This window comes from Bacillus sp. MUM 116 (assembly GCF_001866655.1).
GTDB lineage: Bacteria > Bacillota > Bacilli > Bacillales > Cytobacillaceae > Neobacillus.
This window is the reverse complement of record NZ_MLYR01000019.1, coordinates 1-57,671: the sequence shown is the minus strand read 5'-3', so window position 1 is coordinate 57,671 and position 57,671 is coordinate 1. Positions and strand designations below refer to the sequence as shown.

At 39.6% G+C, this 57,671-nt stretch carries 51 protein-coding genes and 1 riboswitch (1 of these 52 running past the window's edge); of the genes, 33 read left to right on the top strand and 18 right to left on the bottom strand.

What is annotated here, in order from left to right; genetic code table 11:
• The 14 genes from leuD to BIV60_RS29485 all read right to left on the bottom strand — a co-directional run.
• On the bottom strand, positions 1–12 hold the start of the coding sequence (gene leuD, locus BIV60_RS05535) for a 3-isopropylmalate dehydratase small subunit (RefSeq protein ID WP_071354727.1). 573 nt of this gene lie to the left of the window's left edge; only the first 12 of its 585 coding nucleotides appear in the window; it begins with the start codon at positions 10–12; its stop codon lies off the left edge, out of view.
• 3 nt (positions 13–15) lie between these two features.
• Positions 16–1,434 (bottom strand): 3-isopropylmalate dehydratase large subunit, encoded by a 1,419-nt coding sequence (gene leuC, locus BIV60_RS05530; RefSeq protein WP_071354726.1) that lies wholly within the window; start codon positions 1,432–1,434, stop codon positions 16–18.
• Between the two features lie 284 nt (positions 1,435–1,718).
• A complete protein-coding gene (gene leuB / locus BIV60_RS05525; protein WP_071354725.1) occupies positions 1,719–2,825 on the bottom strand; it encodes a 3-isopropylmalate dehydrogenase in 1,107 nt (368 codons plus the stop codon).
• Between the two features lie 89 nt (positions 2,826–2,914).
• A complete protein-coding gene (locus tag BIV60_RS05520; RefSeq protein WP_071354724.1) occupies positions 2,915–4,459 on the bottom strand; it encodes a 2-isopropylmalate synthase in 1,545 nt (514 codons plus the stop codon).
• Entirely contained in the window at positions 4,446–5,480 is a 1,035-nt protein-coding gene (ilvC, locus tag BIV60_RS05515; protein WP_071354723.1) for a ketol-acid reductoisomerase, read from the bottom strand. The genes BIV60_RS05520 and ilvC overlap by 14 nt, the downstream gene beginning before the upstream one ends.
• Before the next feature lie 27 nt (positions 5,481–5,507).
• The gene (gene ilvN / locus BIV60_RS05510; protein ID WP_071354722.1) at positions 5,508–6,029 is read right to left on the bottom strand and encodes an acetolactate synthase small subunit; all 522 of its coding nucleotides are present in this window, start codon (positions 6,027–6,029) and stop codon (positions 5,508–5,510) included.
• The gene (gene ilvB / locus BIV60_RS05505) at positions 6,026–7,750 is read right to left on the bottom strand and encodes an acetolactate synthase large subunit (RefSeq protein ID WP_071354721.1); all 1,725 of its coding nucleotides are present in this window, start codon (positions 7,748–7,750) and stop codon (positions 6,026–6,028) included. Before ilvB ends, ilvN begins: the two co-directional genes overlap by 4 nt.
• 505 nt (positions 7,751–8,255) lie before the next feature.
• Entirely contained in the window at positions 8,256–9,923 is a 1,668-nt protein-coding gene (gene ilvD / locus BIV60_RS05500; protein WP_071354720.1) for a dihydroxy-acid dehydratase, read from the bottom strand.
• Between the two features lie 475 nt (positions 9,924–10,398).
• Entirely contained in the window at positions 10,399–11,115 is a 717-nt protein-coding gene (locus BIV60_RS05495) for an exonuclease domain-containing protein (protein ID WP_256218302.1), read from the bottom strand.
• 16 nt (positions 11,116–11,131) lie between these two features.
• Positions 11,132–12,088, bottom strand: a complete 957-nt coding sequence (locus tag BIV60_RS05490; RefSeq protein WP_071354718.1) for a DUF294 nucleotidyltransferase-like domain-containing protein — start codon at positions 12,086–12,088, stop codon at positions 11,132–11,134.
• 75 nt (positions 12,089–12,163) lie between these two features.
• On the bottom strand, positions 12,164–13,429 hold the full coding sequence (locus BIV60_RS05485) for an ammonium transporter (RefSeq protein ID WP_071354717.1): 1,266 nt from the start codon (positions 13,427–13,429) through the stop codon (positions 12,164–12,166).
• Positions 13,430–13,648: 219 nt separating this feature from the next.
• The gene (locus BIV60_RS05480; protein WP_177177221.1) at positions 13,649–13,978 is read right to left on the bottom strand and encodes a MerR family transcriptional regulator; all 330 of its coding nucleotides are present in this window, start codon (positions 13,976–13,978) and stop codon (positions 13,649–13,651) included.
• A 133-nt stretch (positions 13,979–14,111) separates the two neighbouring features.
• A complete protein-coding gene (locus BIV60_RS29060; RefSeq protein ID WP_141770409.1) occupies positions 14,112–14,273 on the bottom strand; it encodes a Fur-regulated basic protein FbpA in 162 nt (53 codons plus the stop codon).
• Between the two features lie 13 nt (positions 14,274–14,286).
• Complete coding sequence (locus BIV60_RS29485; RefSeq protein WP_177177220.1) at positions 14,287–14,424, bottom strand: hypothetical protein; 138 nt, start codon at positions 14,422–14,424, stop codon at positions 14,287–14,289.
• Positions 14,425–14,615: 191 nt separating this feature from the next.
• Between BIV60_RS29485 and BIV60_RS05475 the strand changes: the two genes are divergently transcribed.
• From BIV60_RS05475 to BIV60_RS05460, 4 genes are all read left to right on the top strand, one after another.
• Complete coding sequence (locus BIV60_RS05475; RefSeq protein ID WP_071354716.1) at positions 14,616–15,428, top strand: basic amino acid ABC transporter substrate-binding protein; 813 nt, start codon at positions 14,616–14,618, stop codon at positions 15,426–15,428.
• 269 nt (positions 15,429–15,697) lie between these two features.
• Positions 15,698–16,507, top strand: coding sequence for a basic amino acid ABC transporter substrate-binding protein (locus BIV60_RS05470; RefSeq protein ID WP_071354715.1), 810 nt, complete (start codon positions 15,698–15,700; stop codon positions 16,505–16,507).
• A gap of 203 nt (positions 16,508–16,710) precedes the next feature.
• Positions 16,711–17,367, top strand: a complete 657-nt coding sequence (locus BIV60_RS05465; protein WP_071354714.1) for an amino acid ABC transporter permease — start codon at positions 16,711–16,713, stop codon at positions 17,365–17,367.
• Positions 17,364–18,086, top strand: coding sequence for an amino acid ABC transporter ATP-binding protein (locus BIV60_RS05460; protein WP_071354713.1), 723 nt, complete (start codon positions 17,364–17,366; stop codon positions 18,084–18,086). The genes BIV60_RS05465 and BIV60_RS05460 overlap by 4 nt, the downstream gene beginning before the upstream one ends.
• 55 nt (positions 18,087–18,141) lie before the next feature.
• Here BIV60_RS05460 and BIV60_RS05455 read toward each other — a convergent pair whose 3' ends face one another.
• Positions 18,142–18,657, bottom strand: coding sequence for a hypothetical protein (locus tag BIV60_RS05455; protein WP_071354712.1), 516 nt, complete (start codon positions 18,655–18,657; stop codon positions 18,142–18,144).
• Positions 18,658–18,897: 240 nt separating this feature from the next.
• Here BIV60_RS05455 and BIV60_RS05450 point away from each other — a divergent pair, with 240 nt between their 5' ends.
• Positions 18,898–21,642, top strand: a complete 2,745-nt coding sequence (locus tag BIV60_RS05450; RefSeq protein ID WP_071354776.1) for a dynamin family protein — start codon at positions 18,898–18,900, stop codon at positions 21,640–21,642.
• Between the two features lie 223 nt (positions 21,643–21,865).
• Here BIV60_RS05450 and BIV60_RS05445 read toward each other — a convergent pair whose 3' ends face one another.
• The gene (locus BIV60_RS05445) at positions 21,866–22,828 is read right to left on the bottom strand and encodes a D-2-hydroxyacid dehydrogenase (RefSeq protein ID WP_071354711.1); all 963 of its coding nucleotides are present in this window, start codon (positions 22,826–22,828) and stop codon (positions 21,866–21,868) included.
• A 536-nt stretch (positions 22,829–23,364) separates the two neighbouring features.
• On the opposite strand from BIV60_RS05445, the gene BIV60_RS05440 reads away from it, so the two are divergent.
• The 7 genes from BIV60_RS05440 (at position 23,365) to BIV60_RS05410 (ending at position 31,884) form a co-directional block, all read left to right on the top strand.
• Positions 23,365–24,753 carry an APC family permease gene (locus BIV60_RS05440; RefSeq protein ID WP_071354710.1) on the top strand — a complete coding sequence of 463 codons (1,389 nt, stop codon included), beginning with the start codon at positions 23,365–23,367 and terminating at the stop codon, positions 24,751–24,753.
• Between the two features lie 82 nt (positions 24,754–24,835).
• The gene (locus BIV60_RS05435) at positions 24,836–25,648 is read left to right on the top strand and encodes an ATP-binding cassette domain-containing protein (protein ID WP_071354709.1); all 813 of its coding nucleotides are present in this window, start codon (positions 24,836–24,838) and stop codon (positions 25,646–25,648) included.
• Positions 25,649–25,676: 28 nt separating this feature from the next.
• Positions 25,677–26,420, top strand: coding sequence for a hypothetical protein (locus BIV60_RS05430; protein WP_071354708.1), 744 nt, complete (start codon positions 25,677–25,679; stop codon positions 26,418–26,420).
• A gap of 42 nt (positions 26,421–26,462) precedes the next feature.
• Positions 26,463–27,641 (top strand): agmatinase family protein, encoded by a 1,179-nt coding sequence (locus BIV60_RS05425; RefSeq protein ID WP_083402112.1) that lies wholly within the window; start codon positions 26,463–26,465, stop codon positions 27,639–27,641.
• A 303-nt stretch (positions 27,642–27,944) separates the two neighbouring features.
• Complete coding sequence (locus BIV60_RS05420) at positions 27,945–29,090, top strand: acyl-CoA dehydrogenase family protein (RefSeq protein ID WP_071354707.1); 1,146 nt, start codon at positions 27,945–27,947, stop codon at positions 29,088–29,090.
• Between the two features lie 31 nt (positions 29,091–29,121).
• Complete coding sequence (locus BIV60_RS05415) at positions 29,122–30,279, top strand: thiolase family protein (RefSeq protein WP_071354706.1); 1,158 nt, start codon at positions 29,122–29,124, stop codon at positions 30,277–30,279.
• 18 nt (positions 30,280–30,297) lie between these two features.
• Positions 30,298–31,884, top strand: coding sequence for a fatty acid--CoA ligase (locus BIV60_RS05410; protein ID WP_071354705.1), 1,587 nt, complete (start codon positions 30,298–30,300; stop codon positions 31,882–31,884).
• A 46-nt stretch (positions 31,885–31,930) separates the two neighbouring features.
• Here the strand turns inward: BIV60_RS05410 and BIV60_RS29480 are convergent, their stop codons facing one another.
• Entirely contained in the window at positions 31,931–32,104 is a 174-nt protein-coding gene (locus BIV60_RS29480) for a hypothetical protein (protein WP_177177219.1), read from the bottom strand.
• 344 nt (positions 32,105–32,448) lie between these two features.
• Between BIV60_RS29480 and recQ the strand changes: the two genes are divergently transcribed.
• From recQ to BIV60_RS05395, 3 genes are all read left to right on the top strand, one after another.
• A complete protein-coding gene (recQ, locus tag BIV60_RS05405) occupies positions 32,449–34,575 on the top strand; it encodes a DNA helicase RecQ (RefSeq protein WP_071354704.1) in 2,127 nt (708 codons plus the stop codon).
• 158 nt (positions 34,576–34,733) lie between these two features.
• Positions 34,734–35,846: a radical SAM/CxCxxxxC motif protein YfkAB gene (gene yfkAB / locus BIV60_RS05400; RefSeq protein WP_071354703.1), complete on the top strand. Its 1,113-nt coding sequence runs from the start codon at positions 34,734–34,736 to the stop codon at positions 35,844–35,846.
• Between the two features lie 84 nt (positions 35,847–35,930).
• A complete protein-coding gene (locus tag BIV60_RS05395; RefSeq protein WP_071354702.1) occupies positions 35,931–37,058 on the top strand; it encodes a glycerate kinase in 1,128 nt (375 codons plus the stop codon).
• 161 nt (positions 37,059–37,219) lie between these two features.
• Here BIV60_RS05395 and BIV60_RS05390 read toward each other — a convergent pair whose 3' ends face one another.
• Positions 37,220–38,434 carry an MFS transporter gene (locus tag BIV60_RS05390; protein WP_177177218.1) on the bottom strand — a complete coding sequence of 405 codons (1,215 nt, stop codon included), beginning with the start codon at positions 38,432–38,434 and terminating at the stop codon, positions 37,220–37,222.
• A 195-nt stretch (positions 38,435–38,629) separates the two neighbouring features.
• Positions 38,630–38,738: riboswitch (SAM riboswitch) on the top strand.
• Between the two features lie 207 nt (positions 38,739–38,945).
• Between BIV60_RS05390 and BIV60_RS05385 the strand changes: the two genes are divergently transcribed.
• The 18 genes from BIV60_RS05385 to BIV60_RS05300 all read left to right on the top strand — a co-directional run bounded on the left by BIV60_RS05385 (position 38,946) and on the right by BIV60_RS05300 (position 57,331).
• Complete coding sequence (locus tag BIV60_RS05385; RefSeq protein ID WP_071354773.1) at positions 38,946–40,061, top strand: sugar ABC transporter substrate-binding protein; 1,116 nt, start codon at positions 38,946–38,948, stop codon at positions 40,059–40,061.
• A gap of 68 nt (positions 40,062–40,129) precedes the next feature.
• Positions 40,130–41,635 carry a sugar ABC transporter ATP-binding protein gene (locus tag BIV60_RS05380; RefSeq protein WP_071354701.1) on the top strand — a complete coding sequence of 502 codons (1,506 nt, stop codon included), beginning with the start codon at positions 40,130–40,132 and terminating at the stop codon, positions 41,633–41,635.
• Position 41,636: 1 nt separating this feature from the next.
• Positions 41,637–42,635, top strand: a complete 999-nt coding sequence (locus tag BIV60_RS05375) for an ABC transporter permease (protein WP_071354700.1) — start codon at positions 41,637–41,639, stop codon at positions 42,633–42,635.
• A gap of 85 nt (positions 42,636–42,720) precedes the next feature.
• Positions 42,721–42,951, top strand: a complete 231-nt coding sequence (locus tag BIV60_RS05370; RefSeq protein WP_071354699.1) for a hypothetical protein — start codon at positions 42,721–42,723, stop codon at positions 42,949–42,951.
• A 293-nt stretch (positions 42,952–43,244) separates the two neighbouring features.
• On the top strand, positions 43,245–44,006 hold the full coding sequence (locus BIV60_RS05365) for a threonine/serine exporter family protein (protein ID WP_071354698.1): 762 nt from the start codon (positions 43,245–43,247) through the stop codon (positions 44,004–44,006).
• Between the two features lie 19 nt (positions 44,007–44,025).
• Positions 44,026–44,478: a threonine/serine exporter family protein gene (locus tag BIV60_RS05360; protein ID WP_071354697.1), complete on the top strand. Its 453-nt coding sequence runs from the start codon at positions 44,026–44,028 to the stop codon at positions 44,476–44,478.
• A gap of 490 nt (positions 44,479–44,968) precedes the next feature.
• Positions 44,969–46,237, top strand: coding sequence for an ATP-binding protein (locus BIV60_RS05355; RefSeq protein ID WP_071354696.1), 1,269 nt, complete (start codon positions 44,969–44,971; stop codon positions 46,235–46,237).
• A 288-nt stretch (positions 46,238–46,525) separates the two neighbouring features.
• Entirely contained in the window at positions 46,526–47,941 is a 1,416-nt protein-coding gene (gene bcaP, locus BIV60_RS05350) for a branched-chain amino acid transporter BcaP (RefSeq protein ID WP_071354695.1), read from the top strand.
• Between the two features lie 176 nt (positions 47,942–48,117).
• Complete coding sequence (locus tag BIV60_RS05345) at positions 48,118–49,353, top strand: ATP-binding protein (RefSeq protein WP_071354694.1); 1,236 nt, start codon at positions 48,118–48,120, stop codon at positions 49,351–49,353.
• A 217-nt stretch (positions 49,354–49,570) separates the two neighbouring features.
• Complete coding sequence (locus BIV60_RS05340; RefSeq protein WP_071354693.1) at positions 49,571–50,752, top strand: HD-GYP domain-containing protein; 1,182 nt, start codon at positions 49,571–49,573, stop codon at positions 50,750–50,752.
• A 161-nt stretch (positions 50,753–50,913) separates the two neighbouring features.
• Entirely contained in the window at positions 50,914–52,101 is a 1,188-nt protein-coding gene (locus BIV60_RS05335) for a TroA family protein (protein WP_071354692.1), read from the top strand.
• 142 nt (positions 52,102–52,243) lie between these two features.
• Positions 52,244–53,326 (top strand): hypothetical protein, encoded by a 1,083-nt coding sequence (locus tag BIV60_RS05330; protein WP_071354691.1) that lies wholly within the window; start codon positions 52,244–52,246, stop codon positions 53,324–53,326.
• A complete protein-coding gene (locus BIV60_RS05325; RefSeq protein ID WP_071354690.1) occupies positions 53,313–55,478 on the top strand; it encodes a molybdopterin oxidoreductase family protein in 2,166 nt (721 codons plus the stop codon). The genes BIV60_RS05330 and BIV60_RS05325 overlap by 14 nt, the downstream gene beginning before the upstream one ends.
• Positions 55,479–55,481: 3 nt before the next feature.
• On the top strand, positions 55,482–56,045 hold the full coding sequence (locus tag BIV60_RS05320; protein ID WP_038539580.1) for a 4Fe-4S dicluster domain-containing protein: 564 nt from the start codon (positions 55,482–55,484) through the stop codon (positions 56,043–56,045).
• An 11-nt stretch (positions 56,046–56,056) separates the two neighbouring features.
• The gene (locus tag BIV60_RS05315) at positions 56,057–56,581 is read left to right on the top strand and encodes a Rieske 2Fe-2S domain-containing protein (protein WP_071354689.1); all 525 of its coding nucleotides are present in this window, start codon (positions 56,057–56,059) and stop codon (positions 56,579–56,581) included.
• Positions 56,571–56,762: a hypothetical protein gene (locus tag BIV60_RS05310; RefSeq protein WP_071354688.1), complete on the top strand. Its 192-nt coding sequence runs from the start codon at positions 56,571–56,573 to the stop codon at positions 56,760–56,762. The genes BIV60_RS05315 and BIV60_RS05310 overlap by 11 nt, the downstream gene beginning before the upstream one ends.
• A complete protein-coding gene (locus BIV60_RS05305) occupies positions 56,755–57,066 on the top strand; it encodes a hypothetical protein (protein WP_071354687.1) in 312 nt (103 codons plus the stop codon). Before BIV60_RS05310 ends, BIV60_RS05305 begins: the two co-directional genes overlap by 8 nt.
• Positions 57,053–57,331, top strand: coding sequence for a hypothetical protein (locus BIV60_RS05300; RefSeq protein WP_071354686.1), 279 nt, complete (start codon positions 57,053–57,055; stop codon positions 57,329–57,331). Before BIV60_RS05305 ends, BIV60_RS05300 begins: the two co-directional genes overlap by 14 nt.
• The last annotated feature ends 340 nt before the right edge of the window (positions 57,332–57,671 follow it).

The following is a 57,671-nucleotide window of genomic DNA, read 5'->3' as shown; positions in this document are numbered from 1 at the left end:
TAACGGTTCCATTGATTAACCAACCTCCTGGGCAGTAAATTGACGGACATCGACGAAATGCCCAGCAACTGCTGCGGCAGCTGCCATTTCAGGGCTGACAAGATGAGTACGTGCCCCGTTTCCTTGACGGCCTTCAAAATTCCGGTTAGAGGTGGAAGCACAGCGTCCGCCTGAAGGAACGATATCGTCGTTCATGGCAAGACACATACTGCAGCCAGCTTCACGCCATTCAAAACCTGCTTCGATAAAGACTTGATCAATTCCTTCTTTTTCAGCAGCAAGTTTAACACTGAAGGAACCTGGTACAACAATCGCTTTTACAGAAGGCTTTACTTTATGGCCGCGAACGACTTCAGCTGCCTTACGTAAATCGCTTAATCGAGAATTGGTACAAGAACCGATGAAGACATGGTCAATTTCAATGCTTGAAATGGATTGGCCAGCTTCAAGGCCCATATATTCAAGTGCACGTTTGATTTCATCTTTTTCACTTGCTTTTTCAGCATTATCCGGATTTGGAACAGAAGCAGTAATTGGAAGGCACATGCCTGGGTTTGTTCCCCAGGTTACTTGTGGTTCTACTTCTGCGGCGTCAATTTCAACAACTGAATCGTAAGTAGCCCCTTCGTCACTAGCAAGAGCGCTCCATCTTTCAACAGCTTTTTCAAATTCTTCACCTTGTGGAACATGGCGTCTGCCGCGTAAATATTCAAAAGTGGTTTCATCCGGAGTAATTAATCCTGCTCTTGCACCAGCTTCAATGGACATATTACATACGGTCATCCGCTCTTCCATGGAAAGATTGCGAATCGCTTCACCTGTATATTCCATTACATAGCCTGTACCAAACTGAACCCCAAACTTACCGATGATGGCAAGAATCAAATCCTTTGCCGTTACGCCAGTGCCAAGCTTGCCATTTACTTTAACATTTAAGGTTTTAGGAGGTGCCTGCCAAAGCGTTTGAGTTGCTAAAACATGTTCAACCTCACTTGTTCCGATTCCAAATGCCAAAGCACCGAAGGCACCATGAGTAGAAGTATGGCTGTCGCCGCAAACAATGGTTTTACCAGGCTGTGTTAAGCCGAGTTCCGGGCCAATAACGTGGACAATTCCGTTATCTGGATGATTGATGCCAGCAAGGGTAACACCAAATTCTTCACAGTTTTTCACTAAAGTATCCATTTGGGTTTTGGAGATTGGGTCCTTGATTACTTCACGATTTTGAGTTGGGACGTTGTGGTCCATGGTCGCATAGGTTAGATCAGGGCGGCGGACTTTGCGGCCGTTCATTCGTAATCCCTCAAATGCTTGAGGAGAAGTTACTTCGTGAACAAGGTGCAAATCAATATACAATAAATCAGGTTTGCCATCTTCCTGATGTACTACATGCTGTTCCCAAATTTTTTGAATTATATTTTTAGGCTTTTGCATAATTCCCTTCCTCACGTTCTAATATTTTTAGGTTCACTAAATACTAATTTTTAAAAATATGGGTTCGGCCGCAAAAAGCGCGTCCAAACCCATAACTTTTTTAAATTATTAGGATTAATCATTTGTCTTTGAGAATTGTCCAGCTTCAGCGCCTAGCGACTAGTGTACTTCACTCGCCTCCCTAAGATAAGTCAACATCGAATCGTTAACGCTCTTCGTGTTTCCTTTATCTCAGTCGACTCGCTCCAGTCCTGTCGTGCGCTAAACAGGCGCTTCCGCTTTTCTTATACGTAGCAGCTCATGATACATTTTGAAGCATTTTGAGATTTAATAAAATCAACAATTAGCTTCGACATTTCCAATGTTCCGACAAGGCGACCTTCACTGATTTGTAAATCAGCAGTATGGTAACCAGCATCAAGAACAGATTGAACAGCCTCTTCAATTAATTTTGCTTCATCCTCTAAGCCGAAGGAATAACGGAGTAACATGGCAGCGGATAAAATGGCTGCTAGCGGATTGGCTACACCTTTACCGGCAATGTCTGGTGCCGATCCGTGAACCGGTTCATATAAACCAACACCATCTTCACGCAGGCTTGCAGAAGGGAGCATTCCAAGTGAGCCGGTTAATACCGATGCTTCATCGCTTAAAATATCGCCAAACATATTCTCAGTGACGATAACGTCAAATTGAGTTGGATTGGTAATTAACTTCATCGCTGTTGAATCCACTAGGGCATGCTCAACGACAACATCCGGATATTGGGCTTTTTTCTCTTCAACGATTTCGCGCCATAGTTTACTTGATTCAAGAACATTTGCTTTATCGACAGAAGTTAGATGCCCGCGGCGCTGCTGTGCAGCTTGGAAGGCTTTATCTACAATTCTCTCAATTTCTTTTCGAGAATAGGCTAGCGTGTCAACAACCGATTCGCCTCCATCCCGGCGTTCGCTAGGTGTTCCAAAATACAGACCGCCAGTCAATTCACGAACGATTAAAAGGTCACTGCCTGCAACGACTTCTTCTTTAAGAGGGGAGGCATGCAGAAGATTTTTAAATCCTGTGATTGGTCTTAAGTTTGCATATAAATCAAGTGCCTTTCGAATTCCCAGCAATCCTCTTTCAGGCCGTAAATGAGAAGGGTTTTGGTCCCATTTTGGACCGCCAACTGCTCCTAATAAAACAGCATCGGCTTGCATACAAGCATCAACGGTGGATTGTGGCAGGGGAGTTCCATGCAAATCAATGGCTGCTCCTCCAATATCATGGCTTTCGAAGCTGAAAGAATGGTTAAATTCTTCAGCAATGGCACTTAATACATCTTTTGCAGATTCAACAACTTCTTTACCGATTCCATCACCTGGAAGCAATACAATTCGTTTATTCATTAAGAGCAACCTCCTCATTTAATTTTGACTCTAAAAGAGTAATACACGTAAGCGTCTCTTACGGGCGCCTAAGCTTTTCTGCCTGGCTTCTATGCGTTTGCTGGTTCCTTTAAGGTCATTTGTTGGTTAAAGAATACTCGGTTTACTGCGTTTAAAAAGGCTTTGCCTGCTGCTTCTAAAACATCCTGGGCAGAACCGCGTCCACTGACAGGTGTACCGTTAACGGTCATTTTTACATGTACTTCAGCTAGAGCATCCCGACCTTTGCCGACAGAGCTCAAGTTAAAATCAGTTAAATGAATTTTTTCTTCAATTAATGCTTCAAGCGTGTTATATAATGCTTCGACACTTCCGCTGCCGGTACGAGCTGTTTCTACCCGGTCTCCATCAGGAGTTGTAAGGGCAACTGTAGCGGTAGGAAGGTTACCGGAACCACTCTGAACTTGGAAAGCAACAAGTTCATATTTTTTCACATCGACAGAAGCAGTTTGAATATCTAGTAAAATTGTATATAAATCTTCATCTGTTACTTCTTTTTTCTTATCTGTTAATTGTTTAAAGGATTGGAATGCTTCGTTCAGCTTTTCTTGTGAAAGCTCAAAGCCCATTTGCTCAATTTTGTCTTTAAACGCATGGCGGCCAGAGTGCTTTCCAAGAACAAGGTCATTCGATTGAACCCCGACTAATTCAGGAGTAATAATTTCATAGGTTTGAGCATTTTTTAAGACGCCATCCTGATGAATTCCTGATTCATGGGCAAAAGCATTTTTCCCGACAACTGCTTTATTAGCAGGGACCTTCATCCCTGTGAAGCGGCTTACCAAGTCACTTGTACGCTTAATTTCCTTTAAAACCAAGTTGGTTGTGTAAGGATACCGATCAGCACGAATATTTAAGGCAACCGCAATCTCTTCTAATGCAGCGTTTCCGGCACGTTCCCCAATTCCGTTGATGGTACCTTCAACTTGAGTAACCCCGTTTTCAATGGCTGCGATGGAGTTTGCAACGGCCATCCCCAAGTCATCGTGGCAGTGACAGGATAATGCTGCTTTATGAATATTTGGCACATTTTCGCGAATATAGCGGAACATGCGGCCGTATTCTTCGGGTGTTGTATAACCTACTGTATCTGGAAGATTGATCACTGTAGCACCGGCATCAATCACTTTTGTAATGATTTTCACTAGAAAATCAAGGTCCGAACGGGAAGCATCTTCAGCTGACCATTCGATATGCGGGAATCTTTTTTTCGCATATGACACCATGTCAACTGCTGTTTGCACAACTTCCTCAGGTGTTTTCATTAGTTTGTATTGCATATGGATAGGGGAGGTAGCTAGGAAAACATGCAATCTTGGTTCTGCTGCATCTTTTAGAGCATCCCACGCAATGTCAATGTCCGATTTCACTGCCCGTGCCAAGCCTGTAACAGAAGAGTTTTTAATAGTTCTGGCAATGGCTCTTACGGCTTCGAAATCACCTTGTGAGGAAGCCGGAAAACCGGCCTCCATAATATCAACGCCAAACCGTTCTAGCTGTCTGGCGATCTCTAACTTTTCAAGCTGGTTTAAATTCACACCAGGGGACTGTTCGCCATCACGTAGTGTGGTGTCAAAGATGTTAACGTGAACCATTTACCACCACTTCCTTTTTCTCATTTACAGGTTTATTTTTAATAAATGGCATTAATGCACGAAGCTCGCGACCAACTTTTTCGATTTGATGATTGTTTTCTGCACGATTAATTGCATTAAATTGTGGGCGGTTTGTTTGGTTCTCAATGATCCAGCCCTGAGCAAATTTACCAGTTTGGATATCTTTTAATACTTCTTTCATACGAGCTTTTGTATCTTCGTTGACAACGCGTGGACCTGATACGAAATCTCCCCATTGAGCTGTGTCAGAGATAGAGTAACGCATGTTTTCAAGTCCTCCTTCATATAGAAGGTCAACGATTAATTTCAATTCATGTAAACACTCAAAGTAAGCGACTTCTGGCTGATAACCAGCTTCTACAAGTGTTTCGAAACCAGCTTTGATAAGGGCGGTAGTACCACCGCAAAGAACAGCTTGCTCACCGAATAGATCTGTTTCAGTTTCTTCTTGGAATGTAGTTTCTAATACGCCAGCACGAGCAGAGCCGATTCCTTTTGCATAAGCTAAAGCAATTTCACGTGCTTTGCCAGTGAAGTCTTGGTATACAGCAAATAATCCAGGAACGCCAGCACCTTCAGTGTAAGTACGACGAACTAAGTGTCCTGGTCCTTTTGGAGCTACTAGGAATACGTCTACATCTGCAGGTGGTACGATTTGTGAAAAGTGAATATTGAAACCATGGGCAAACACTAGGGCATTACCAGGTTGTAAGTTATCTTTAATGCTTTCTTCATAAACTTTTGGCTGCATTTCGTCCGGAAGTAAAACCATTACTATATCTGCTGCAGCAGTTGCTTCAGCAACAGAGGTAACTTCAACGCCATCTTCCACTGCTTTATCGAATGATTTTCCTTTTCTTAAACCAACAACCACATCAAAGCCGCTTTCTTTTAAGTTAAGAGCATGTGCGTGACCTTGTGATCCATAACCGATTACTGCGATTTTCTTTCCTTGTAAAACCTCTTCTTGAATATCTCCGTTATATAATACCTTTACCATTTAATATCATCCTTCCAAATATAGTAGTTATTTTAATAGTGAATATGTTGCTAGATCGTTTACTTGTGGCTGATGCCCGCGTAAAAAGGCAGTCAGTCCGGTTCTTGCAATTTCTTTAATGCCATAAGGGCGAAGTAAATCAATTAATGCATCAATTTTTTCCGGCTTACCGGTAATTTGAACTGCCAAGCTATCTTTACTTACATCAATAATCACGGCACGGAATGGATCAATGATTCCATTAATTTCACTGCGCAGCTGTGAATTGCTTGCTACTTTGATTAAGGCCAGCTCCCGTGCAACGATGGCTTTATCGGTAATATCGGAAACTTTTATGACATCAATTTGTTTGTTTAATTGCTTTGTCACCTGTTCGAGACGCTGTTCATCTTCAATTTCGACCACAAGGGTCATTTTTGAGATTCCTTCGATTTCCGTTTTTCCAACCGAGACACTTTCAATGTTGAATTGACGTCTTAGTAAAAGGCCAGTAACACGGTTGAGTACGCCGCTGCGATCTTGAACCGTTGCCGTTATAATGCGTTTCATGGTTTCACCCCAATCATTTCGTGTATTCCTTTGCCTGGAGCAATCATTGGAAAGACCTTTTCCTCCTGTAAAACTCGGCAATCAAGAAGGACAGGACCATCATAAGCGAATACTTCTGGTAGAGCAGCAATAAGTTCTTCCTGGGTATCAATTCTTATTCCACGGATGGAATAGCTCTCAGCAAGCTTTACAAAATCCGGCTGAACTGGAATCAGTGACTCAGAAATACGGTTATCGTAGAGCAATTCCTGCCACTGACGAACCATTCCAAGGGCACCGTTATTGACAATGATAATTTTGACCGGCAGGTTTCTTTCTTGAATGACTGATAATTCCTGAAGCGTCATTTGGAAACCGCCGTCTCCAACAATGGCAACTACCGTGCTTTCTGGTGCTGCCAGCTGTGCACCAATTGCAGCAGGGAAGCCAAAGCCCATTGTTCCAAGTCCGCCGGAAGTAATCCAGCGATGCGGTTGATTGAATGTATAGAACTGAGCAGCCCACATTTGATGCTGGCCGACATCCGTAGAAACAATCGCTTCGCCATTTGTCACTTTATGAACAGCTTCGATGAGCCATTGCGGACACATTCCTTTTGGATCATGTTTATACCAAAGTGGATATTCCGCTTTATACTTTGCAAGTATTTCCAGCCATTCTTCAATTTCTGGTGACTCAGTTGCTTCTGCTAACAGTTCGCTTAATGCCTCTTTTGAATCAGACACAATCGGAATTTGTGTTTGAATATTCTTTCCGATTTCTGCAGGATCAATGTCGATATGAGCAACTTTTGCATTTGGTGCAAAGTGCGTTAGGTTCCCGGTAAGTCTGTCATCAAAGCGTGCACCGAAGTTGATGAGCAAATCACATTCATACAGAGCCATATTTGCTGCATAGGTTCCGTGCATTCCGCCCATTCCCAATGACAGAGGGTTGTCGGCAGGAAAACTTCCAAGACCAAGCAGAGTAGTTACGACTGGCAGATTGTGTTTCGTTGCAAAAGCTGTTAATTCATCTGAAGCTTTCCCGTGAAGGACACCTGCGCCAGCAAGGACAATTGGTTTCTTCGCTTTTGATAGGGCAGCAGCCAATTTTTTAATTTGTAATGGATTCGGCTTTGTTGTTGGCTGGTAGCCTGGTAAATCAATTTCAACTTCTTCTTGAGTCACATCCGTAACACCGGACGAAATATCTTTCGGGATATCCACTACGACTGGACCTGGCCGGCCAGTAGAGGCAATATGAAAGGCCTCTTTGACGATTCTTGGTAAATCAGAAATCGACTGCACCTGGTAATTATGTTTGGTAATAGGAGTAGTGATGGCAACAATATCAGCCTCTTGGAAGGCATCAGTTCCAATCACGCTTCGTGCAACCTGCCCTGTGAAAACAACAAGCGGTAAAGAATCCATCATGGCATCTGTAATTCCAGTAATTAAATTTGTAGCACCTGGTCCGGAAGTAGCTAGGACAACACCTGGTTTTCCAGTAATTCGTGCATATCCTTCCGCTGCATGAATCATACCTTGTTCGTGGCGGAAAAGAATGTGATTAATAGACGCTTGTGCACGCCAGATGGCATCATAAATTGGCAGGACAGCACCTCCGGGATACCCAAATATCGTGTCAACGCCTTCGTTAATTAATAATTCAATGAGAAGGTCGGCGCCTGTTTTTGGCGCTGTACTAGTTTGGAATTCCGGTTTTGCTTCAACTTTCACGTCGTAATCCCTCCTTAGGGTTATTTGAATATTTTAAAAAATTAGTATACAACTTTGTTTTGAAGCCAAATATCTAATCATTTGAATCATATTAAAAAAGGTCCTTTTCTCTCCGATAAACTGCAGTTAAAAAGAAATAGCAGAGTAATCGGGGAGAAAAGAACCTTCCTTTTCTCGGTACCACCCGGTTTTACAGTATCCTCACGAATACTGCCTTATGAAGCGATATTAAATGGAATAACGCTTCTTTTAGTAACAGGTGCCTAAGAATTAGCACCCGATTGAACCTACTGGGCTAAAGCCGTTCAGTCCAACACTCAGGGATGATGTCAGAATAAGTTGTATTGCCGGGCTCACAGCAACCCCGACTCTCTGAAAATACAAGGTTCTTATTCCTTTATTCCCGTCATCGATTTATAAATATTCCGTTGTCAAAATGGTTTTAGCACCTTTACTTCTCTGTGGAAGGGGAGGGGTGCTAATCAAATCCCTTGGAATTTAATGATTAGATTTTCATAACTCCGCCAGTATTAGCAGAGGTAACAAGTTTTGCATATTTTGCAAGATAACCAGATTTGATTTTTGGCTCAGGTTTCACCCAATTGCGGCGTCTTTCAGCTAAAACCTCATCATCCACTAAAAGTTCAATCGAACGTTCAGTTAAATTGATCAGGATTTTATCACCATTCTCAATCAATGCGATTGGTCCGCCTTCTGCTGCTTCCGGTGAAATATGACCGATGGAGATACCACGGCTGGCACCTGAGAATCGGCCGTCTGTAATCAGGGCAATTTCCTTTTCTAAGCCCCTTCCGGCAATCGCAGAAGTAGGAGCCAGCATTTCCGGCATTCCCGGACCGCCTTTTGGACCTTCATAACGAATAACAACAACATGACCAGATTTTACAGTTCCATTGTTAATGTTTTCCTGCGCTTCATCTTGGGATTCAAATACAATTGCTTCACCCAAGAAGGTTTTTATAGATGGATCCACAGCACCAACTTTGATTACTCCGCCATCTGGAGCAATGTTTCCGTAAAGGATAGATAGTCCGCCAACAGGGCTGTATGGATTATCTTTTGTCCGAATGACGGTTTCGTTGGTGATTTTTGCATTTTCCACATTCTCAGCAAGTGTATTTCCTGTGATTGAAATGCAATCCTTATTAAGTGCTCCTTCAACCTTACAAAGTTCATTAAGGATGGCACTGACACCACCTGCTCTATGAACATCATCCATCGAATAATTAGATGCTGGCATGATTTTGGCAAGATAAGGAACTTTTTCTGCAATCTTATTAATATCACGTAAATCGTATTCAATACCGGCTTCATGAGCGATTGCCAAGGTATGTAATACCGTATTGGTTGATCCTCCCATGGCCATATCTAATGCGAACGCATTGTCAATAGCTTCTCTTGTCATGATATCGCGTGGGCGGATATCTTTTTTCACTAATTCAATCAAATGCTTTGCAGCTTGACGAATCAATTCGTGTCTTTCTTCGGAGGTTGCTACAATTGTTCCGTTACCAGGAACGGTCATGCCGAGTACCTCCATCAAACAGTTCATTGAATTCGCTGTAAACATTCCTGAACATGAACCGCATGTTGGACATGCACTTGTTTCAATTTCGTATAACTCCTGCTCGGTCATTGTACCTTTATGATAAGATCCAACACCCTCGAAAACAGAAGTAAGGGAAAGGTTTTCTCCAGAAGAGGTTTTTCCTGCTTCCATTGGTCCGCCTGAGACAAATACCGATGGGACATTTGTTCTGGCAGCTGCCATCAACATTCCCGGTGTGATTTTGTCACAGTTTGGAATATAAAATACACCATCAAACCAGTGTGCGTTAATTACAGTTTCAGCACTATCGGCGATGATTTCCCGGCTTGGAAGGGAGTATCTCATCCCGATATGTCCCATTGCAATTCCATCATCAACACCGATGGTATTAAACTCAAAAGGTATTCCGCCTGCTTCGCGAATGGCCTCTTTTACAATTTCACCGAAATGATTAAGGTGTCTGTGCCCTGGGATAATATCAATATAGGAGTTACATACACCGATGAACGGCTTATCAAGGTCACTCACTTTTACCCCAGTTGCGTATAAAAGGCTTCGGTGGGGAGCTCGGTCAATCCCTTTTTTAATCATATCGCTGCGCATTTTTCGCGCCTCCTAACTTACAATTGCATACTTTGCAGCAAATTGATGATTAGATATGTCTGTTGTACTATTTGCTCTGAATTTTCTAACAAATGATTAAAAAGTGGTTGAAAAGAATTGCCTCCACCTTCCTACTAACTAAGAATGAAAAAAGGCTGTGTTCAACTCATCACTTTTTTATAAGTTTTATTGTCAGTTATCATAACTCCAATTTGTATACATGGTCAACAATAAAATCTGACAATTCAAACTAGTCTTGAAATCTGGTAGCGTTTACAATGTTGTCATGTTAAGGAAAAAGCAAGAATAAAAAAATTTTAAAAATTTTTATTTTACAATCTCTTTTGATTTTTATAGGAGAGAAAAAGGAAGGATATACGGGGATATAAAGGAAAAAATGGCAATTAGGGATCCCTTTTTAATAGGTTTTAATTATCCTGTTTTGTCCAATGATTACTATTGTAGAATTGTTAATTTAATTTTTTACCAGGAATTCATAAACTTCTCTCATAGTTTTAAATCCCTTCTCTTGAGCCTTTTTTAAATAATATCCCCAAATTTGTGCAGTCATGATGGCATCTCCAAGTGCATGGTGGCGGTTATTGATTTCAATCTCACATTCTTTGCAAATCTCATCCAGTGACATGGATCGAAGAGGAGGGTTCGAGAGACGAATCAAGAAAGAGGTGTCGATGATTCGGTGTCCAAAACTTATTTTTAGAAGGTCCCAAGTCAATTTTTGCATAAAGGTTTTTTCATGTATGGAGTGATGGGCAACAAGAATATCGCTATTTACAAACTGAAAAAATTGAATGAGAACCTGTTTTGCCTCTGGTGCGTTTTGTATTTCATTGTCTGTTAAGTTGGTTAAAGTGATAATTTCGTCGGAAAGAGGGAGTTCCGATTTTAATAAAGAATAAAATGTTTCATCCTGTTCAATTGTTGCACCGGTCATTTTGATGGCTCCAATTGATAGAACGCGGTCCCCTTTTTCAGGAAAGAAACCTGTTGTTTCCAAATCAAATATAACAACACGTAATTTTTGCATCGGAGTATCCAAGTAGTTTTTCTCTTTCATTTCCTTTTGGAGGTTTCTTATGAATGATAAATGTTGAGGATTGAAGGTCCCTTGGATGCCTGCATAAATATTCGAATTAAGTTTTCCAGATATTTGCCGCAAGAATTGAATCATTTCGTTCATCCTCAATTTAATCTTCCTTTCCCGCAAGCTTTTTACTCATTTGAAGAAGCCTTATACCATTTTTGATGATATCTTTAAGCTCATTCTTTTGCTGCTTTGATAGGGTGGCAATAGGTAAAAAGTGTCCGGATTCATAATCGGTATGATTTCCAAAAGTTAATCTGTATTTTAACAATTTTAAAAACTGCTCTTTATAGCGATCTTTATCTTGAAATTGCAACTGAGTAAGCCTTGATAAGGTAGAGGTTTCTTGTAACTGTTCTTTGATGGCTAAGAGACGGACAGCATTTACATATGGAAAAAATGCAATTTCCTTTAGATTAATTGAGCCAATATAGCTTCCATGAGTTTCTATTAAAAATTGTCCTAAAATGCCAATTCCTTTTTTAACATGAAGAGTATTGTTTAGAATTCGTGGAAGTAAATTTTCTTTTTTTACCATGTCGTAAATCATGGATTTTAATTGGTGAATGTATGTGTGTTCTCCGAAAATGGTTCGTCCATCAATAAAGATTAGGAGGTGCCGAATGGATTCCCAAGAGGATTCGGTTATCCAGTTGATTAGCTGCTCTTGCCATTCGGGAAGAGATTTACACCATAACGGGCTGCTAGCCATCACCCCACCGTCACAGTATTCATACCCGGCTTCATGTAGATAATGTGAAATTACTTTCCCTAACGTTAAGAAATAGATTTTCGTTTCATCTCTTTGATTTTGGTAGATAATTCCATGGTCTTGGTCACTCCAGATGGATTGTTCCAATCTCCCGGCACTGCCCATTGCAAAAAATGAAAATGGTGATGGGGGAGGTCCAATTTGCTTGGTGAGATGATTTATTGCACTGCTCACTACTTGCTTTATGATTTCTTCGTGTAATCGATTCAGTTTAAAGTGATCATGAACAGTTTCTTTTATTTGCTTGTCTCTGAGCTTCTTAATTTCCGAGAAGGCAGGGTACTCCATTCTTTCCCTCCTTTACTGAAAAACATTAATGGCAGGTCAATCCCTTTGAATAGGGATTGACCACACCACCCCTTTTTAAAGGTGAGCTTTCCGTTTTTGTTCCACTTCTAATAATTCTGGATACGCATAGCTTCCATGCTCGCTCATATCCAGTCCAATGATTTCCTCTTCTTCTGTGACACGTAAACCGTTCATGGCCGCTTTCATAATGGCCAGGATGATAAACGATACAATAAAGGCGTATGCGGCACAGGCAAGAACTCCCATAGCTTGAACACCAAGTTGATGGAATCCACCTCCATAAAATAATCCCGGTTTGCCGACTGTTGCCAATTCCTTTGTTGCGAATAAACCATTGGATAAAGTTCCCCATACCCCGGCTGTTCCGTGTACGGACAAGGCGGCAATTGGATCATCTATTTTTATTTTTTCAAAGAAACGAATGCTGTAAAATACAAGGACCCCGGCGATAAAACCAATAACAACAGCCGCCCATGTAGCGACAAATCCACAGGAAGCAGTAATAGCAACTAATCCAGCTAAAGCGCCATTTAACATCATCGGCACATCCGCTTTTCCCATAACCATCCAAGAAATTATCATCGCAGATACGGTACCGGCTGCTGCACCCAAGTTTGTATTTAGAGCAACAAAACCAAAAAATGCTTTATCAGCAGATAATGTACTCCCCGCATTGAATCCGAACCAGCCAACCCATAAAAGCAAAACGCTTAATGCTGTGAATACTTGGTTATGTCCGGCGATATGATTAGGAGATCCATCTTTATTGTATTTTCCAATCCGTGGTTTTAATAGAATCGTAGCTGCGAGTGCAGCCATTGCACCAGTTAAATGAACTACCGTTGAGCCTGCAAAATCCTGTTTTCCATGCTCTGCCAACCAGCCGCCGCCCCAAATCCAGTGAGCGATAGGAGGATATACAAGTACAGAGAAAAGGACCGCAAATACAAGATATACCGCTAATTTTGCCCGTTCTGCAAATCCGCCAAATGCAATGGTTAAAGAAATACCAGCAAAAGCTAATTGGAATAAAAAGAATACAGAACCAGAAAGTGATAGTCCTTTTATGTTGTAACCAGAGTAGAAAAAGTCCGATAGGCCAATCCATTCATTTCCTTTGCCAAAGGTTAATCCATATCCTGCAGTCCAAAAAATGATGGAGCTTATGCTAAAGGTAAGGATTGTTTTACCGGCGATATGTCCGGCATTTTTCATTCTGGTTGAACCGGTTTCAAGAAGAATAAATCCTCCAATCATTAGGATGACTAGGACTGCACCTACCATAACCCATATACTGTTTAATAAAAACAAAGTATCCATTAGTTCTCCCCCTTTAGTTATGTTAATTTTGTTAACATTGGTTGTATTTGTATTTTGACACGAGCGGGAGATTAATATCTATAAATATGTGAGATTATCTTACATGGTTTTTTCTACTTAAAGATTACTAAAATCATTTAGGGGGCAGAACAAAAATAAAAAGCCCGCTTTTGTAGCAGCGAGGCTGAGACTCAAGAATCTTTCCGAGGTTTCACCAATTTACTGGCCTTTTCTTAATCCGAATTGGGCGTTTAGTTGCCCTTGAATCATTTTTCTACGTATTTCATCCTGATTTTGCTTCTTTTGTTCCCGAAGCATTTCTTTTCTGATTTCGTGGGTTTGTATCCCGTCTTCAATCTTATTTGCTATTTCCATTAATAATTCAACATCATTAAAGGAATATTTACGACTTCCACCGCCTGATCTTTCTGGGAAAATAAGTTTTCTCTCTTCATAATAGCGGATTTGTCTTTCGGATAGACCGGTTAGATCTCTGACTACTCCGATGGTAATAACCTTCTTATCTTTATAAGACAAATCTTTCCCCATTTATTTCCTCACCACGCTCTGTTAATCTATTTTTTAAAGATTATAAACTTTATAACATTTTATGTTAAAATTTCTCACATTGGAATGGATTTTTCTATAAATTGTATAAAACATAATGGATTGGATTGTGTCTTCAATTTTGAGTGGGGGTTTGATTTTTCAGGATTAATTTTAATTCGCTTAAAGTAAGAGAGGCTAATTCATTTTTTAAGTCTTTATCATAACCTAAGCGAATTAACTTATTAATGTAAAAATTTTTTAGAGTGTCTATTCCTATCCGTAAATGGGTAGACATATGGATCCCTCCTTTATTGATTTTGAACTTTCCTTAAAAGTTCATGTGCCTTCGAACCCAGCTGTTTGATTAATTCCTCATAAAGTTCGTCTCGTAATAAATCCAATTTGACTATTTTCGCTGCCAGTTGGATTTCGTTTTTTCGATACATATAAATCTTCCTTTCAATAGTTTGTATCGTAAAGATAGCGATTTTTTTAATTCTTGTCAGTGAATTTGTCAGAAAACATAACAAACAATTTAATAATTATCTTTATTTTCAGAAAATACTTTAAAAAATATGGACGTTATTGTATATTCAAAATGTTATTGATATTTTGATAAAAACTTTGGAGGTAGAAAATGAAGAAGTTTAAAATCTTTTCAACGCTATTAGTCTTTTCCTTGATGTTTGTTTTATCGGCCTGCGGTACGAGTGATAAAACAAGTGGCAGCCCTAAAGGGGAGGAAAAAAAGACTTTACGAGTCGTAACCGATGCGGCTTATGCACCATTTGAGTATATGGATAAAGGTAAAGTAGTTGGTTTTGATGTAGACTTCCTTAATGCAGTTGGAAAAGAAGCAGGCTATAATGTAAAAATTGAACATGTTGGCTGGGATCCTTTATTCGTAGAAATTAAAGGCAAAACTGCGGATTTCGGAATTTCTGCTATAACCATCAATGATGAGCGTAAACAAACTTATGATTTTTCTACTCCGTACTTCCTTTCTAAAAATGAAATCCTGGTTCCAAAAGACAGCCCAATTAAGAGCGCTGCCGACTTAAAAGATAAAGTCATTGCCGTTCAAAATGGTACAACCGGTCAAGAAGCGGTTGAAGCATTAATTGGGAAAAATAATTCAAAGCTGAAAAAATTCAAAAATAATAACCTGGCGATTATGGAGCTCAAGAGTGGCGGGGCTGAAGCCGTTGTTGCGGATAACACGGTTGTTGAACAATATGTAAAAAATAATCCAAATGACAATTTTGTGGTTATTACAGACGATTCGGCTTTTGCAAAAGAATTCTACGGTTTAATGTTTCCAAAAGGAAGCAAGTTAAAAGCGGAATTTGATAAAGCAATCCAAAAAGTGATTGAGAATGGAGAATACACAAAAGTTTATCAAAAATGGTTTAAGGTTGATCCAGATTTAAAGGCACTAAAACAACAATAGTAATGAAAAATTGCGTAACGCTAAAGTATTAGCTGTTACGCAATTTTTCGTTATAGCAAAAATCTATTGAAAATATTATTAGGAAAGCATGTATTTACCGTATTAAAATAGTAATCTAATAAATAATGAATAATGATACAACAAAAATTATATTCATGTATATTCGAAATATTCCCGATATTTATAGAAATTGTTTTAAAAATAGTCTATAATATTATTTATTCGGAATATTATTAATATTTTTATGAAAAAATATTGGGGGTTAAAAAATGAAGAAGGTTAAAATTATTTCTACCATTTTAGTTTTTGCACTGATCTGTATTCTATCAGCCTGTGGAACTAGTGAAAAGACAAATGGCAGCGCAAACGGAGACGCCAAAAAGACGTTAAGGGTCGTAACTAATGCAGCCTACGCGCCATTTGAATACATGGATAAAGGGAAAATTGTCGGCTTTGATATTGATTTCATTCAAGCTGCTGCCAAAGAAGCCGGCTATGACGTAAAGGTTGAACATGTCGGCTGGGAACCGCTATTTGTTGAAGTAAAAGGAAAAAATGCCGATATCGGTGTTGGTGCGATTACCATCAATGATGAACGTAAACAAACATACGATTTTTCTACACCTTACTTCCTTTCTAAAAATGAAATCCTGGTTCCAAAAGGAAGTTCCATCAAGAGTGCTGCAGATCTAAAGGATAAAGTGGTTGCCGTGCAAAATGGGACAACCGGTCAATCGGCGGTAGAAGCATTGTATGGAAAAAATAATTCGAAACTTAAAAAATTCAAAGATAATAATCTGGCAATTATGGAGCTAAAAAGCGGTGGAGCAGATGCTGTTGTTGCGGATAATACAGTGGTAGAGCAGTATGTAAAAAATAATCCAAATGAAAAATTTGTTGTGATTCAGGATGATTCAGCATTCCAAAAAGAGTTTTACGGTGTTTTGTTTCCAAAGGGAAGCAAGTTAAAGGCTGAATTTGACCAGGCATTTAAGAAGATGATGGATAACGGAGAATACACAAAAATTTATCAAAAATGGTTTAAGTTCGAACCGGATTTAAGTACTTTAAAACAATAAATATCAGCAAAAAATTGCGTAACGCTAACATGCTAGCAGTTACGCAATTTTTGCTTAAAACTAAAACGTTTTAATGTGATAAACAATTAAAATATTGGCTGTGTTAAGGGGCATTGTTGTTTTTTTAACTCTGTTGATTGGAGAGGAAATCAACAGACAAGTTTAAAACAGCCAAAATATTAAAAAATTGAGGAGGCCAATGAATGGATTTTCGTTGGGATTTGATAGCTGAATATGGACCCTTTTTCTTAAAAGGAACCCTGTTAACCATTGGTTTATCCATTGCCAGTATCATCATTGGGACGATATTGGGCCTATTAATAGGGTTAGGAAAAATGATGAAAAATCAATGGTTTGCACTACCGTTTAAGTGGTATATAACAATTTTCCGCGGTACACCCTTTATGGTTCAAATATTGCTCATCCATTTTGCAGTCGTTCCAGTATTCCTTGGAGAAACGAATGCCATTGCGGCTGCGATTGTCGCTCTTTCTTTAAACTCAGCTGCTTATATTGCTGAAATCTTCCGCGCAGGAATTCAATCGATTGATAAAGGCCAGATGGAAGCGGCCCGATCATTAGGGATGAACCATGTGCAAGCGATGCGCTTTGTCATCCTGCCGCAAGCCTTTAAACGAATGATTCCACCACTAGGCAATGAATTTATTGTTTTAATTAAAGATTCCTCCTTAGCAGCATTAATAGCGGCACCGGAGCTTATGTACTGGGGACAAGCCATGCAAGGTCAGTACTACCGGGTTTGGGAGCCGTACTTAACAGCAGCAGTTATCTACTTAGTATTAACCCTTACCTTAAGCTTCCTATTATCTCGACTTGAAAGAAGGTTGGCGACAGAATGATTGAAGTGAAAAATTTAAAAAAGAGTTTCGGTCAACATGAGGTTTTAAAAGATATTAATGTAACCGTAAAACCCCAGGAAGTGGTTGTTGTCATCGGCCCATCCGGATCAGGAAAATCCACCTTCCTTCGCTGTATCAATTTACTTGAAACCATCACAGGCGGACATGTTTTGATTGAGGGAATCGATATTACCGATAAAAAAACCGATATTAATAAAGTGCGGACAGAAGTGGGAATGGTTTTTCAGCAATTCAACCTCTTTCCACATAAAACGGTCATTGAAAATATTATGTTGGCACCGATGAAGGTCCGAAATGTACCGGCAGAAAAGGCAAAAGCAAAAGGATTGGAGCTTTTGAAAAAAGTTGGATTGGCAGAAAAGGCCGATGCCTATCCGGATTCGCTTTCCGGTGGGCAAAAGCAACGTGTAGCAATCGCCAGGGCGCTTGCAATGGAGCCAAATATCATGTTATTCGATGAACCAACCTCCGCGTTAGACCCGGAAATGGTCGGCGAGGTATTGGAGGTTATGAAGCAGCTGGCAAAAGAAGGAATGACGATGGTAGTCGTGACTCATGAAATGGGCTTCGCCAGGGAAGTTGGGGACCGGGTTATTTTTATGGACGGCGGTCTGATTGTCGAAGAAAATGTTCCAAAGGAATTATTTGAAAACCCGCAAGAAGAGCGGACAAAATCATTTTTAAGCAAGGTTTTATAAAGAAGTAGAAGGGAGACCCATCTAAGGTCTCCCTTTAATATCTTTTATCACGGTGCTAATGTATATCATCAAAATCAAATACTTCAACAATTCCGTCCGCTTTTATTCTTCTTTGGCAAAGAAGAAATAGTTGGTCAAAGAATTCCTCTAATTCTATTTTAGATGTGGGAAGCTTAATCTGGACAGTGGTAGAACCAAATATTTGCTTAAAATAGGCTTTCCGAACTGCGTTCTTTCCGTCCCTTTTTAATGGATTGTAAGTCCATACAAGCTTTAGATCTCCATCGATTTCTTCCACTCTGCGAATCTCTGCAACAGTCGTTGATTTATTATGTGTATAAATGACTAAATAATAATTGTTGATTCGATGCCAGTCGATGAATAAAAAGTAGTACCTTGTATCATGGCTGATTCGAGTTATTTCATAACCGGCCACAACCGATTTTCCATTTGTCCATTGATGAAATTTTGGCAAGGTACTGTTCACTGTGCTTAATCTTTTAATTTCGTAACCGATTCCACTCCATTTTTCCATACAATTACTGATAAAGATTGCCTTTTCCTTTTCCAAAATGATTACTCCTTATCGTCTTTGACAACATTATACGGTGTAAAAGCGGAGGAAAGAAAGGTGCTTTCAAGGCTTTTGTCTTTGAAATGAAACATAACTGCAATCTTTTTAAAAAATTCGTTTGGTAAAATCTATCTGTTATGGACTTATAATCGTCCCATCGTTCGAATAGTATGAGGAATAAATATGCCTCTTTTCCATATGAATGACATAGAAGTGCTTGCAATTGGAGGGAAGAAAATGTCGTTAGAAAAGCAGCTGACAGAGAAATGCTACTATACGATGTTCATTAATGAACATGGAGAGATGCATCCGATTCGGGTTCTTGGAGACGCCTACCAAGAGGAAATGCAAAAGGATATTCCGGATTTATCTTATATACGGTTTGCTCAGGGCGAAGTATATTTTCAAAATAAAGACTTTGAAACAGCCATTTTTAAATGGGGCCAGATTATCAATGAACTGGAACCATGGGCGAAAAAAAATACAGCGGATGCCTATTATGAAATGGGGCTGTTGTCCAATGCGGAAGACTTGTATACATCCATTGAAACTGACAGTCTTACATTAAATACAGAAGTTGCCCTAAATTTGTTTTCACTTTATTACGAGCGAGGAAAAATTGATTCGGCCGTTAAGGTCATCAAGAAAACGGTTCTTTCCAATCCGGATTATCCACAAGTCACAGAAATCGCCAGGAAGTTTTTTGAGGAGCGGCAGGACTGGGAGAACGCGATTGAACTAGCAGTAAATGAAGCAAGCAGGACCGTTTCACCAGAATGGTTTGATATTGTCATTTCCTATGTTCAAAGCGGTGTAACGAAACGTTTGTCGCCAAGTTATTTTTCACATGCGTTAAATGTCGTTTATACCTTGGACACAAAGCAATTTGAACAGTTAACAGTGGCCTTATGGAATAGTTACCAAACGGAAGAAAGCCATTTTACCTGGTTAAAAGAAATCAATCAGCTTTTATTCAGTTTGGAAGTGGAACAGAATGAACATTGGGAAGAGCTTTCCACGTTATTTAAAGAGACCTATTTTAGCCTGATTGATGGCAGCTATTTAATAAAAGAATTAACCGATTTAATTCCTGACTTACTTTCCAATTGGATTCGGATTGCGATTCCTGCACAGATTGTGTTGGCATCGGCTGCCGTCCTGTCCTGGAATGAGTTATTCCCGGTTAGCATTCATATGAACATTGTCAGTGAAGCCGAAAAGATTATTAGTAAAATGGATCATGAAATAGATGAACTTGAAGAATGTTTAAAGCTGTTTGAGGCGATTTTAATATGGGCAGAAGCACATGATATGGGAGAGAATAATCGTCTAAAATGGATGGTTCTACAAATGCTTGATTTTGATACCCATCATCTTTTACTAACCGGTTTAAGTGGAAGTGGGAAATCTACTTTTGTCAATACTGTATCCGGAGAAGATTTGCAGGATAGTCCTACATCATCTGTTGTGGTCTTTAAGAACCATCCGAATCTTGAAATTTATGAGATTAACAATCAGGAAACCATCCAATTGGATGGACTAAGTGATTTCCAGGAACGAATGGACCGCCGCCGGAATGCAATGGAGTCCATTATTGAATTTAAGCGTCCAAGCTTATTTTTGCAGGAGAATCAACTTACGATTATAGATACACCAGGGCTAAATGGGAATCAGTATGAAGTGATGAAACAAATCCATGCAGCAGATACGGTATTATTTGTCCTTGATGCCAATGCACCATTTACTGCAAAGGAAAGAGGTATTCTATCACAGATCCATGATCAGGCGCCAAGTATTCCGATCCATTTCCTTTTGAACAAAATGGATACGATTGCGAATGAACAGGAAACTGTACGAATTTTTAATGAAACAAAAGCAGAAATCCATTCCTATTTGCCAGATTCAAAGATTTTTGCGTTTTCATCGCACTATGACAGCGGACAACAGTTAAGTGAATTGAAAGAATTTATTCTGTCAATCAAAAATACTAGAAATCTTGAGGATAAAAGACTGGCAAAATTATTATTTTTTATCCGCACGACCATTACCGAGCTGCTGCAAAAACGGATTGATGTGGAGAATCAATTGATTGAATCGGTACGCTGGAATGAAGAAATGCACATGAAATTAACTGGGGCTCTCAACCAGGTGAAGGATGCGGAATCACAAAAAGCTGAAACGATCACTCGGAATTATCGTCAGATTAAGAAGGAGCTTCAAAAGGAAATTACTGAAGCGGTACCAAAAATGTTAAAGGATTGCTCTTCCTTAATCAAAGAGAATAGTGATTTTAGTAAAATTCATCTTGAGTTAAACTCGGAAATGAACAACAGAATTCAAGAATATTTAGAGCTTACGATTCTTCCAAAATACTACAGCTCTTTGCAGGAGTGGATTGGGGATACGAAAGAGGAATTTACGCAAAGTCAACAATTCTTAGATGAAATGGCAGACGGCTTTAATGTGATGTACGGGGAGGAACGGTTTAAGCTAGAATGTGATTTTAAGATTCTTGATGATTGGCGCCGTGATACGGACCGGATGACGAGCCGATTCACTTTAGAGCCTGTCAATATCCTGCTTCGCCGAACTCCATCACAGTTCCTGCTAAAAAGTGCAGGTAAATTGCTAGGGGCTTTGTCGCAAAATAAAAATATGCTGTTTAATAAATACAAAGCCTTTATTGAAAATGAAGATTACTCTGAAACAGTTGCACTGGTAAATGAGCGCTTTTTCCAGCAATCTGAATTGTTTGAAAAAGCTTTAGAGCGGGACATTAGTCTATTTTTTAGAGGTCCGGCCAGTGTGGTAATGCGAGCAATCGAAGAGGCACATACTGAAATTGAAACCAATCAGGACCTGCTTGGTAAAATGAACACTAATCCTGAATTGTTCCGCGATCCATTGACATTGTTTGAGGTAAGGCTCAGGCAGTTTGAATGGATGACGGTTGCGGGTAAAGGTGTGCAGACGGTTTATTAGGAAAAAGGCTGCTCGGAATTCTCCGTGCAGCCTTTCGTATAAGTAAAGAAAGTATAAAATTTTTGTCTTTGAGAATTGTCCAGCTCCAGCGCCTAGCCCCTCGAGGTCATAAGCCAATCCGTCAAGAAGGTTAAAGAGCAACCTTCTCGCCGGCTTGTCTTATGCTTGTCGGGGCTGACCAAGGCGCTTGCGCTTTTCTTATTGTAATTTGTACCATACACCACTAGTAACCTTTAGAAAAATCAACCAGATTTTCCGTTGGAGTTTGCCCGGAAAGATAGCTTTTTAAATTAGGAATGAGTATATTTTCAATTACCCGTTGATTATAATGTTCAGTCGAACCCGCAGTGTGTGGGGTAATGATTACCTTTTCCATTTCCCATAGCGGGCTGTCTTCAGTCAATGGTTCTTTTTCAAACACATCAAGACCGGCACCTGCAATTTTTCCATCTTTTAGTGCTTGTACTAAATCCTTTTCTACGACGATTTCGCCGCGGCTAATATTGATGAAAAAAGCAGAAGGTTTCATTAGATCAAATTGTTCTTTTCCGATTAATTGACTCGTATCCTTCGTTAACGGCAATGTAATGACAACATAATCACATTTTGGCAGGAGAGTATTGAGATCGTTCGGAGTATACATTTCATCGACATATTCTTCATGTTTTCCTGAATGACGGACACCGATTACATGCATGCCAAAGGCTTTGGCTATTTTGGCTGTTTCTTTTCCGATTGACCCTACACCTAAAATTCCGACTGTTTTTTCATGTAATTCCAACCCCATATGTGCATGGTGCCATGTTTTGGATTGCTGGTTTCTGACATATGCGTGGATTTTTCTGGTTAACCCGAGCATTAACGCGAAGATTGTTTCAGAGATAGGGTAGGCATGTACACCATTCGCACTCGTCACCATTATGTTTTGTGATTTCAGTTTTTCGAGCGGCAGGGAGTCTACGCCCGCACTCCGTGTTTGCAGCCACTTAAGCTTTGAAACAGGGGAGAGGCAATATTCTTCCATTCCTTTTTTCCAGCCAGCAATGATTTCTGCAGTCTGTAGATGTTCTTGCCATATTGTCTTATCTTTGCTAACGATTAATTCCCAATCAGGGATTAGTTTATGTATTCGATTGACTTGTTCCTGCGTTAAATTATGGGTAACTACCATTTTACTTTTTTTCATATTATCGCTCCGATCTATTAAAAACTATCTACTACTTATGATACCGGAAAATAGGGGAAATTGATAACCGAGTGACTGTATTAAAGGGCAGTATAAAAAAGGCTCAGACCTTTTATAAAAATCTCGATAAGTATGTTATTGCACCGATTTTCATCAGAACTGTTCTATTTAAATCGAATTCTTAATAGTTCCCTATTATAACAGACACAGACAAATAATCCTCCGGAAAACTTCACCTATAGTTAGCCTTTCTTTCAAATAAAAACACCACCTTTTGAAGGTACAAAAATTAAAGTAGAATACCGTTACAAAAAATATTGACCTTTGTGTAACAAAAAGATTTATTATAATGATACACAAATTTCAGATTAATCCGAATAGTGAATTTGAAGGAGGTTGAAAGGTATGTAGATTAGTTTGCCTAATAGATTACGAGACCAAGTTATATTTGTTTTCTAGCAATTCTTTTCCGTATTCAGCTATGTAAAGAAGGAGAAAAAATCTCAGGTCGGAGTTATGCGAAGGGGGAATGGAATTTGAAAGAAAAAGCAACGCTTAGAAGGTCCCTTACATTGTTTCAAGTTGTTTTTTTGGGTCTAGCTTGGAATAACCCAATGGTATTTTTTAATACCTATGGAATCGCAGCGGAAACTTCCAAGGGTGTCCTTGCAGGTGCATATGTTATTGCATTTATGGCGATTCTTTTTACCGCAATTAGCTATGGGAAAATGGCAAAAGCGCACCCAGTCGCTGGATCGGCATACACCTATACTCAAAGGTCGATGAATTCCGAAACCGGTTTCATGATTGGATGGACCATTTTGTTAGATTATCTGTTAACGCCGATGATTACCTGTCTGATGTCCGCTGTTTTTTTAAGCGCAGAATTTCCAAACATTCCGTTTTCCTTTTGGATTATCATCCTAAATATTGGTATAACCATCATCAGTTTAATCGGTATCAACTTCTCCGCAAATACTAGCAAAATTTTTGTTACAGCTCAAATCATTTTTGTTGGAATTTTTGTTATTTTAACAATCAAAAGCGTCTTGGGTGGCATGGGTTCAGGTACACTTGTATCCATTCATCCCTTCGTTAACTCAAATGTTTCAGTCTCAGTCATCTTCGCCGGGGCATCCCTTCTCTGTTTTAGTTTTCTTGGTTTCGATTCCGTCACAACATTGTCGGAGGAAACAATTAATCCGGAGAAAACGATACCAAAAGCTATCTTTCTGATGATGCTTATCATGGGTATTATTTACATCGGCTCATCCTATTTGGCACAGATTGTCTTTCCAGGATTTCATTTCAAAAACACTGATTCTGCAGCACTCGAACTTGTCAAAATGATCGGTGGAAACTTATTTAGCTCTTTATTCATTACTGTCATGATTATCGGGAACTTTACTTCGGGTGTTTCAGCCGTTACGAGTGTTTCTCGCGTGTTGTATGTAATGGGCCGTGATTCGGTTTTACCGAAAAAAATATTTGGCTATATTCATCCACGATTTAGAACGCCATCCAATAGTATTCTAGTTGTTAGTATAATTTCCTTATTTGGAATTGTAGTAAGCCTGGATACAGCGATTACGTTTATTAATTTCGGAGCACTGATTGCGTTCACCTTTGTAAATCTTTCAGTCATCGCACACTATTATGTGAGGAATCGAAAGCGTTCTTTCGTTGAAACCATTCATTATCTTATTTTTCCGCTTATTGGTGCTGGATTCATCATATGGCTTTGGTCATATTTAGATATACATGCGCTCATTTTAGGAATCAGCTGGATGGCTATCGGATTTGTCTACCTGCTTTTCTTGACAAAATTCTTCCGACAGCGGCTTCGAAAGTTACATTTTGATGATTCTAATGATGATTTCCTGATAACGGAAAGTCAGGAGAAAGGTATTTCTGCCGATTCATAATTTTTGGTTTAGTAGTTCATGAGACATTTAGTATTACAAATAAGTAAAAGATTTTTTCGTATATAGGATGGTGTTACATAGAATGTATGCATTGGAGTTTCATAATCTATCCTATGTTTTTCCGAATGGGGACAGAGGGCTTTCGGACATTTCCGCAGCAGTGCCATTTAATAGTAAAGTAGTGGTTCTGGGTAGTAGCGGCTCTGGTAAAACAACACTCGCTTATCAATTAAGTGGTGTGTTACAACCTAAGAGTGGATCCATTCGATTATTTGGTGAAGAAACACAATCAAAGTCAAAAAAATTCATCCGAGAACGTATCGGATTTGTAGAACAAGATTTACGCTCATCCCTTTTTATTCGAACCGTTTGGGAGTTTGTAACGACTGGAATCATTAATAAATCACTGCCTAAAGCAGAGAAGATTAAAATGGCAGAGACGGCTCTAGGGATGGTTGGCATGCTTGAATCGAAGTATCAAACCTTAAGTTATTTGAACAAGAGTCAAAAAAAAAGATTAGGTATCGCTAGAGCACTCGTTACCCAAGCTGATGTTTTGGTTTTAGATGAACCGATTAGCGGCTTGGACCCAGAAGGTTATAGGAGCATATACGCTCTTTTAGAAGGATTACACATTATTGGAAAAACAGTTATCGTTCTGACTCACGATGTCGATTTTGCAGCTAACTGGGCGGATCATCTGTTCCTTCTAAGCGAAGGCTGTCTGTTAGCAGAAGGGTCACCTTCTTTGGTTCTGGATGAAAAACTAATGGAAAAAGCGCGTTTGCGATTGCCGATGCTGTCACTTCCCTTTTTGAACCTTCCTAGACACAAATTTCGCACTATACCTCGAACAGTCGATGAAGCTACAACAATACTTAGAGAATTTGTCTAAAATGAACATTTCATAGGGAGGTTTTAAAGTGGATAATGCAATCTTTGGTCTTATATTACTTTCCGTATTCTTGGGATTACGGCATGGGATTGATTGGGACCACATCGCTGCCATCACAGATTTGGTAGGTGGTGAGAAAGACCAGAAAAAGGGATTTATTTTGGCCTTTTGGTATGCAATGGGTCATGAAGTCGTCATTATAGTGCTTGGAGGAATGGCGGTACTGTTCGGAAGCACACTCCCATCTTGGGTTGATAACGTGATGGAACCGGTTGTTGGGGTAACACTTATTATTTTGGCCTCTTTTTTATTGCTTTCTCTTTATAAAAACAGCCAAGAAATCATTATGGTTAGTAGATGGAGAATCTTATTTACAGGTTTTTATAATTTATTTGCGCTACTTACTGGTCGTTATTTCGGGAAATACCGAGGTTTTGATTCCAGCATCAATATCAACGTCTCCCGTACCGGTTCGTTCGCCATCGGCATCGCTCACGGTATTGGCGCTGAAACTCCTACCCAATTGATGCTGTTTACCGCTGCTTCGAGCGTCGGTCATTTGGATCATGGGATCATCGTAGTACTAGCATTTGTCGTCGGCTTGTTGATTTCTCATACCCTGTTGGCCCTGGCTTGTTATTTCGGGTTTACACGTATTCTCAAGAATAAAAAGGCCTTTCGAAGCTTCGCATTTGCTACAGCGATATACAGCTTAGGCATGGGAATCCTTTATGTCTTTGGTGAATCTTCATTTCTTCCGGCTATTTTTTAACCGGATGTAAATCATTTAATACTTTATTAGGAGGAATATAAAATGGGATTTTTTGATAATCATGGACTTAAATACAAACCGAGCGCAGGATTGGACCCTGAAACAAAAAACGATCTTTTAGGTGTCATTGCCGCCCAAAAAGAAAAGGAAGTTCCAAGAGTGAAGGCAGAGGAAGAAATCAAGCGTGGACTGGAATTTGGATTGGAAGCTGCTGAATCCATTGGAGATAGAACGATATCATGTTTTTCTAGGGGATCCTTACCACCCTATTCTGGGATCAACACTTTCCTCAAAGTCCCTTATTTAGAAGACGTTCGTGAAGTTGGAAAATATGACGTGGCATTTATGGGAGTTCCTTTTGATATTGGAACCACTTATCGCTCTGGAACAAGATTTGGCCCGCAGGCGATTCGTCGCATTTCTAGTTTATTTACTTCCTTCTCTTATGAATTAGGTGTTGATTTAAAAGAGTCACTGGATATGGTGGATATCGGTGATGTATTTACAATTGCCAATATTGAAAAAAGCTTTGATCAAATTACAAAAGCCGTATCACATGTATTTTCTTCCGGAACCATGCCCATCATTTTTGGTGGCGATCACGCGATCGGTTATCCGTGTTTGCGTGCCATTGCCGAAAATGTGGACGGGAACGTTGGAATCATCCATTTAGATCGACATATCGACATGGGTGAAAAGGATATGGATGAAAGAATGCATGGCACACCTTGGTTCCATGCCACTAATATTCCGAATGCTCCGGCTTCAAATCTCGTACAAGTGGGTCAGGGTGGATGGATTAGTCCTCGTGAAGGCTATTCCAATGCTGGAAAAAGAAATACTACTATTTTAACGATGACAGATGTAGAAACGATGGGTATTGAGAAAGCAGCTGAAATTGCTTTGGAAACGGCCTGGAAGAATGCAAAAGCCGTATACTTAAGCTTTGATATTGATAGTCTCGATCCTGGTTTTGCTCCTGGAACGGGTACACCGGAACCAGGTGGTTTCCTGCCACGCGAAGCATTGAAATTTTTACAGCTTGTTGCCAAGGAAGGTGTATGTGCAATGGAAGTTGTGGAAGTGTCTCCGCCATATGATGTCAGTGACAAAACCTCTTTGCTGGCAGCAAGATCTGTTTTGGATGTCTTGGGTACGATGGTGGCCAATGGGAAATTGGGCAAAAGAAATTACTATTCCGAAAAATCTATCCTGAGATGAAACACCATTTAATATATTGAAATTATTCCAGAAAGCTTGAGGGACATTCCTCAAGCTTTTTTTATTCTAATAGATATGTTAAACAACTTTGTTGGAAGGGATGAAGGCCAAAAATCTTTCATCTCCGGAACCACTTCAGCGTTGTTGGAAACTTTGATGGACAAATGCCCATGACCTTGGGATTAAAATAAAGACGGGTATTTAAAAATAGTCCCCTTATGGAATATAAAATTCAAAAAATTCAGCAATATCTGGTAAAATGATATTGGTAAGCGGTTTCAAAATGTAGAGAGGTGATTGTGGATGAACCATTCATATTTAACTGATGAACATGAAATTTTCCGCAAATCTTTACGAAAGTTTTTGGACAAAGAAGCATATCCCTTTTATGAACAGTGGGAGGAAAGCCGCCTCATTCCTCGTTCCTTTTGGAAAAAGATGGGGGAACAAGGATTCCTTTGCCCTGATCAAGAGGAGAAATATGGAGGCTGTGGGGTTGACTGGGGGTTTTCCGTTGTCATTAATGAAGAACTGGAACGAGTCGGTTCTGGGCTGGTAGGGCTTGGCCTCCACAGTGACATTGTCATTCCCTACATCACCGCCTTTGGAACAGAGGAACAAAAGCAGCGTTGGCTCCCCAGATGTGCTGCCGGTGAATTGATTACTGCCATTGCAATGACAGAACCCGGGACAGGGTCAGACCTCGCTAATATCAAAACAACAGCAAAGCTTGATGGTGACTACTATATAGTAAATGGACAAAAAACGTTCATCACCAATGGAGTTCAATCGGATTTGATTCTTGTCGCTTGTAAAACCAATCCGAATGCCACGCCGAAGCATAAAGGAATCAGCTTATTGATGATAGAAAGAGATACTTCAGGGTTTTCAAGAGGAAGAAAGCTGAACAAAGTTGGCTTGCATTGTCAGGATACCGCAGAACTAATTTTTGAAGATTGCAAGGTTCCAAAAGCAAATTTAATTGGTGAGGAAGGAAATGGTTTTCTTTATATGATGGATAAACTGCAGCAGGAGCGGCTTGTGGTTGCGATTGCTGCACAGACGGCAGCAGAGGTGATGCTGCAACAAACAATGGACTATGTGAAAAGCCGGGAAGCTTTCGGGAAATCTATCAGTCAATTTCAAAATACCCAATTTAAAATCGCTGAAATGGCAGCTGACATTGAAATGGGCCGGGCATTTTTAGACCAGTTGATTGGAGAACACATTGAAGGAAAAAATGTTGTAACCAAAGTTTCGATGGCGAAATGGAAGCTAACCGAAAACGCTAAAAAAATTGCCACTGAATGTATGCAGCTGCACGGCGGCTATGGTTATATGGAAGAATACGAGATTGCCCGCAGATTTAGAGATATTCAGGTATCGAGCATTTATGCTGGCACGAATGAAATTATGAAAACGATTGTTGCAAAAAACCTGGGTTTATAGATTCAATCCAAAAAAGAAAGGAAGATGAAATGTGCGAGAAGTCGTTATAGTCGAGGGTGTTCGAACACCGGTTGGGAAAAGAAATGGAGCCTTAAAGGATATTCGTCCGGATGATCTGGCGGCTTTAACTTTAAAAGAATTAGTGAATCGAGCTGGCATAGACCCCGCCGTTATTGATGATGTGATCCTTGGTTGTGTTACGCAAGTGAGTGAACAAGCAGGAGACATAGCCAGAGTAGCGGCATTGATTGCCGGGTTCCCGATTGAAGTCCCAGGGACAACCATTGATAGGCAATGCGGATCAAGCCAACAGGCTGTTCACTTCGCTGCACAGGCTATCCTTTCCGGTGATATGGATGTGGTCATTGCCGGTGGTGTTGAAAGTATGTCCCGGGTACCGATGGGCTCAAGCTACAAAGGAGTAAAGGATCCTTTCAGTCCGAAACTAAGAGAACGATTTGAACTGATTCACCAAGGTTTGTCCGCTGAGCGGATTGCTGAAAAATACGGTTTTACCCGCAAGGAGCTTGATCAGTTTTCACTCGAAAGCCACGAAAAAGCGCTACGTGCCCAAGCTGAGGGCTTTTTTGACAGAGAAATTTTTCCGATTGAAGTGACACTTCCTGATGGTACTACAGCCATTATTAAGGAAGACCAAGGTCCAAGAAAAGGAACCTCATTAGAGGCGCTTGCCGGTTTAAAACCTTCCTTTATTGAGGATGGCGTTATTCATGCCGGAAATTCTAGTCAAATCAGTGATGGCGCGGCGGCCGTTTTACTGATGTCGCGAGAAAAGGCAGAGGAATTGGGATTGAAACCCCGTTTTCGTGTTCATACCCGTGTTGTCGTCGGTTCCGATCCAACCTTGATGCTAACAGGGCCAATCCCGGCTACAAAAAAGGCATTGGAAAAATCAGGTCTTTCGATTGATGATATTGATATTTTTGAAGTGAACGAAGCATTTGCACCAGTACCAATGGCGTGGTTGAAAGATACAGGTGCGGATCCAGCGAAATTAAATCCAAATGGAGGTGCGATTGCTTTGGGCCACCCTTTAGGAGGAAGCGGAGCACGTTTAATGGTGACAATGATGCATGAGCTTGAGCGAACAGGCGGCCGCTACGGGCTGCAAACGATGTGTGAGGGTCATGGAATGGCAAACGCAACGATTCTTGAAAGAATAGACTAATATCCAGGGGGAGATGGAATGGGGACAACGATTGGCAAAGTTTTTGATTTGACGGTTAAAAAGTTTCCGAACAAGGAAGCGATTTATGATGTAAGAAAAAATGTGCGTTTTACTTATAAAGAGTGGAACGAGCAGGTAAACCGCCTTGCGAATGCACTCCTAAAGGAAGGGGTTAAAAAAGGCGATCGGGTTTCCACTTTTTTATTTAACACAGAAGAATTGGGGACGGCCTATTTTGCCTGCGCGAAAATTGGTGCTGTCTTTAACCCGATTAATTTTCGGCTAATGTCCGAGGAAGTGGCCTTTATTTTAGCGGATGCCGCCCCAAAGGTGGTTCTTTTTGAAAAAGCATTAGAACCTGTCATTGCCAACATCGAGAATCGTTTCCCAACTATCTCCTACTGGTATATTGATCAAGATGTGCCTGATTATGCTAAAAGCTATCATGATCAGCTTGGAGCGGCTTCATCTAAACTGGTACAGGTGGAAGTGGAGGAAAATGATCTATATGCCATAATGTATACGAGCGGGACAACCGGCAGACCGAAAGGAGCCATGCACTCTCATCGAAATATGATTGAGCAGAGCTTGCTGGTGATTGCGGCCGAGAAACTTGAAGCGGTTGATGTCGGGCTTGTTACAGCTCCGATGTTCCATTGTGCAGAACTTCACTGCGCTTTCCTGCCGAGGGTTCATTCGGGATGCTGTAATGTCATCCTGCATCAATTTCATCCAAAGAAAGTTCTTGAATTAATCAGCCAGGAGAAAATAACGAAATTTTTCGCTGCTCCAACGATGTGGAATATGCTCCTTCAGGAGGATTTAACCGGGTACAATCTTGAAAGCTTAAAGCTTGGTTTATATGGGGCCGCTCCAATGGCACCATCCCTTGTCCATGCTTGTCATGACCGTCTCGGAATTTCGTTGGTGCAAGCGTATGGGATGACAGAGATGGGTCCGGCGATTACCTTTTTGCCGGAAGGCGACCAATTACGGAAAGTGGGCTCTGCCGGTCAGGCCTGTTTAAATCATGATGTCAGGGTCGTCCGAACCAGAGAGGATGGACCATCCGACCCGGATGATATTCTACCACCAGGCGAACCAGGTGAAATTATCGTTCAAGGGTCTTGCATGATGCTTGGCTATTTTGGCCGGGAGGAAGCAACTGAAAAAGCATTGTATAAAGGCTGGTATCATTCCGGGGATATTGGCTATATGGATGAAGAAGGTTATCTTTTCGTTAATGACCGTGTTGATGACATGATTATCAGCGGTGGTGAAAATATTTATCCGCGTGAAGTTGAGGATGTTTTGCATGCACATGCTGGAGTGCTGGACGTTGCTGTTGTCGGACAGCCGGATGACCGATGGGGTGAGACCGTCACGGCTTTTGTCGTGAAAAAGGATTCTGCAGTGACCGAACAGGAATTGGATGATTATTGCAAGAATAGCGATCAGCTGGCAAACTATAAGCGGCCGAGAAAGTATGTGTTTTGTGAGGCACTGCCGCGAAATGCAAGCGGGAAAATTCAGAAGTTTATTTTGCGGAAGCAGTTAGAGGAGTTGTTGACTCAAGGGGCCATAGCTAGGGATTCTCAAGTTTAGGAATACAAGGTTGTCAAAATGTCATTGGCCTTTTGACAACCTTTGTTTAAAAGAAATGATGAAAAACAGCCGTTATTGACCTGGCTATAAGATGGAAAAATCCTACAATCAATCTCCATATCAAACCTAATATCCCTTCAAAAATCCATTCGACGATTTCTTCCAAAACAAAATGACTGGTTTTCTTCTTATGTTTTTTCTTTTCTTTAAATGGTTTCATTCGTGATACCCTCTTTAGGTCTTTGATCTAATAGTTATATTGTAAAGGATTTTTTCTAAATTAAAAATACCCATTAATTGTAATTTTAATAGACTTCCCTTCGTTTAGAAAGAGGAATTGTTGATATCTGTCCAATTTGTGTTGATATATTCCAAAAATTTGTTGATATCCTGAAAAAAGTGTTGATATATTTTTTGCTGTTTAGAGAACGAACATTTATAGACAGTTTCATGCTGCTTCTCCAAGTATTGTCCATAAAACCTCCTTATATGACTATAGAAATTGCTGTCTAAAAACTCGTATAATAAAAATATGAGGTTTTTATAGAAAGGAGTGACCAAGTTTTGATCCAACAGGCTCTTCCCATATTAGAAAGGTATTTCGGATACAAATCCTTCCGTAAGGGGCAAGAGCAGGCAATCCGCTCGGCTCTTGAGGGAAACAATACAATCTGTGTGATGCCAACCGGGGGAGGGAAATCAATTTGCTATCAAATCCCGGCAATGATGCTCCCAGGGACCACAATCGTCATTTCGCCGCTTATCTCCTTAATGAAGGACCAGGTCGATGCCCTCATTCAGGCGGGCATTCCGGCAACATTTATTAACAGTACATTAAATTATACAGAAGCCAACAACCGGATGTGGGAAGCAAAACAAGGAAAGTACAAGCTATTATACATAGCCCCGGAACGCCTGGAGTCACATGAATTTATTGAAGACCTTAAACAAATGGAAATTCCTTTAGTGGCAGTCGATGAAGCCCACTGTATTTCGCAATGGGGGCATGATTTCCGCCCCAGTTACCGCCATATCCAACAAATGGCCAACACTCTCCCAAAGAAGCCTATAGTACTTGCTTTGACGGCAACGGCAACTCCAAGAGTCCGTGAAGATATCTGCACACTGCTTAAAATCGATGAAAAAAACACGGTAATGACAGGTTTTGAAAGGGAGAATTTGTCTTTCTCTGTCATCAAAGGGCAGGATCGGCTAAAGTTCCTCATCGATTATATTAAAAAGAATGAAAAGGAAGCGGGGATTATATACGCAGCAACTAGGAAAAATGTTGACCAACTCTATGAAAGATTAACGCGGGAAAACGTGAATGTGGCTCGTTATCATGCTGGAATGGGAGATTTAGTGCGCGCGCAAGAACAGGAACGATTTTTAGAAGACAAAGCATCCGTGATGGTTGCCACATCAGCCTTTGGAATGGGTATTGATAAAAGCAATATAAGATACGTTCTCCATTTTCAGCTTCCGAAAAACATGGAAAGCTATTATCAAGAAGCGGGCCGTGCCGGACGGGATGGTCTTGCAAGTGAATGTATTCTTCTGCACTCCTCACAGGATGTGCAAATTCAGCGCTTCTTAATTGATCAATCAAGCGACCGCAGCCGGATGACTCAGGAATTGGAAAAATTACAGCAGATGGTCGATTACTGCCATACGGAAAACTGCTTGCAGGAATTTATTTTACATTATTTTGGTGAAACCGAAACAGAACCATGCGGAAGATGCGGGAACTGCTTAGATTCCCGATCGAGTGTGGATGTTACTAAGGAAACGCAAATGGTGCTGTCTTGTATTATCCGGATGGGGCAGCGATTTGGAAAAACGCTTATCGCACAAGTGCTAACAGGTTCGAAAAATAAAAAAGTAACGGATATGAGTTTTAACACACTATCGACTTATGGAATCATGAAGGACCAAGGCGCGAAGGATGTCGGTGATTTCATCGAGTTTTTGATTTCACAAGAATTCATTGCGATTGAACAAGGAACCTTTCCGACACTGTATGTTCCGCCAAAAGGAAAAGAGGTCCTTTTGGGGAAACAGCAGGTTCATAGAAGGGAAATCGTAACGGTTAAGCAAGTATCTAAGAGCGACCCTCTATTTGAAGTACTGCGTGAGGTTAGAAAAAGAATTGCCGAATCGGAAAAAGTCCCGCCATTTGTCATTTTTTCAGATGCAGCTTTAAAGGATATGTGCGCTAAACAGCCGAAATCAAGTGAAGCACTTTTGCAGGTTAGTGGTGTAGGAGAAATGAAGCTACAAAAATATGGTCTCGACTTTATTCAGGCAATTCGCGAATTTTGTGAGGAAAATCCCGATTACCAGAGTGAACTCACAACCGAAGAAAAGCCGGCAAAAAAGCCTGCGAAAAAAGCGGTAGGGGATTCCCATTTGGAAACCCTTAAGCTTTATCAGAATAACCTTTCCATAAAGGAAATCGCCAAACAGCGCGACTTATCGATTAATACGATTGAAAACCATTTAATCCAATGTGCCCAACAGGGACTGGGCGTTGATTTTTCGACGATTATTCCCTCTGAATATATTCCTTTATTGGAAAAAGCAGTGGCAGAAGCAGGCCGTGAACGGTTAAAGCCGATAAAAGAACTTCTTCCCGATGAAGTCAACTATTTCATGATTAAAGGGTATCTTTACTTCACGAGTAAAGAATGATTTTTTGTCGATATTTCCCGGGAATTAGAAAATAATGTAGATTTTAAGAGGCCGCAAAATAAAGAGTTTGCGGCCTTTTCGTAATGGTTTTTTTGCTAAGCGAATATCTTATGATAGAATGGGAAAGGTTTTGAAAGACTGATAGTAAGGAGATAAAAATGACAATTATGCAGAAAATTACTCCATCGTTCGATCCATGGGAAGCTTATTTAGATGTTGAGCAATATGGAAAACTTCAGTTAAGTAACATCGAATTCACAACGACCACCCTTTGTAATATGCGCTGTGAGCATTGCGCTGTTGGGTACACATTGCAAACAAAGGATCCAACAGCACTTCCACTTGAGCTGATACTTAAGCGGCTAGAGGAAATTCCGATGTTACGATCGATTAGTATTACTGGCGGTGAGCCGATGCTATCCCTTTCTTCGGTGAAAAATTATGTCGTTCCGATTCTCAAATATGCCCATGAACGCGGTGTTCGGACACAAATCAATTCCAACTTAACGCTGGATTTGGACCGATATGAAATGATTGTTCCATATTTGGATGTTTTACATATTTCGCACAACTGGGGAACCGTGGATGATTTTGTCGAGGGCGGTTTTGCCAGAATGGAGAAGCAGCCGGATTATAGACAAAGAGAAAAATATTTTGAAAGAATGATAGAAAATAGCCGTGAACTGGTAAAGGCAGGTGTCATGGTTTCGGCGGAAACGATGTTAAATAAACGGACCTTGCCGCATTTGGAAAAAATCCACCGGCAAATTGTCGAGGAAATGCTTTGTCAGCGCCATGAGGTTCATCCGATGTACCCGAGCGATTTCGCTAGTAATCTTGAGACATTAACACTTGATGAAATTAGAGAGGCCATCCATCATTTGCTTGACATTCGAGACGAAAATGTGTGGATGCTATTTGGAACTCTGCCTTTTTATCCATGCAGCAGTAAACAAGAGGATTTGAAACTGTTAAAGCGTATGTATAGCAGCAAAAATGTTACCGTTCGAAACGATCCTGATGGCCGCTCGCGTCTGAATGTAAACATATTTAACGGTGATATTATTGTTACAGATTTCGGCGATACTCCGGCGCTTGGAAATATTCAAACGACAAAACTGGAGGATGCCTACCAAGCCTGGCAATCATCGAGTATAGCAAAAGAACTGAATTGCCATTGTCCGTCTGTTTCTTGTCTAGGGCCTAATATTTTGGTGAAGAATAGTTATTATCAAAATAGGGATTTTACGATTCAGAAGGCAAAATTTTAAAATAATCCGTTCCTTGTAAGGGATGACTGAACGGTGATCCTCCAATGTTTTAAAAGAAGAAATTGATGTAAAGGACAGATGATTATGAAGTTTGTGCTTGCTCCCGATTCATTTAAGGAAAGTATGACGGCGAAGAATGCTGCCCTTGCAATGAAAAAAGGAATAAAAAGGGTTTTTTCTAATGCAGAATGTGTTATTGTTCCCATGGCAGATGGCGGGGAAGGTACCGTAGAATCCCTGGTTAGCATATTAAACGGGGAAATAATAGAAACAGAAGTAATCGGACCATTAGGAAAAAAAGTCCTAGCAGAATACGGCCTTTTAGGTGAGGGGCAAACAGCAGTTATTGAGATGGCAAGTGCAAGTGGTTTAGAACTTATCAAACTTGAAGATCGAAATCCACTAGTAACAACTACTTATGGTACAGGTCAATTAATTAAACATGCTCTAGATAGAGGTGTCAGTCGTTTTTTAATTGGAATTGGCGGAAGTGCAACCAATGATGGCGGAATAGGAATGCTGCAAGCACTTGGTGTTTCTTTTAAGGATCGAAACGGAAATGAGCTTCCATTTGGAGGAGGAGCTTTGGATCAATTGGATTTAATTGACATGGGTGGATTGGATGAAAGGATTAAATCAGCAAGGTTTGATGTAGCTTGTGATGTGATAAATCCATTAATTGGTAAAAATGGTGCGTCAGCTATTTTTGGCCCGCAAAAAGGGGCGAGCTCGGAAATGGTGAATATCCTTGACCGAAATCTATCTCATTTTGCAGAAATCATTAAGACGCAGTTGGACTTGGATATTGCCCATATAGAAGGTGCGGGGGCTGCCGGAGGACTTGGTGCGGGATTAATGGCGTTCTTAAATGCTCAGCTCAAAAAAGGGATTGACCTTGTCATTGAGTATACTGGACTTGAGGACAAAATAAAAGGAGCGGACTACGTATTTACAGGAGAGGGCAGCATTGATGGCCAAACTTTGTTCGGTAAAACACCGTACGGAGTTGCGACCATTGCTAAGAAACATTCTGTTCCTGTTATAGCTTTTGCCGGGAGAATCGGCAATGGTGTGGAGCCTTTATACAACAATGGATTTAATGCAATTATTGGTATATTAAAAGAGGTTACTTCTTTAGAGAAAGCTCTCGAATCTGGTGAAGAAAACTTAGCTTTCGCTACAGAAAATATTTGCAGGGTATTAAAGGTATAGGTAACATAAAACGCTGCCATCAGCTAGCAGCGTTTTATGTTATATCAGAGAAAAAGTTTACTTTAAGTTTATTTCCCTCTATATCATTGTTTTTGAACATGAGCAGGAAGTGAATTTTAACTTATAAACCCAAAAACAAGGCCGTATGTTTCACATGCGGCCTAAGCAGTATGCTTTAAATACTTCGGTTGATTATGAACGGCAGCAAATAAAATCAAACCGCTTATAATAAGTAAGGCGCTTGTACTAATAAACACTGCGGAATATCCAAAGTTTCCGGAAATAAAACCGCCGAGCATCGGCCCGATAATATTTCCAAAAAATCGAAAGCTTGTATTGTATCCAAGCACCTCTCCTTGCATCGCAATCGGTGCCTCCTGCCGGATATAAGCAATCCGGGTCGGAACAACGCCGCCAATCAAAACACCAAGAACAAAACGGATGATGACCAGCTGCCAATATTGTGTAACAGTCGCCCCCGGTAAATAGATTAGCCCAGCTGCCAAAAGGAGAATGATTAAGATTTTTGTATAGCCGTATTTGTCTGAGATTTTCCCCCATCTTTTCGACATCAGTAAATTTCCCAGGCCTGCTGCAGAGAAGGCAATCCCCGAGTAAAAAGCAACATTTGCTTTTCCATGTAAGTCACTGACGAATAAAGAAAGAATCGGCTGAATGCTGAAATGTGCAATCTGTTCAAGCGCAGATAGCAGGATTACGGTTAAGAAAACAGGATTTTTTAAAATATGCATCAAAACTTCTTTGCTTGAATAATGAGATTTCGCATTTTTGTTTGCTACAATCCGAAATTCCTTTGTGAAAATTACAAGCAAAGCGGAGATGAAAATGGATATAGATGTCCATTTAAATGAGGTCGCATATCCGAGTGAATCGGCTAAAATGCCCCCAATCATTGGGCCCAATAAGGATCCGGTAATACTGCCTGTCTGAAGTGTCCCCAATACCCGTCCGGCAATATTTTTCGGTGTCTGGGTAGAAATGTAGGCTTGAGACATGGAAATAAAGCCAGAGAAAAAACCCATAAAGAAACGGAGCATAAATAACTGAAAAACAGAATGGGCAAACCCCATTAGTAAAATGGATGCCCCCATGCCTAACCCGGAATAAATGAGAATTTTTTTTCTGCCGAAACGATCGCCAACCTTTCCCCAAATAGGTGAAAAGATGAAGGCGGACACAAAGGTGATTCCAAAGGTCAACCCGGCCCAATGCTGGACATATTTTTCGGAAAAATTCCCCATTGACTCAATATATAATGAAATAAAAGGCAACACCATGGTCATGCTGCCGCCAACAAAAAAGTTGGCAAACCACATAATCATTAGATTTCGCTTTGCACTTTCCTGTTGATTCACAATCAATAGCACTTCTTTCTAAAATATATTTCGTTTATCTAAATATTATAGTACCGAAATGAGTTTTATTACAATTAAAATTCCATTAGAAATGGTTATAATTACTCTATTAAAAATATTCAAAACACTATTGACAATTTGTTAATAGGAGGTAAAATTAGGTTATTGAATACTAGTTTAATATAATATTGCGTTCTCTTATCAAGAGTGGCAGAGGGACTGGCCCGATGATGCCCAGCAACCGTTCCATAATGGAATTGGTGCTAAATCCTGCAAAACATTGATTTGTTTTGAAAGATAAGAGAGGAGAAATCCCTTTTAGTTGTGATTTTAAACCTCTCTTTTCAGAGAGGTTTTTTTGTTTTTACAAGAAAAGCGGAAGCGCCTTGGTCAGCCCCGACAAGCGCTGGAGCTGGACAATTCTCGAAGCCAAAATTTATATGTTTATCATAAAAAATGGGCCCTTCAAACTTGGTATGGAACAGCAATAGAAAAAGGGGGAGCATGGAAAATGAAGAAAAATCTATTAAAAAGTACGCTCGTTTCAGCACTTGCCGCTACATTGCTTTTATCCGGCTGTGCTTCAGGGAGTACGACAAAACAAGCAAGCGAGGACAAAAACGTTTCATTAAAAGGAGTCCCTGCTGCGTATGCAAAGGGAAACCATTTTAAGATTAAAGTAATTCGTAAAATCGGCGGGGATGATCATACTGCTCAATTTTTAGCCGGTGCAAAGCAGGAAGGAGAAGCACTAGGTTTCCAAGTGGATGTATTTACAGCTAATGGAGATACCGCTAAATTCCATGATGCAATCAATCAAGCATTAGACCAAAACTATGATGGCTTTATTATTTCTCATGGTGATGATGACGCAACTGTAAATGACGTAAAGAAAATTGTTGAAAAAGGGAAGAGTGTTGTTACCTTCGACTCAAATCCAAAGATTGCTGATATTGCTGGTGTCACCCTTACTTCTCAAGATGATGAAAAGCTGGCTCAATTATCCCTTGATCAATTAGTAAAAGATACAAACGGAAAAGCCAACATTGCTTACCTTTGGGTAGATGGATTTCCGCCAATGGTAAGAAGAAATAAAATTTATCAGGATGCACTTAAGAAAAACCCTGGAATTAAAGAAGTGGACCGTTTTGGGGTAGCGGCTGCTGATACAAGTGTCCAAACGCAAAATGCGGTTGCGGCAATGTTAAATAAATATCCAAAAGGCAAATTGGATGCCATTTTTGCAACATGGGATGCATTCGCAATTGGTGCCGCACGTGCTCTTAAAGAAGCTGGCCGTGAAGAAGTGAAAATCTATGGAATTGACGTTTCCAACTCCGATTTACAAGAAATCCAGCGTCAAGGCAGTGCTTGGAAATATACCGCAGCCGTTGATCCTAAATTGATTGGTGCAGTCGATATGAGAATTCTAGCTAAAAAACTAGCAAAAGAAGAGACACCAAAGACGTACGATCTTGAAGCATCACTTGTTTCTCAAAGTAATCTTCAAAAATCGAAACAGCGGGTTAATATGGTCAATCTGGCAGATATCATTCCTGGATGGGGACAATCCACTGCGTTTGAAGAAGGCTGGATGAAGACATTAAATAATCATTATAAAAAATAAAGCAGGCTTAGATGACACTCTCTTTTTCACATGATGAAGGGAGTGTTTTCTTGAAAGGGGGATACTTCATGGAAAAGACAACATTAGTAATGAGAAACATATCAATTGAGTTCCCTGGGGTAAAAGCATTAAATCATGTTCATTTTAAAATGGATACTGGAAGGGTCCATGCATTGATTGGGGCAAATGGTGCCGGAAAATCCACCTTAATGAAGGTTCTTTCCGGTGCCTACAGCCACTATACTGGTGAAATTGCGTTGAATGGCCAAAAACAAGACATTCGCTCACCGAAAAAAGCACAGGATATAGGAATTCAAATTGTTTATCAAGAAGTGGATACCGCGCTGATCCCCTATTTAACGGTTGCTGAAAATATTATGCTGCTTGAGACAGTCCGCAATATGGGGAAAAAGCAGTGGATGAAGTGGAAGTATCTCTATGAAAAGGCAGCAACTATTTTAAAAGGCATGAATATTGAAATTTCTACGAAAAAGCTAGTCAGTGAGCTGACACTTGCTGAAAAACAAATGATTCTCATCGCGCGGGCCATCTCCCAGCAGTGCCAATTTCTCATCCTGGATGAGCCGACAGCTCCGTTAAGCCATACCGAAACCACTGAACTGTTCCGAATCGTACGGGATTTACAAAAACAAAATGTTGGGATAATTTTCATCTCCCACCGCCTGCCGGAAATTTTCGAAATCTGTGATGAAATCACCATTATGAGAAATGGCGAATGGGTCGCAACGGAAAAAATAGCGGACACAACCCAAAGTAAAGTCGTAGAGAAGATGCTTGGCCAAAAATTGGAGGAACAGTTTCCTAAACGGCCTGAGCAAATTGGTGAAACGGTTCTTGAAGTAAAAGGACTTTCAGATCAAGAAAAAATTCACGATTTAACACTTCATGTGAAAGCTGGTGAAATTGTCGGGATTGCCGGATTAGTTGGAGCCGGAAAAACGGAACTGTGTAAGGCGTTGTTTGGTTCGGAAAAATTAACAGCGGGCGAAATGATTTTACATGGCAAGAAGCTGAAGCTGCGCAGCCCTCATGATGCGGTGGTGAACGGGGTAGCTTTAGTGCCGGAGGAAAGGCGTAAAGAAGGAATCCTTGTACTTGAGTCGGTCGAGACGAATTTAACGGCTGCGAATTTAAACCGTTTTACCAAAATTTTTGGTTTTGTCGACCGGAAAAAAGAGAAGGAAAATGCTAAACAACTTATACAGCGGCTTGGGATCAAAACACCTTCTGAAGAAACAAAAGTCCAAAACCTGTCAGGTGGAAATCAGCAAAAAGTCGCCATTGGGAAATGGCTTGTTGCCGAAGCCGATGTTTACATTTTTGATGAACCTACTAAAGGGGTAGACGTTGGGGCCAAGAAGGATATTTTTGATCTAATTGCAGAATTGTCGAAGCGTGGTAAAGCCGTTATTTATGCCACCTCAGAGCTTTCTGAAATCATCGGCATCACCAATCGGGTCTACTGCCTTTATGATGGACGCTCAGTGAAGGAATTGGAAACGAAATCTACAACGGAAGAAGAATTATTATTTTATTCAATAGGAGGCAGGTAATATGGAAGCGAATATGACAACGAAGATTAAAGAGAAAAAAGCATTTGACCTGTTTCAATTTTTTTATAAATACGGAACGATTATCACAATTGTTGCACTAATCATTATTTTTTCTGCTGCCAATTCTAATTTCATTCAAGGTAACAATATCGTTAATATCCTCCGTTCCATTTCCATTGTCACCATCATTGCCATCGGGATTACCATTTCGTTATCAGTCGATGGGTTCGACCTCTCGGTTGGGTCGGTCGCATCGCTTTCCAATGCCATTGTGATTTCTATGTTTGTTTGGCTTTCACAAAATACATTGGTTGCGATTATCTCGGCAATTGCTGCTTCAATTGTGGTGGGCGCGTTAAACTCCTTTATGATTGTCAAAATGCGGATTCCGGATATGCTGATGACATTAGCAACGATGTTTATCATTCAAGGGACTGCGTTAACATATACAAAAGGTGCCACAGTATCGCAAAATATGGTGATGCCGGACGGAACAATGGCTGAAGGGCTAATTAGTCCATTTTTTGCAAAAATCGGTGAGGTGCCGTGGATCATTATTATTATGGTGGTAACCGTCCTTATTGTTCATATCTTTTTGAATTATACGAAGCATGGACGCTACATGTATGTAATTGGCGGGAATAAGGAAGCAGCACGGCTCTCGGGGATCCCTGTTAATAAGTATAAAGTAGCTGCTTACCTGCTTTCGGCCCTTTTTGCCTCGATTGGCGGGATCGTTCTTGCTTCCCGTGTGATGACATCGGAAATTAATTCCGGGGCACCGTATTTGATGGACTCTGTTGCGGCAGCGTTTATTGGCTTTTCTGTCCTTGGAGCGGGAAAAGCGAATGCATTTGGGACTTTTATTGGTGCTGTTTTGATTGGGATTCTACAAAACGGACTCGTCATGTTGTCTGTTCCTTACTATGCGATGGATATCGTCAAAGGAACCGTATTGGCTTTTGCTTTGGCGATTACGTACTATAAGCAGAAATCATAGAAATTTTGATGGACCTGTTCGCTATTGCGGAGGGGTCTTATTTTTTTATAAATAGGCACAATAAGGGGATAGGAGGGATTTTTTGATGGAAAAATATGAAGCATTTTTACGAAGTAAAAAGTGGATTGATAATGATTTGGATGCGCGTTACATCAATGTAAACCATCCATATGCCATTTTGATATCAGGGGAAGAAGGCCAAATTACCTTAAGAGGGAATACAGGCTGTGATAACGGGCAGAACGGAGAAGAGATTTTCAGTTTTAATTCTTTAAGAGAGCTCCAGGAGTGGTTTGAAAATAATATTGGCGAGTAAGTATTTGGGATGAAGACCAAAACTCGCTGAAGAAATGATGAAAAGAGTCTTCATAAAGGGGATGAAGACCAAAACTCGCTGAAGAAATGATGAAAAGAGTCTTCATAAAGGGGATGAAGACCAAAACTCGCTGAAGAAATGATGAAAAGGGTCTTCATAAAGGGGATAAAGACCAAAACTCGCTGAAGCAATGGTGAAAAGTGTCTTCATAAGAATTGCCGATTGCCTATTTGATTGATTTTGATTTAAACTGTAATTTAATTAAATGTTGAAGGATAGATGGAGAGATTCGAATGGAAAAACAGGCAGAGCAGACTTATGAAATTATGGAAGTATGCCTTCTTGCGGGAAAAATCATGCTCCAAAGTGGCGGGGAGACATACCGGGTAGAAGATACAATGATGCGGATTGCTGCTGCTTTTGGCATCGAGAATTCCCATAGTTATGTCACACCAACTGGGATTATTTTTTCGGCAGAAGGAAGAGAACCGACAAAAACGAAGTTAATTCGTATATCAGAACGTTCAACAGATTTAAAAAAAGTAGCACTGGTCAATAGCATTTCACGACGGATTAGCAACGGGGAATTAACGCCTGAAAAAGCGCTGCAATTGTTAAAGGAACTTGAGACGCATACCTTGACTTTCCCCTTTATGATTCAGGTCTTGGCGGCATCAAGTGCGAGTGGCTGCTTTTTGATTATGTTTAACGGCGACTGGAATGATTTTATCCCAGCAATGATCTCGGGAGGTCTTGGCTATTTTAGTAATATTTACTTTCACCGTTTTGTACCCATTAAATTTTTTTCTGAGTTCCTCGCTTCTTTTGTGATTGGTCTGCTCTCTTTTTTATTTGTAAAATTAGGAGTCGGTCATGAGTTGGATAAAATTATCATTGGATCAGTTATGACCTTAGTTCCCGGATTGTTAATTACCAATGCAATCAGGGACTTAATGGCAGGACATCTCGTTTCAGGTCTATCAAAAGGAGCAGAAGCATTTCTGACCGCCTTTGCCATCGGATCAGGTATTGCAATCATCCTTTCATTTTTATAAAAAGCGAGGAGGGCAAGGTGTGAGCATTTTGGCCCAATTAATCACTAGTTTTATTGCAACGGGCGCATTTGGAATCATCTTTAATGCTCCCAAAAATTCCTTAATAAAATGTGGTCTCATTGGCATGGGGGGGTGGATCATTTACTACCTCATCGAAGATTATTCTGGGAACGCAGTGATGGCTACATGGAGCGCAGCCATTTTTATTGGTGTGGTTAGCCATATATTAGCCAAATATTATAAGACACCTGTCATTATTTTCAGTGTTGCCGGGATTATTCCGCTCGTCCCTGGAGGTCTTGCCTATGATGCGATGCGAAATTTTGTGGAGAAAGATTATAACCAGGCTTTAGGCAATGCGGCCAATGTATTGATGCTTTCAGGAGCAATTGCTTTTGGTTTAATTTTTTCAGAGGTATTGAACCAGAGTATTCGAAAAATCATCCGCCAAAGGATGAAGCTTCGAGGATGATTTTTTTGGTTGAAAATTGGAAAATGCAGAGGGCGATTGCCCTCTGCATTTTTTGCTTTACCCCTTCTATTCGGGGTGTTATCGTAACTTGTGCATGGCTGTCTTTCATGTGTCTGCCATCACAATGCAAAAATTTATTTAGATATGATTGTTTTTATATACCAATTGCCGCGGTTACTCTTCCACTGATGGTTTTACCTAAACGACGTAAGCCCTACCTCTCTTACATCCTTACGGCTCCGAAGCCGATCCAGTGTGAATAGTTTCTATTAAAACATAAGCAGAATGCCAGAAAAAATTCTTACATTGCGTTATTTTCTAAATTCCAAGTTACATAATTTGTAAAGCACAAAATATTATTTTACAGGTGAATTTTGATTTTGTCAAATTACAATTTAAGTAGGTAGTGTGAAAAATTTCTTAACTTTAAAGGATTGAAGAAATTTTTGTCGAATTATTGTGTAAATAGTTGGTTTTTGGAGGAATATGAATGCTGGCAGAAAAACTTCTTTTGAATTTGTTAATTACAATCGCACCAGTCCTAATTCTTAGTGTTCTTTCAGATAAAAAATGCAATATGAACTCACCTATCATTTGTGGTTTATTGCAAAGTATAGCTGCCCTGACTTGTATGATTTTTACGCATGCTAACTACGGATTTAATTGGGATCTCCGCTATGTTCCCCTTGTACTTTCTTTCCTTTACGCAGGACCTAGAGCAGGGAGTATGGTGTTAGGAACTCTTATTGTGACACGGATTTTAATGGGAGGAAACACAATCATTTTTGGACTCGTAAATATGTTATTAACTGCACTAATAGCGTTTTTAACTGTGCAAAAATTTTGGAAATCGCCCCCTAATAAAAGGGTGCTTATTTCAACAGTGATCGGCTTCTGGCCTTTGATACTTTGTTTTGTTTCATTTAATACTTATCAATATTTCCAAGGTGCCCCTCTCAAAATAGATTTTAATATTCCAGATATTATCCTCATTGGTTTTATACATACTCTTGCTATTATGATTGCTTCAAAACTAAATGAAAATGTTATCGAACGAAATAAAATGAGGGAGGAAATTATCCGGGCTGAAAAATTAAACACAATAGGGGAACTTGCCGCCTCTATTGCACATGAAGTAAGAAATCCATTAACCGTTGTCAAAGGATTTCTTCAACTGATGCAAAAAGAGGAACAAGGGAGAAAATACGAGTATCTTTCACTTGTTTTGTCCGAATTGGGACGTGCTGAGTCAATCATCAATGATTATCTAAATTTCGCTAAACCCAAATTTGAAAAAATAGAAAAATTCCAGCTGGCAGATGTTCTCTCGGAAGTCGTGTTGCTTCTAGATCCTCTTGCGGTAAAGCAAGGAGTGGAGCTAAAAAGTGAATTAATCCAAAGTGATTTTTGGCTTACTACTGATCGGAATCAATTAAAACAAGCACTGGTCAATTTGATAAAGAATGCAATTGAAGCCACTTCAGAAGGCGGGAAAGTTACAATTCAGTACATGCATGATCATCAGAATGCAACGATTTTGATAACAGATAGTGGAAAGGGAATGACACCTGAGCAACTATCAAAAATTGGTACACTGTTCTATACAACAAAGGATAAGGGGACTGGCCTTGGGACATCCGTTTCATTACGAATTATTGAAACCATGAATGGGAAAGTATCCTATAAAAGTCAACCCGGAATCGGTACTGAGGTGACAATGATTCTACCGGCAGTTAAAAAAGAAGTAGTAAATATATGAAAAGTTTGACTGGCCATTCAGAATCAGAACGGCCGGTTTTTATTTGGTAAAAATGTGATTGGAATAATTATTTCGTATTCAGAAATTATTTTTATACTATAATAAAAACTCTGCAATTCCCTGTAAAAAACATATAGAGTAGGGAAAATTTGTTTTGGTATTATCTACAATTTATTTTATTTTTCAAAATATATTGCTTTTTAGAAAAATAAATTATATTATACCGATATAAGTTTTTATGAAGTATTTTTTCTGAACATTTCGACATCGGTCGAGGAGGTAAACAACATGGATTTATTTAGGAAAAAGTCTATCCAGGCCCTAATCCAAGAGGTTGGACAGAAAGATGTAACCTTAAAAAAGGAATTAGGTGCCTTTGATTTATCGATGCTGGGAATTGGAGCCATCATCGGAACAGGAATATTTGTATTAACAGGAGTGGCTGCTGCGGAACATGCAGGACCTGCACTGATCATTTCCTTTATTTTATCTGGTTTAGCTTGTGTGTTCGCAGCACTTTGTTATGCGGAATTCGCTTCGACTGTACCGGTATCAGGCAGTGCCTATACGTATAGTTATGCAACATTCGGTGAAATCATTGCCTGGATTTTAGGTTGGGATTTGATTCTTGAATACGGACTTGCTTCATCAGCAGTTGCCAGTGGTTGGTCGGGATATTTTCAGGGGCTTATCGCAGGATTTGGCCTTCATCTTCCGAAGGCTATTACAAGTGCTTACGATCCGGCAAATGGAACGTTTATCGATGTACCTGCTATTGTCATTGTTTTCATTATCACTTTTATGTTAACGCAAGGTGTAAAAAAGTCAGCTCGTTTCAATGCAATTATGGTAATTATTAAGTTAGCGGTTGTTTTATTATTTATCGGTATTGGTGTATGGTATGTTAAACCTTCAAACTGGACACCGTTTATGCCATTTGGTTTCTCCGGTGTTGCAACAGGTGCCGCGACAGTTTTCTTTGCTTACATTGGATTTGATGCGGTAGCAACAGCAGCGGAAGAAGTAAGAAATCCGCAGCGCAATTTGCCAATCGGGATTATCTCCTCGTTGGTTGTTTGTACCGTGTTATATATTGCGGTATCAGCGATTTTAACAGGAATTGTGCCTTACCAACTGCTTGATGTGAAAAACCCGGTTGCCTTCGCACTTACCTTTATCCATCAAGATTGGGTAGCTGGTCTGATTTCATTAGGTGCCATTGCCGGGATTACAACAGTATTGCTTGTTATGATTTATGGACAAACTCGTCTATTTTATGCAATCAGCCGTGACGGCTTATTGCCAAAGGTATTTTCTAAGGTAGATAAGAAAAAGCAGACACCAATGGTAAACTCCTGGATCACCTGTATTCTTGTATCGATTTTTGCTGGATTAGTGCCGCTTGGGAAATTAGCAGAGCTTGTTAACATCGGAACATTATTAGCATTTATGACTGTTTCTATCGGTATTTTGTATCTGCGTAAAAACAATCAAGGTGCAGTAAAAGGCTTCCGTGTTCCATTTGTTCCATATGTTCCAATCTTAGCTTTCCTATTCTGTGGATACTTATCGCTTCAGCTGCCGGCAACATCCTGGATCAGCTTTGGTGTATGGCTTGTGATCGGTTTGGCTGTTTACTTCGGTTACGGCCGTAAGCATTCCACATTGAATAGTAGTGTTAAGGAATTTAAGAAAGTAAGTTAGTATAGAAAAGGACCTCCCAATGGGGTCCTTTTTCTATATTCCAAATCAGCAGAAAAATGTCGAATACAACCGTTTTAGAAAATTTTCTGTCGGTAAAGTTTAGAATAAATGGTAGAATAGTAGGAAAGGTTAACAATTTTTTTCATGTTTCTTAAGTCATTGGGGGATTTACAAATATGAAAAAGGCTTACAATAATCAAAAGTTAATATATGAAGAGAAAAAAGCAATTAAATTATTCTTGTGGTTGTTTAACATTTCATTTTTTTCCTTTGACATTTTTTATTACTATATAAATCCAAGGATTTCTAAAAATCAATTTAATGATGTTTTAAAAGAAGGCTTAGGATACTGGTTCTATATTCTAATCCTTGCGGCAGTTCCGTTGGCCATTTATTTCATTAAGAAGGGAAATCCCTATATTATTAAATATATCTATTTTTATTGGTATATTTTAATAGACTTTATTGATGTTCTTATAACTTATTTGGGAACAAACAAACCCTTTGCCAGTGGGAATATTGTTGAAGTATTATTTATCCTCTTTTCACCTATATTTGTAAATAAAAAATTCTTTTGGACCGTCACATTAGGGATGATTGGAAAGTATGTAATTGTAGGAATAGTTTTGCGGGATTTAAATGTCCTTTTTCCATTAATTATTTATACTATTTTATCGATCATCGCATTCATATTATTCATCCGCTTTAATTCATATATCGCTTCTTTAACATCTGTTTATGATGAACTTCGTCAAAAAGAAAAGCTGGCTGTTATCGGTCAAATGGCTACTGCTATTGGACATGAGATAAGAAATCCTCTGTCTTCATTGAAAGGTTTTACACAGCTGCAGAAGGAACAATACCCGAATACAAATGATTATTATCCAATTATGATTCAAGAAATTGATCGAATTAATTCAATTGTTAGTGATTTAATGTATCTAGGTAAACCAAAGGTAATTACGTTTAAAAGCTTCAGCATCGAAGAAGTTATAGCCTATACTTTATCAATAATCCAACAACAAGCTGAGAAACAATCAGTTGTTGTTGAAACCCTTATAGAAGGTCCTTTACCTCCTATCGAATGCGATGCAAAACAATTAAAGCAGGTATTTATTAATCTATTCAAAAATGCAATTGAAGCAATGATAGATCGAGGAAAGATAAAAATTAATGCAAAAGTACTAAAAGGGCAAAAAATGTATATCTCTATCCAAGATGAAGGCTGTGGTATTGCTGGAGAGGATATTCTTAATTTAGGCGAACCCTTCTATACTACAAAAAAAGATGGAACAGGACTTGGGTTAATGGTTTCAAATCAAATAATCAAAGATCATAAAGGCAGTCTTAAAATCCAAAGTAATCTTCAAAAAGGAACAATGGTTGAGGTTGTATTACCTATATTTCAATAAAATTAGGCAGGGCAAAAGGGATTATGTGGAGAATAGTGAGTGGGGATAAGTTTTTTTTTCTATTTTTCTTCATCATTCCTTTTAGAAAAATGTACTTCTATTGATTTAAATGTTTTATAATGTAGGAAAGTGTCGGAAATTTAATAGGTCTTTTGGTTTAAATAACTAAACTTTTCGAAATAGGACATGGGTTACATTCCATACGTGAGGTAAATACATGAAAAAGCAAATAATTGACCCTAACATTAGAAACGAAGAGGGACGTACAGTTAAATGGTTTTTAGTTTTATTTTATATTATCTACATAGGATTTGATGTTTTCTATTCTCTGATAGCGAAGTATATAACAAAATTAAAGGTAGATACACCAGATAGGTTAGGAAACTGGATCTATTTAATTATGTTTGCTTTAATTCCTTTAGCAATCTATTTATATAAAAATCAAAAAGTTAATTCAATTAAATATATCTATTTTATTAGTTATACATCTTTAACTCTTCTTAATGATATAGTAACTTTTATTGGTAAACCGGAACTATTTAAAAGTGGGAACGCAGTAGAAATATTTTGGCTCTTATTATCCCCTATTTTTGTTAATACCCAATTCTTTAAAGTAGTTATAATTGGATTGGTCTTCAAATACATTGCTGATGGATTGATTATTCAAACACCGAATGTACTGATAAGTTTACTATTATTAGCAATAATTTCTGTTTTTTCATATATCCTATTGAATCGTTTTCAATCATATGTAAAGGCCATTAAAAATTCTTATGACCATCAACTTGTAGGAATTGTTAAAGGTGTAATTGCTACTCTTGAGCTTAAAGACCCGTACACAAGAGGGCATAGTGAAAGAGTGGCAAGCTATGCAGTTGGATTAGCAAAACAAGTTGGCAAGTTTACTGATGAAGATTTAAAATCATTTAATTATGCTTGTTTACTTCATGATATTGGAAAAATCAATATACCAGATCGTATATTGATGAAGCCAACGAGTCTTACTAATGAAGAATATGAAATCATTAAATCACATACGACTGTAGGTGCAGAGGCTGTCTCAAAGGTTATCGGATTAAATATCGAGGTAATTCGGTCACATCATGAACGATGGGATGGAAAAGGCTATCCTGATCAATTAAAAGGAAATGAAATACCATACCTTGCTAGGATTGCTGCAATTGCGGATGCATTCGATGCGATGACATCAACAAGATCATATAGGGCTGCATTATCATTAGAAGAAGCATATCAAAGGATTTTAGATGGAAAGGGTTCTCAATTTGATCCCCAATTAGTTACAGCATTTGAAAAGGTATTCCCATTATGGAAACAAATTCATAACACATCCTTAGAAAATCTTAAGATTCAAAAAAATAAATTTGAAGCTGCTACTTGATTTGAAGGAGGTGATACCTTGAAAGTCAGAAAATTAAGTAAAATTAAAGCGACAATTATTTCTTGCTGGTGGTGCGGATGGCTACCATAAAAAGCTGGGATGCTAACTGAAAATGTTTGCATCCCTATTTTTTGATAATTAATATTCTAAAGGGTGTTCAAATGAGCATAATGCTACGTTCAATACTTTCATTGGTTCCTCTTGAAATTCGCAAAGATAAGAAGCATTATATCGTGGAAGATACTGATTCTCGTGAGTTCTTCGAGATGAATGAAGTTAGTATAGAAGCGATTTATTTGATTCAACAGAGTTTCCAATTAAGTGAAATAGAAAGACAACTTAAGGGAAAATACCCTGATGAAGAGGTTAACATTCTTGATTTTGCCGAACAACTTTTAGATTTAAATTTAATCAGGGAAATTGATGGAGTTAAAATTGAAACTAACTCTAAGAAAAAAGAAACCTTAGGATTTTTATGGATTTCACCAAAGATTGGGAAATTTTTTTTTAATACGTATGCTTATTTTATTTATTCCTTATTATTCGTGATAAATGTAATACTTCTCGGTTGCCATCCAAGCCTATTTCCTCATTACAAGGATTTATTTGTATTTAATTTTATGGTGTTCAATATCCCCTTATTGGCGGGTTTAACTATTATTTTAGTATTCATTCATGAATTTGGTCACATTCTTGCAATGAGAGCGAACAATTTACCTACCAAATTGGGGATTGGACACAGACTTTTTCTGGTTGTTTTTGAAACAGACATGGAAGCAGTATGGAAACTTCCATCAAAAAATCGGAATGGATTATATTTGGCAGGTATTTGTTTCGATAGTGTAATCCTTTCGATCGCTCTATTTAGCCAGCTTATCTTTAAAAACGAGCCAGGAGTTTTCCTTGGTATTATGAAGATAATTGTTTTAGATACGTTTATTCGTATGGTATATCAATGCTGTGTTTTTATGAAAACGGACTTATATTATCTGATTGAAAATGTCTTGGGCTGTTTCAATTTGATGGAAAGTGCTCAACAACTAATAAAAAAGCAGCTTCCCTTTAAATTTTCACAAAAGGCAGAAGTGATTTTTGAAAGCGAAAAAAAGATGGTCCTTTTATATTCCGTTTTCTATTTTATAGGAGTATTTTTGTCGGTTTCACTATATGCAATTTTTTATATCCCACAACTGCTTTATGCATTAAAAACAGTACTTCCTGGTCTTGAAAAACCTCTAACATCGCTTCCTTTTTGGGATGCTGCTCTTTTCTCGTTACAAATATTGATTGTCTTTATGCTTCTACTGATCTCTTGGAGGAAAAAGTACCTTCGAAAATCTCATATGTGACAGACTTTTGTCAAATTCCATATTTCTAAGGGTTTTTTCCCCCGAGGATGGGGGAGTTCCCCGATATTTGAAACACTAACGATTTTCTTACAATAAGGGTAAGAAAAACGTTAGTGTTATTTTTTTTTAGGAGGCGCTTGAAATGGAAGCGAAACTAGTAGCGGGTAAAAAACAGGAACGCTCGATCAATGATGCATTTGCATCCCATTTTGCGAAATCAGTCTTTTTAACTGTCGTCGGACTTGCGATTTTAACCTTTATTGGAACAAGAATGTTCTCTCACATCGATTTAAATCTATATGGATATATGGTTGGTACCCTCGTCTTTATCGGCGGTTTCTTTTACCGTTTTATTGCCTGGGGAGAAAGACCACCAACTAAAATCATTATCAAAAAAGGGCTAAAACTTCTTTTTAGAAAAAACACTGCAAAAACAGCTGTCAGTCACCTAGCAATCTACGATTTTATCCGTAATCGGGGATTTTACCGATGGGTGCAGCATATATTAATTGGCTGGGGCTGTGTGCTTGCCTGTTTAGTTACCTTCCCACTTGTGTTTAGCTGGATGTATTTTACGATGGAAGACAATGGATATTATACAATTGTGCTTTTCGGAATGAATGTTATGAAGGTTCCTGCTGAAGGAATTATTGCCTTTTTATCTTATAACGCGCTCAATATTGCCGCAATCATGGTGATTACAGGTGTTTGTATGGCACTTTCCCGCCGTTTGAAAAATATGCAGGCAAGAGCGGAGCAAAAGTTTATCTATGATTTCTTGCCGCTATACTTACTGTTATTTATTTCGATTACAGGATTGTTATTAACCGTTCAAAACGTATTTTTACATGGGTGGATGCAGCCGCAAATGTCGTTGATCCATCAATTTTCAGTGATCGTAACGTTAATTTATTTACCATTCGGAAAGCTTGCCCATATTCCTTTCCGTCCAATGAGCGTACTGGCAAGAAATTACCGAGAACATTACGGAGAACAACATATGAAAGAATGTAAAGTGTGTGGAGATAAATTTGTTTCCGTTGAACAATCAAAAGATGTAATTCAAGTATTAGGAGTAAATGAAATCGAATTTAATATGGAAGACGGCTTTAATCTTGCTGAATTGTGCCTGCCATGCCGCAGAAAATACCGCATTGCAAGATTTTCAGGATACCCGACTCATCAAGTGAAGGTCAAGGAGGCAAACCAAAATGCAAAGGGATAAGTTTTTTAAAGAAATCGAAAATGTACGGCATCCCAATGAAACCTTAATTAAAACACACTGCAGCTACTGCGGTATGCAATGCGGAATGAATTTACGTGTCAATACAAAAACAAATAAGATCATCGGGGTTGAACCTCGTTATGACTGGCCGGTAACAGTTGGGAAAATGTGTCCTAAAGGGGTTACTGCTTATCAGCAAACCAATCATCCTGACCGTTTGTTAAAACCATTAATTCGTGATGATGCTTCCTTAAAAGGAACACAAGAAGGCTTCCGTGAAGCGACCTGGGAAGAAGCATACGACTTGATTGCTAAGAAATTTACCGAGATGCAAGATCAATACGGAAAAGATACATTGTCTGTCTTTAGCGGCGTATCAATGACAAATGAGAAATGTTATTTAACAGGAAAATTTGCAAGGGTCGCAATGCAAACAAGATACATTGACTATAACGGCCGTTTCTGTATGTCAAGTGCGGCCGGCGGTTTCTTACGTTCCTTCGGAGTGGATCGCGGCTCTACATTACCATGGACCGATATCCATGAAACAGACTGTCTGTTTCTTGCCGGCAGTAATACAGCTGAATGTCACCCAACTTCAATGTTCCGTGTCTGGAATGTACAAGAAAGAGGCGGATATTTAATTGTTGCCGACCCTCGTGAAACCCCGATTGCGAGAAGAGCAGATGTTCACTTGGATTTGCGTCCAGGAACAGATCTTGCATTGGCAAATGGAATCGTGAATCTCCTCATTCAAAACGGTTATGTGGATGAGGAGTTCGTCAACAACCATACAAATGGATTTGAAGAAACAAAAGAATTAGTAAAAGAATTTACTCCTGAATATACAAGCCAAATTACCGGCATTGCGAAAGAAAAAATTATCCATGCTGCCGAAATTTACGGAAAAGCTCCAAATGCCGTTGTTATGTTTGCGCGCGGAATCGAGCAGCAACACAAAGGCGTAGACAATGTTTCAGGCTATAGCAACATGGCGCTTGTAACTGGAAAAATTGGCCGTCCGAAATCTGGTGTTGCCACATTTACAGGCCAAGGGAATGGGCAAGGCGGCCGCGAGCATGGCCAAAAATCTGACTTATTGCCTGGCTACCGTAAGCTAACGAACCCTAAACATGTGGAAGAAGTATGTCAAGTTTGGGGAATTACTCCTGATGAGATGCCAAAGCCTGGGGTATCAGCTTATGAAATGTTCGAGCTAATGGAGCAAAAAACGATCAGAGGTTTATATCTACTCTGCTCAAACCCTGCGGTATCAGCTCCAAATCAAAACTTTGTTCGTAAAGCATTAAAAAGCTTAGATTTCATGGTTTGTGCCGATTTCTACTTATCAGAATCTGCTGAGTTTGCAGATGTAATTCTCCCATCAGTTACATGGTCTGAAGATGAAGGTACGGTAACGAACATTGAAGGTCGGATTATCAAGATCAATAAAGCACAGGAACCGCTTGGTGAATCAAAATCTGACTGGCAAATGCAGGTGGAACTGGCTGAAAAATTAGGAAGAGGAAAGTACTTCTCCCATTTAAAAACGGCAAGAGATGTGGCAGATGAATTCCGCTTAGCCTCAAAAGGCGGCTATGCAGACTACTACGGTGCTACATGGGATAAAATCGATAAACAAGACGGTGTTTTCTGGCCATGCAGAGATGAAAAAGATCCAGGTACACCGCATATGTTCCTAGATAAAAGGTTTTATCACCCGGATGGAAAGGCGAAAATTTGTGCGCTTCCATATCGTCCGCCGGCTGAAGAGCCGGATGGAAAATATCCGTTACGCTTAACTACAGGACGTGTCGTATTCCATTACCTTTCGGGAAACCAAACAAGAAGAATTCAATTCTTACGTGATATGTGTCCAGAACCATTTGTGGAAGTACATCCTGAAACAGCAGCAAAATATAACATCCAGCACGAAGAATATGTCCGCCTATTTACGCGAAGAGGCGAGGCTGAATATAAAGTGAAAATTACCGAAGCAATCCGTAAAGATACGGTCTTCGTGCCATACCACTTTGGCCACGAAAAATCTATTAATCTCTTAACGATTGCAGCACTTGACCCAATCTCTCGCATGCCGGAGTTTAAAGCATGTGCAGCACAGATTGAAAAACTAGAAATGAAGAAGGTGTAATAAATGGTGAAAAAGAGGTTATATTTAGAACTTGAAAACTGTATCGGCTGCCGTTCCTGTTTAGCGGCATGTACACAGTGCGGCGGACATGAACAGCGTAACAGGAACTATGTTTATGATGTGAATCCGCTGGTCAATCGTCAAACGATGCCTCTAATGTGCCTTCACTGTGTTAATCCGGCGTGTGCAAGAAGCTGTCCGGCACAGGCGATTCAAATTCATGAAACGGGTGCTGTGCTTTCGGCACTTGTGGAAAAATGTATCGGCTGTCAAAACTGTACGATTGCCTGCCCGTATGGAATACCAAAATTCGATACAGAGCAGAACTTGATGTATAAATGCGATCTTTGTATCGACCGGACAAAAGACGGCATTCCACCAATGTGTGCTAGTGTCTGCCCATCCAATACATTACAATGGCTGACCGATGAAGAAATTGAAGCAAAACAAAAGCAATTTAATTTAGATAACGGTAAATGGGTAACAAGCATGCCTTATTTAGAAGGCGAAACCAATGTAAGAGTGAATCTCCCTGGTATCCTGCAGGGTGTCACCAAACTGTTTTAGGAGGGATTAGCATGTCGGACAAAAATAATAAGATCCCGTTTAATGAAGATAATTACACTCATAATATTAATCGTAATAATGAAAGAAAACTGGATCGGCGCGGTTTCATGAAGCTTCTGGCGGGCGCCGCAGGAGTATTCGCAGTTTCCTCCCTGCCTTGGGGTGCCCTGGCAGCAAAAGAATTAACCGGATTAAGTGATAAAAAATATCCAAAGCATAAAATTGCTGACTTAAAGTCATTACCAGTAGGGGATGCAGTAGATTTTGCTTTCCCGGGTGAGCATGATAGTGCAATTTTAATCAGGCTTTCAGAAAATAAATTTGTTGCCTACCAAAATGCTTGTACGCACTTACGGTGCCCTGTTTTTTGGAAAAAAGACGAGGGAGAAATGATTTGCCCATGCCATCACGGGAAATTTGACGTCAAAACGGGTGAGCCAATTGCCGGACCGCCAAGGCGCCCGCTTCCTGAAATTTATGTGAAAGTAGAGAACGGCGCTGTTTATGCCGTGGGGGTGAAACGTTATGAAGCGTAGTTACGTACCGGTTGCCCTCCTCTTAGCTGTAATAATGTTAAATATAATCTTTACCCAATACATGGTTCATCAATATTTTTATGAAAAGTATACCAATACGATTATTGCAGCCGTCATAAATATTATTTTATTCCCAATAGCACTAATCATCTATAAAAAAGGTGTGAAAATCAATGACTAGTGAAACCTATATTGATTTTTGTTTTATCCGGCCGCAATCAGGCGGTTTCGCTCAGGAAATTGATCAGATTTTAAAAGAAACTTTTGCGAATAAGCGATTAAACTGGTTCCTTGAAGAAAAAACAATCGATAAAGCTGAAATGGTCGTCGTTGAAATCAAAGGGATGAGTAATTGGGGTTCGGAAGAAGAAACGATTCAGTATCTCGAGGACAATGCCAGGGAGAAATTTTGGGAGTATTTACAAGGTTATAAAATGTTCATCTATCCGGTAATGAGAGGATGTAATAGCTGTGGAGTCCATTAATTTAGAGGATCTTAAACGATTTACTGGCAGGCCGGTTGAAATCTCGATCCTCGACTCGGAGGGCGGAGATCAGGCGCCGACTGTCAATAAAACGATTAAAAAAGTTCAGCTTTGCCCGGATGGTACCCATATCCGCTTTTATTTCGATCATTATTATTTTTTAGCAGTACCGCTTGAGAGCGATGTGGTTGAAACAGAAACCGAATGGTCGGCATTTGATCCGGAAAGCGGTCTTCATTATGCTGTAAAAAAAGTTCAGGCTTAAAAGGGTTTCGGAAGCTTATCCGGTATATAAGCGACCAAAATTCAAAAAAAAAGAAGTTACGATAGCGTATCGGGTTTATAGGCGCCCGTAATACAACTAGAAAAGGGGTTTCGGAAGCTTATCCGGTATATAAGCGACCAAAATTCAAAAGAAAAAGAAGTTACGGTAGCGTATCGGGTTTATAGACGCCCGTAATACAACTAGAAAAGGGGTTTCGGAAGCATATCCGGTATATAAGCGGTCAAAATTCAAAAGAAAAAGAAGTTACGGTAGCGTATCGGGTTTATAGGAGCCCGTAATACAACTGGAAAAGGGGTTTCGGTAGCATATCCGGTATATA

Excerpts from the sequence above, each read along its gene's own strand:
- yfkAB (WP_071354703.1), top strand. The coding sequence starts at position 34,734 with ATGACAATTATGCAGAAAATTACTCCATCGTTCGATCCATGGGAAGCT.
- BIV60_RS05305 (WP_071354687.1), top strand. The coding sequence starts at position 56,755 with ATGACTAGTGAAACCTATATTGATTTTTGTTTTATCCGGCCGCAATCA.
- BIV60_RS05380 (WP_071354701.1), top strand. The coding sequence starts at position 40,130 with ATGGAAAAGACAACATTAGTAATGAGAAACATATCAATTGAGTTCCCT.
- leuC (WP_071354726.1), bottom strand. The coding sequence starts at position 1,434 with ATGCAAAAGCCTAAAAATATAATTCAAAAAATTTGGGAACAGCATGTA.
- BIV60_RS05330 (WP_071354691.1), top strand. The coding sequence starts at position 52,244 with ATGGAAGCGAAACTAGTAGCGGGTAAAAAACAGGAACGCTCGATCAAT.
- BIV60_RS05355 (WP_071354696.1), top strand. The coding sequence starts at position 44,969 with ATGCTGGCAGAAAAACTTCTTTTGAATTTGTTAATTACAATCGCACCA.
- BIV60_RS05520 (WP_071354724.1), bottom strand. The coding sequence starts at position 4,459 with ATGGTTCACGTTAACATCTTTGACACCACACTACGTGATGGCGAACAG.
- BIV60_RS05325 (WP_071354690.1), top strand. The coding sequence starts at position 53,313 with ATGCAAAGGGATAAGTTTTTTAAAGAAATCGAAAATGTACGGCATCCC.
- BIV60_RS05375 (WP_071354700.1), top strand. The coding sequence starts at position 41,637 with ATGGAAGCGAATATGACAACGAAGATTAAAGAGAAAAAAGCATTTGAC.
- BIV60_RS05345 (WP_071354694.1), top strand. The coding sequence starts at position 48,118 with ATGAAAAAGGCTTACAATAATCAAAAGTTAATATATGAAGAGAAAAAA.
- BIV60_RS05320 (WP_038539580.1), top strand. The coding sequence starts at position 55,482 with ATGGTGAAAAAGAGGTTATATTTAGAACTTGAAAACTGTATCGGCTGC.
- BIV60_RS05490 (WP_071354718.1), bottom strand. The coding sequence starts at position 12,088 with ATGGAGTACCCTGCCTTCTCGGAAATTAAGAAGCTCAGAGACAAGCAA.
- BIV60_RS29485 (WP_177177220.1), bottom strand. The coding sequence starts at position 14,424 with ATGTATCGAAAAAACGAAATCCAACTGGCAGCGAAAATAGTCAAATTG.
- BIV60_RS05425 (WP_083402112.1), top strand. The coding sequence starts at position 26,463 with ATGGGATTTTTTGATAATCATGGACTTAAATACAAACCGAGCGCAGGA.
- BIV60_RS05365 (WP_071354698.1), top strand. The coding sequence starts at position 43,245 with ATGGAAAAACAGGCAGAGCAGACTTATGAAATTATGGAAGTATGCCTT.
- BIV60_RS05420 (WP_071354707.1), top strand. The coding sequence starts at position 27,945 with ATGAACCATTCATATTTAACTGATGAACATGAAATTTTCCGCAAATCT.
- ilvN (WP_071354722.1), bottom strand. The coding sequence starts at position 6,029 with ATGAAACGCATTATAACGGCAACGGTTCAAGATCGCAGCGGCGTACTC.
- BIV60_RS05370 (WP_071354699.1), top strand. The coding sequence starts at position 42,721 with ATGGAAAAATATGAAGCATTTTTACGAAGTAAAAAGTGGATTGATAAT.
- BIV60_RS05315 (WP_071354689.1), top strand. The coding sequence starts at position 56,057 with ATGTCGGACAAAAATAATAAGATCCCGTTTAATGAAGATAATTACACT.
- BIV60_RS05335 (WP_071354692.1), top strand. The coding sequence starts at position 50,914 with ATGAGCATAATGCTACGTTCAATACTTTCATTGGTTCCTCTTGAAATT.
- ilvC (WP_071354723.1), bottom strand. The coding sequence starts at position 5,480 with ATGGTAAAGGTATTATATAACGGAGATATTCAAGAAGAGGTTTTACAA.
- BIV60_RS05410 (WP_071354705.1), top strand. The coding sequence starts at position 30,298 with ATGGGGACAACGATTGGCAAAGTTTTTGATTTGACGGTTAAAAAGTTT.
- bcaP (WP_071354695.1), top strand. The coding sequence starts at position 46,526 with ATGGATTTATTTAGGAAAAAGTCTATCCAGGCCCTAATCCAAGAGGTT.
- leuB (WP_071354725.1), bottom strand. The coding sequence starts at position 2,825 with ATGAATAAACGAATTGTATTGCTTCCAGGTGATGGAATCGGTAAAGAA.
- BIV60_RS05340 (WP_071354693.1), top strand. The coding sequence starts at position 49,571 with ATGAAAAAGCAAATAATTGACCCTAACATTAGAAACGAAGAGGGACGT.
- BIV60_RS05310 (WP_071354688.1), top strand. The coding sequence starts at position 56,571 with ATGAAGCGTAGTTACGTACCGGTTGCCCTCCTCTTAGCTGTAATAATG.
- BIV60_RS05435 (WP_071354709.1), top strand. The coding sequence starts at position 24,836 with ATGTATGCATTGGAGTTTCATAATCTATCCTATGTTTTTCCGAATGGG.
- BIV60_RS05395 (WP_071354702.1), top strand. The coding sequence starts at position 35,931 with ATGAAGTTTGTGCTTGCTCCCGATTCATTTAAGGAAAGTATGACGGCG.
- BIV60_RS05450 (WP_071354776.1), top strand. The coding sequence starts at position 18,898 with ATGTCGTTAGAAAAGCAGCTGACAGAGAAATGCTACTATACGATGTTC.
- BIV60_RS29060 (WP_141770409.1), bottom strand. The coding sequence starts at position 14,273 with ATGTCTACCCATTTACGGATAGGAATAGACACTCTAAAAAATTTTTAC.
- BIV60_RS05460 (WP_071354713.1), top strand. The coding sequence starts at position 17,364 with ATGATTGAAGTGAAAAATTTAAAAAAGAGTTTCGGTCAACATGAGGTT.
- BIV60_RS05445 (WP_071354711.1), bottom strand. The coding sequence starts at position 22,828 with ATGAAAAAAAGTAAAATGGTAGTTACCCATAATTTAACGCAGGAACAA.
- BIV60_RS05475 (WP_071354716.1), top strand. The coding sequence starts at position 14,616 with ATGAAGAAGTTTAAAATCTTTTCAACGCTATTAGTCTTTTCCTTGATG.
- BIV60_RS05385 (WP_071354773.1), top strand. The coding sequence starts at position 38,946 with ATGAAGAAAAATCTATTAAAAAGTACGCTCGTTTCAGCACTTGCCGCT.
- BIV60_RS05465 (WP_071354714.1), top strand. The coding sequence starts at position 16,711 with ATGGATTTTCGTTGGGATTTGATAGCTGAATATGGACCCTTTTTCTTA.
- BIV60_RS05470 (WP_071354715.1), top strand. The coding sequence starts at position 15,698 with ATGAAGAAGGTTAAAATTATTTCTACCATTTTAGTTTTTGCACTGATC.
- BIV60_RS29480 (WP_177177219.1), bottom strand. The coding sequence starts at position 32,104 with ATGAAACCATTTAAAGAAAAGAAAAAACATAAGAAGAAAACCAGTCAT.
- ilvD (WP_071354720.1), bottom strand. The coding sequence starts at position 9,923 with ATGCGCAGCGATATGATTAAAAAAGGGATTGACCGAGCTCCCCACCGA.
- BIV60_RS05495 (WP_256218302.1), bottom strand. The coding sequence starts at position 11,115 with ATGATTCAATTCTTGCGGCAAATATCTGGAAAACTTAATTCGAATATT.
- BIV60_RS05480 (WP_177177221.1), bottom strand. The coding sequence starts at position 13,978 with ATGGGGAAAGATTTGTCTTATAAAGATAAGAAGGTTATTACCATCGGA.
- BIV60_RS05485 (WP_071354717.1), bottom strand. The coding sequence starts at position 13,429 with ATGGATACTTTGTTTTTATTAAACAGTATATGGGTTATGGTAGGTGCA.